This window comes from Pseudomonas sp. UBA6276, assembly GCF_002438365.1.
In the GTDB taxonomy this organism is placed as follows: Bacteria; Pseudomonadota; Gammaproteobacteria; order Pseudomonadales; family Pseudomonadaceae; genus Aquipseudomonas; species Aquipseudomonas coleopterorum.
The window spans coordinates 1-57,671 of the sequence record NZ_DJUS01000068.1; the positions used below are offsets into that span (position 1 = coordinate 1).

Below are 57,671 nucleotides of genomic sequence, written 5' to 3' on the forward strand. Positions count from 1 at the left end.
CACCGCCAACATCGGTTGCCAGAACCATCTGGACGGTGCTGCACGCACCCCGGTGCGGCACTGGATCGAACTGGTGGAACAAGCCATGGCCGATTGACACCCACCTTTGACACATTGCTATTTGAACCCCTCGACAACAGCACTGGAGAAGCACATGCAAAGCAAACCGATTCTTGGCCAGGAAGACGTCACCCGCATCCTCGCCGCTGCCCGCGCCGAAGCGCAGAAGAACAACTGGGCGGTGGGCATTGCCGTGGTCGACGACGGCGGTCACCTGCTGGCGTTCGAACGGCTGGACGGCGCCGCCGCCAGCACGGCCTACATCGCACCGGGCAAGGCACGCACTTCGGCGTTGGGGCGCAAGGAATCGGTGGTGTTCGAAGAGATGGTTAACAACGGGCGGACCGCGTTCCTGTCCGGTAATCTGATGACGTGTCTGGAAGGCGCCGTGCCGCTGATCCACGAAGGCCAGGTCATCGGCGCGGTCGGCGTGTCCGGGGTCAAGCCCGCTGAAGATGCCCAGATCGCCAAGGCCGGCGCTGCCGCCCTGGCCTGAATTCCTTCCCCGTATCCAAGGAGACCGCAATGAAGCACCGCATGAGAGCCCAGCGTCTGCAAGTCGACGCCACCCTGTACGATTTCATCGAGAACGAAGTGCTGCCTGGCAGCGGGTTGGAATCCGAAGCGTTCTGGACCGGTTTCGACGCCCTGGTTCACGAGTTCGCACCGCAGAACCGCTTGTTGCTGGCCGAACGCGACCGCTTGCAGACCGAACTGGACAAGTGGCACCGTGCGCACCCCGGACCGATTCAGGATCCGGCCGCCTACCGCAGCTTCCTGCGCGCCATCGGCTACCTGGTGGCCCAGCCAGACCGCGTGGAAATCAGCACCCGCGATGTCGATGACGAAATCGCCCTGGTGGCCGGTCCGCAGTTGGTGGTGCCGTCGACCAATGCTCGCTACGCTCTGAACGCCGCCAATGCCCGCTGGGGCTCCTTGTACGACGCGCTGTATGGCACCGACGCCATTCCGGAAAGCGACGGCGCGGCCAAGGGCCAGGGCTACAATCAGGTTCGCGGCGACCGCGTGATCGCCTTCGCCCGCGACCTGCTCGACCAGAGCACTCCGCTGGCCAAGGGTTCGCACCGCGACGCCAACGGCTATCGCATCGAAGCAGGTCAGTTGCAGGTGAGCCTGGCCGATGGCAGCGTGACCGGGCTGGCCGATCCGAGCCAATTCGTCGGCTTCCAGGGCGACGCCCAGCAGCCGGTTGCCGTGTTGCTCAAACACCACGGCCTGCACATCGAGATTCAGATCGACCCCACCTCGCCCATTGGGCGTACCGATGCGGCAGGTGTGAAGGACCTGCTGCTCGAGGCGGCCCTGTCGACTATCATCGACTGCGAAGACTCGGTAGCGGCGGTGGATGCCAGTGACAAGGTAGCGATCTACCGCAACTGGCTGGGCCTGATGCGTGGCGATCTCACCGAGGAATTGGAGAAAGGCGGCCAGCGCATCACCCGCCGCCTCAATCCGGATCGTCAGTACCACACGCCAACAGGCGGCGAGTTGACCCTGCATGGCCGTTCGCTGCTGTTGATCCGCAACGTCGGCCACCTGATGACCAATCCGGCGATCCTCGACGATGAAGGCCGGGAGATCCCCGAGGGCATTCTCGACGGCGTGATCACCAGCCTGATCGGGCTGTATGACCTGGAACGTCGAAGCAACTCCCGCACGGGCAGCCTGTACATCGTCAAGCCGAAGATGCACGGCCCGGCCGAGGTGGCCTTCGCGGACAAGTTGTTCGCCGCCATCGAGGACCTGCTCAACCTTTCGCGCAATACCCTGAAGATCGGCATCATGGACGAGGAACGCCGCACTTCGGTGAACCTGGCGGCCTGTATCGGCGCTGCATCGACCCGCGTGGCGTTCATCAACACCGGTTTCCTCGACCGCACCGGCGATGAGATCCACAGCGCCATGCAGGCCGGCCCGATGATGCGCAAGGGCGACATGAAAGGCAGCGCCTGGATTGCGGCGTACGAACGCAACAACATGCTCACCGGCCTGGCCTGCGGCCTGCGCGGCAAGGCGCAGATCGGCAAGGGCATGTGGGCCATGCCCGACCTGATGGCCGACATGCTGGTGCAGAAGATCGGTCATCCCAAAGCCGGTGCCAATACTGCCTGGGTCCCCTCGCCCACCGCAGCCACTTTGCATGCGCTGCATTACCACCAGGTCAATGTCAGCGAAGTGCAGCAGACCTTGGAGAAGATCGACGCCAAGGCCGAGCACGATGCGCTGCTGGACAACCTGTTGACCATCCCGGTGGTGGCCAATGCACAGTGGAGCGCCGAGGAGATCCGTCAGGAACTGAACAACAATGCCCAGGGCTTGCTGGGCTACGTGGTGCGCTGGGTGGAACAGGGCATCGGTTGCTCCAAGGTGCCGGACATCCACGACGTCGGGCTGATGGAAGACCGCGCGACCCTGCGCATCTCCAGCCAGCACATGGCCAACTGGCTGACCCACGGCGTGGTCAGCCGCGAGCAGATCGTCGAAACCCTGGAGCGCATGGCCCGCGTGGTGGATCAGCAGAATGCCGGGGATCCGTCGTACCGCCCGATGGCGGCCGACTTCCAGAACTCGGTGGCGTTCACGGCCGCCAGTGCGCTGGTCTTCCAGGGCTGTGAGCAACCCAGTGGGTACACCGAGCCGTTGCTGCACCGGTTCCGTCTGGCGTTCAAGAACGCTCAGGCGTGACACCGGCCGGACGGGGTCGGCGCCTGCCGCCCCCGTCCGGTGCTGCTGCACGGTTATCGAGCTTGCTGTAAGATCGCGTTCCGAATGAGAATCATCCGCGAACGCAGCCATCATGAATCCTTCCCCTCCTCGTCTGCTGGTGGTCGATGACCACCGCAAGATCCGTGAGCCGCTGGCCATCTACCTGCGCCGTTTCGGTTTCGACGTCCGCACCACCGAGGACGCGGCGGGCATGTGGGCGCTGCTCAAGCAGGACGTGTTCGACGTGCTGATTCTCGACGTCATGCTGCCCGATGGCGATGGATTCGAGCTGTGTCGCGCGCTGGCGCACAAGTCGGCGGCCGCGGTGATTCTGCTGACCGCACGCGACGCCTGCGCCGACCGTGTCCAGGGGCTGGATGCCGGTGCCGACGACTACGTGATCAAGCCGTTCGAACCGCGCGAACTGGTGGCGCGCATCCACAGCGTACTGCGCAGGCGCGGCACGCCCGGCGAAGCCACGTCAGTGCTGCCCGCCCCCTTGCGTCGTTTCGAGTTCGCCGACCTGAGCTTTCGCAGCGGCTGCAACACGCTGACCCGTTCCGACCAGAGCCAGGTGCGTTTGAGCACCGTGGAAGGCCGCTTGCTGGAAGTGTTTCTCGAGCACCCCAATGCCGTGCTGGGTCGCGAGCGCTTGATCGAGCTGACCTCGCGGCCGGGCAGCGATCTGTTCGATCGCGCCATCGATCGGCAGATCAGCCGTCTGCGCCGCAAGCTGGCCGACAGCGCCTTGCAGCCGGTGCTGTTGCAGACCGTGTGGGGTGGTGGCTACCGCCTGGCGGCAAACGTCGTTCAGTACCCGGCATGAAGGGGCTGCGCCGGGCCTGGCCACGGACCATGACCCGGCAATTGGGTGTGCTGTTGCTGCTGGCGCTGCTGGCGTCCAACCTCATCGCGATGCTGTTGCTGCAGCGCACCGGATCGCTGGTACACCCGCTGTCACGCACCTTGGTGGTCGAGCGTCTGGCGACGGCCTATCAAGCGGCGCGCGACCTGCCGGCGGCCGACGCCCGGCGCCTGCTCGACGCCATGGGCACTGCCGACGCGCGCTTCTGGGTGGCTTCCGCAGCCCAGGTCCAGCCTTTTGCCATGCACACCGAAGAACGACGCCTGGCCACGGCCGTGCGTCAGCGCCTGGGGCTTGCCGACCAAGCGGTGGTTGTCCTGCAGTTGGAGCGCAGCAGCGGCGGTCCGGCCCGCGAGCATCTGTTCAAGCGCGCCGGTTGGCAGGCCCTGCGCCTGCGCAGCTCGATGAGCCTGCCCGACGGCACCCAGTTCAACGCCGAGCAGACACCTGCCGGTGCCTATGAATGGGGCCGGCTGCTGGCCTACAGCGTGCCGGTCAGTACCATCCCGGTGCTGCTGATCGTGATTTTTTTCATGCGCCGCGTCGTCGCGCCGGTCAAACGTCTGGCCCTGGCCACCGAACGCGTCAGCCGGGGCGAATGGATCGCACCGCTGCCGTTGTCGGGCCCGCGCGAGGCACAGGAACTGACCCTGGCGTTCAATGTGATGCAGGAGCGTATCGCCCGCCATGTCGAGGGCCGCACGCGCATGCTGGCCGCGCTGAGCCACGACCTCAATACGCCCATCACCGAGCTGCGTTTGCAGGTGGAGTTGCTCGAAGACCCCGAGCTGCGCCAGGACATGCTCGACAGCCTCGACGAGTTGCGCGCCATGGTCAGTGAAACCCTGGATTTCGTACGCGGCGATGCGGTGCAGGAGGCCACCGTCGAGGTTTCCCTGGGTGACTTGCTGAGCGACCTCGCCCGACGCTACCAGACCCTGGGCACGCCCATCGACTGGCCAGGCTCAGCGCCGGTGGCCTGCCGCTGTCGACCGCTAGCCCTCAAGCGGGCGCTGACCAACCTGATCGACAATGCCTTGCGCCATGGCGGTGATGCGCAGGTGCGCCTGTACCGGGAAGCGTCAGGCGGGCTGTGCATCGAGATTCGCGATCACGGACCGGGGATCGACGCCGCCTGGCTGCAACAGGTGTTCGAGCCCTTCGTGCAGCTGGGCAAGGGCGGCGCCGACCCCAGCCACGGTGGCGGCCTGGGCATGGGGCTGGCGATCGCCCGCGCCTGCGTGCAGGCTCATGGCGGCGAGTTGGTGCTGGAAAACCGGACACCGGGGCTGGCGGCCCTGGTGCGGCTGCCGGGCTGATCCTTCCGGTAGAGCCTTGGCGTGTCAGAAGCGCAGCGTGGTGCCCATCCAGAACGTGCGACCGTAGTTGACCGTACCGTAGGTGTCGTCATCCAGACGCTTGTCGGCCAGGTTGTACACCGCCGCCTTGAGGGTGATGTCGCGAGTCAGCTCGTACGAGCCACCGATGTCGGCCGTGGTGTAGGCCGGGGCCGGTTCGCCACTCAGGGTGGTGCCGTATTCCTGGCCATAGTAGTTGACCGAGGCCCACGCCTGGGCGCGGTCGGACAGGGTCCAGTCGGCACTGACGTTCGCCTTGTGCTCGGGTGTCAGCGACAGCGGTGCGCCTGCGTTGCTGCCGCTCTTCTGCTCCGAATCGGTGTAGGTGTAGTTGCCCTTCACGGCAAAGGCACGGGTGATGTCCCAGCGGCCGTTGACCTCGGCACCGGTGATCGTCGCTTCATCGACGTTGATGCGGTCCTGGACGATGTAGCCGTTCCAGCGGCGGGCCGTGTTTTCCGTGGACAGTTTGTCCTTGAACACGTTGTGGAACACGGTGGCGCCGGCCGACAGGTTATTGCGGTTGGACCACAGCGCCGACAGTTCGTAGTTGGTGCTGGTTTCCGGTTTCAGGTCCGGGTTGCCCAGGTTCACGTAGGTGTTGCGGCGGATGGTGGCGTAACCGGGCACCACGGCGCGAATCTCCGGGGCCTTGAAGCCACGTGCCACGCCGCCCTTGAAGGTCCAGTCCGGTGTGGCACGCCAGACGCCATAGAGACGCGGGCTGACGTGGGTGCCGTATTGCTCGTGCTCGTCGACGCGGGCGCCGGTGGTCAAGGCGAAATCGTCGGTCACCGACCATTCGTTTTCGGCGAACAGGGCTTTCTGGGTCACCGAGAACTCGTAGTTGCGGCGGTCCATCAGGCCCTGGTTCCAGTCGCTCAACTGCGCCCGGTTCCATTGCAGGCCGGTGGTGGTGATGTTGTAGGCCGTGGGGATGACCAGCTTGGCATCGAACACGGTGTTCTCCACCACCGGTTTGCGCCCCAGAATCTCCGGCTGATTGGCTGCGGCCTTGCCCTCGCGGCTGGCTTTTTCATAGGCCAGGGACACGTCCGACGTCGCCCAGCCCCAGCGCCCCTGGTGCGAGAGCGAGTAGTGGTCGCGGTTGTTTTCCTGCTCGCGGGTGGCCCAGTTGACGCTGGTGCCGTCGCCGTTCTTCAAGCGCGTGGCGCCGCCTTCCAGAAGGATGTCGTGGTCCTCGTTGGGGGTGAAGGCCAGGCGCGCGGTGAGGTCCTTGTGGTCGGCCTTTGTGAAGCCGTTGGTGACCTCCACATCGTCGTCGGCCTGGCGGTCGAGGTAGCGGCCCCAGACCTGTACGCCCAGGTACTTCTCCACCAGCGGACCGTTGAGGTAGAACTGGGTCTGACGAGCGTTGCCCTGATCGCTGTGCTGGCGCGCCGCGTAATCGTAGGACACCGAGCCGCCCCACTGGGGAGAGACCTTGCGAGTGATGATGTTGATCACGCCGCCGATGGCGTCCGAGCCGTACAGCGATGACATCGGGCCGCGGACCACTTCGATGCGTTCGATGGCTTCGGCCGGTGGCACGAAACTCTGCTCGTAGCCGCGGTTGCCGTTGACCCGGGTTTCGCGGCTGCTCTGGCGTTTGCCGTCGACCAGAATCAGGGTGTAGTCCGGTGGCATGCCGCGGATGGAAATGTCGGTTTCGTTGGCGCTGCCGTTGACGATCACACCCTCGATGTTGCGTACGGCATCACCGAGGTCGTTGTAGGATTTCTTGCGCAGTTCGTCGCCGGTGATGATGGTGACGGAGGCCGGTGCATCCTCCACGCTTTGCTCGAATCCAGACGCTGTGACCACGACTTCATCGAGGACGGTCGGGGCGGTCAATTCGATCGGCTCGGCTCGAGCCACCCCGGCAGTGGCCAGGGCGATCATCACGGCCAGGGGCCGCAAAGAAAGTGGAGGATGCATGGAACTTCCTTACGATTCGGTTGTAAAAGCGAATCGTATGCATCCTCAGGTGGGGAGGTTGGACAAGATGTGACAGGGGGTGGGAGGTGTATTGCCTATACTGACGCCTTCGCGGGCAGAGCCCGCTCCCACAAAGGGTTGTCGAATAGCGAGAATCCTGTGGGAGCGGGCTTGCGCGTAGGGCGGGGAAGGCGGTGAAAAGGCCTTAAGGATCAACCAAACAACCAGTACCCCAACGCGGTCAGCACAACCACCGCCAGCACCGGGCGCAGGACGCGGTAGGCTTTGGGGTTGGCGCGCTTGAACTGCTTGACCTTGCCGCTGAAGCGATCGCTGAAGGTCTTGCTCCAGGCGTAGGCCTGGTTGATGCCGCCGACGCGCTCGTCGTCCAGGTTCTGCGGCGCGGTGGCGCGACCCAGGAACGCGCTGACGCGCTTGTTGAGGCTCGCCATGAAGCGATTGCTCAGCGGCCGCTCGATGTCACAGAACAGGATGACCCGAGTGTGTTCGGTTTCGTTCTTGACCCAATGCACGTAGGTCTCGTCGAACATCACATCGTCACCATCGCGCCAGGCGTATTCCTGGCCGTCGACGAAAATGCGGCAGGCATCGGAGTTGGGCGTCGACAGGCCCAGGTGATAGCGCAGCGAACCGGCGAATGGATCGCGGTGTGGGTTCAGATGGCTGCCGCCGGGCAGCAGCGCGAACATGGCGCCCTTGACGTTGGGAATGCTGTTGACCAATTCCACGGTGCGGGGACACAGCGCGTTGGCCGATGGCAGGGATTTGTCGTACCACTTGAGGTAGAAACGCTTCCAGCCTTTCTTGAAGAACGAACCGAAGCCGGCGTCGTTGTTCTTCTCGGCAGCGCGGATATAGCCCTCGTCGAACAGGTGCATGGCTTCGTCGCGGATGACCTGCCAGTTGTCCTTGAGCACATCCAGCTCGGGGAATTTGCTGCGGTCCAGATAGGGTTTGGACGGCACACTGGAAAACAGGTACATCAAGGCGTTATAGGGCGCGAACAGAGCGGAATGGTTGACGAACTGGCGCAGCACCGGCAGACGCGCCTTGCCCCGCAGGTGCACGTAGAGCGTGCTGCCGATGAACAGCAACAGCACGGCAGCCTTGGCGGCGAAGGAAAGGGTCATGGAGCGGATCCTCGAATGGGCAGTGCGCCATGATAAACCCTGGGGGCCCGGCTGGAAATGAAAGGCGCGGGGCAACGGTCGGCATTCAGCCGGTGCGGGCCCGTAGGAGCGGTCATCGGCCGCGAAAAGATCGGCGCGGTGGGTCAGGTGCATCGCGGCGTGATTTTCGCGGCCGCGGACCGCTCCTATGGTGAGACATACCGCTGCCGTCAGGCTTGCAGTTCGGTCTCGGTGAACAGGTCGCTGAAGAGCATGCTCGACAGGTAGCGCTCACCCGAATCGGGCAGGATGACCACGATGGTCTTGCCTTGCATTTCCGGCTTCTCCGCCAGCTTGGCGGCGGCTGCCATGGCGGCGCCACAGGAAATGCCGCAGAGAATGCCCTCCTCCTGCATCAAGCGCCGCGCCATGGCCTTGGCTTCGTCGTCGCTGACCAGCTCGACACGATCCACCAGTGACAGGTCGAGGTTCTTCGGAATGAACCCGGCGCCGATGCCCTGGATCTTGTGTGGCGCAGGAGTGATGTCCTGGCCGGCCATGGCCTGGGTGATGATTGGCGAGGTCAGCGGCTCGACCGCAACGCTGAGGATCGACTTGCCCTGCACCTGCTTGATGTAGCGCGAGATGCCGGTGATGGTCCCGCCGGTCCCCACGCCGGCTACCAGCACATCGACGGCGCCGTCGGTGTCGTTCCAGATTTCCGGGCCGGTGGTCTTCTCATGGATGGCCGGGTTGGCCGGATTGTCGAACTGCTGCGGCATGAAATACAGCTCGGGGTTGCTGGCAACGATCTCGCCCGCCTTTTCGATGGCACCCTTCATGCCCTTGGCCGGCTCGGTCAGGACCAGTTCGGCACCCAGCGCCTTGAGCACCTTGCGCCGCTCCAGGCTCATGGACGCAGGCATCGTCAGCATCAGCTTGTAGCCGCGCGCGGCGGCCACGAAAGCCAGGCCGATGCCGGTATTGCCCGAGGTGGGCTCGACGATGGTCATGCCCGGCTTGAGCTTGCCCGAGCTTTCCGCGTCCCAGATCATGTTCGCGCCGATGCGGCACTTGACCGAGTAGCCGGGGTTGCGGCCCTCGATCTTGGCCAGCAGGGTCACCCCGCGCGGGCCGATGCGGTTGATCTGCACCAGCGGCGTGTTGCCGATGGAGTGGGCGTTGTCGGCGTAAATGCGGCTCATGGCGAAAAGGTCCTTGTGCTGCAGCAGGAAAAATCCAAGGTTAAGCCCGCGATGGGGGCGAGTCCAGCGAACGGATGAGACTGTGGACAGTCAATGGCTAACCATCGTTCGGGAGATTCTGCCATGAAACGTCGCTACAGCTGGCCGCTCTGGACCTTCACCGGCCTGGTTGTACTGGTGCTCGCCCTGCACATCGCCCTGCCCTACCTGGTGCGCGACTACCTCAACGACAAGCTCGCCGACATGGGCGAATACAAGGGCCGCGTCAGCGACGTCGACCTGGCCTGGTGGCGCGGCGCCTATCAGATCAATGGCCTGCAGATCATCAAGACCAGCGGCAAGGTGCCGGTACCGTTGCTCGACGCGCCGGTGATCGACATCGCCGTGAGCTGGCACGCCCTGTGGTACGACCACGCGGTGGTGGCACGAGTAGAATTCCTGCGCCCGGAGCTTAACTTCGTCGACGGTGGCGCCAACAAACAGGCCACTCAGACCGGTGCCGGTACTGACTGGCGCGACCAGATGAACAAGCTGCTGCCGATCACCTTGAACGAGGTGCGGGTCAACGACGGCAAGATCAGCTTCCGCAATTTCTCGTCCAAGCCCCAGGTCAACATCAGCGCCAACCAAGTCAATGCCAGCCTCTACAACCTGACCAATGTGGAAGACCTGGAAGGCAAGCGCGATGCGCGTTTCGAAGGCCATGCCAAGCTGTTCGGCCAGGCCCTGGTGGAAAGCACTGCCACGTTCGATCCGTTCAGCAACTTCGAAGACTTCGAATTTCGCCTGCGCGCCACCGGGATCGAGCTGCGTCGGCTCAATGACTTCTCCGGTGCCTATGGCAAGTTCGATTTCAACGCCGGCACGGGCGATATCGTGATCGAAGCGGATGCCGACAATGCCCGCCTGAGTGGCTACATCAAGCCGTTGCTGCACAACGTCGATGTGTTCAACTGGCAGCAGGACGTGGAAAACAAGGACAAGGGTTTCTTCCGTTCGATCTGGGAGGCGGTGGTCGGTGGGACCGAGACGGTGCTCAAGAACCAGTCGCAGAACCAGTTCGCGACCCGGGTCGAACTCAGCGGTAACGTGCATCGCCAGGACATCAGCCCGCTGCAGGCGTTCTGGCAGATCCTGCGCAACGGCTTCGTGCAGGCTTTCAACGCACGCTATGAACAGGCGCCGCCCAAGCAGGAATGAGGTGGCAGGTCTACTCACACAAGGTCGGATGCAAATGCTGTGGCTGGACTGGCCTCTTCGCGGGCAGAGCCCGCTCCCACAGAGTTTGCACCGCCCCTTGTGGGAGCGGGTCTCTGCCCGCGAAGAGGCCCTATCTGACCCACTACAAACACCTCACCGCGCTATATAGTCGACCACCACATTTGACCACCGAGGACAGCCCCATGAAGTTCGAAGGCACCCCCGCCTACGTTGCCACCGACGACCTCAAGCTGGCGGTCAATGCCGCGATCACCCTGCAGCGGCCCCTGCTGGTCAAGGGCGAACCAGGCACCGGCAAAACCATGCTGGCTGAGCAACTGGCCGAGTCCTTCGGTGCGCGGCTGATCACCTGGCACATCAAGTCCACCACCAAGGCCCACCAGGGCCTGTACGAGTACGACGCGGTCAGCCGTCTGCGCGATTCGCAGCTGGGTGTGGACAAGGTCCACGACGTGCGCAACTACCTCAAGAAAGGCAAGCTGTGGGAGGCCTTCGAAGCCGATGAACGGGTCATCCTGCTGATCGATGAAATCGACAAGGCCGACATCGAGTTCCCCAACGACCTGCTGCAGGAACTCGACAAGATGGAGTTCTACGTCTACGAGACCGACGAAACCATCAAGGCCCGCCATCGCCCGATCATCATCATTACCTCCAACAACGAAAAAGAGCTGCCCGACGCGTTCCTGCGTCGCTGCTTCTTCCACTACATCGCCTTTCCCGACCGCGCGACCCTGCAACGCATCGTCGACGTACACTACCCCGACATCAAGAAAACCCTGGTGGCCGAGGCCCTGGACGTCTTCTTCGATGTGCGCAAGGTGCCGGGCCTGAAAAAGAAGCCCTCCACCTCCGAACTGGTCGACTGGCTCAAGCTGTTGATGGCCGACAACATCGGTGAAGCCGTGCTGCGCGAACGCGATCCGACCAAGGCGATTCCACCGCTGGCCGGTGCCCTGGTCAAGAACGAACAGGACGTGCAGCTTCTCGAACGCCTGGCCTTCATGAGCCGGCGCGGCAACCGCTGACTCCCTCTTTCCGACTGCGAGGGCGTCCGCCATGCTGCTCAACCTGTTCAATGAAATGCGCGCGGCCAAGGTGCCGGTGTCGGTGCGCGAGTTGCTTGACCTGATCAACGCCCTGGAGCAACGGGTGACGTTCGCCGACATGGACGAGTTCTACTTCCTGGCGCGGGCGATCCTGGTCAAGGATGAACGGCACTTCGACAAATTCGACCGGGCGTTTTCGGCCTACTTCAATGGCCTGCAGAACCTCGATCAACACCTTGAAGCGCTGATTCCGGAAGAATGGTTGCGCAAGGAGTTCGAGCGCTCGCTGAGCGCCGAGGAGCGCGCGCAGATCCAGTCCCTGGGCGGGCTGGACAAGCTGATCGAAGCCTTCAAGCAGCGCCTGGAAGAGCAGAAAGGCCGGCACGCCGGCGGCAGCAAGTGGATCGGCACCGGTGGCACCAGCCCGTTCGGTTCGGGTGGCTACAACCCCGAGGGCATCCGCGTGGGCGATGCCGGCGAACGCCAGGGCAAGGCCGTGAAAGTGTGGGACCAGCGCGAATACCGTAACCTGGATGACAGTGTCGAGCTGGGCACGCGCAACATCAAGGTGGCACTGCGCCGATTGCGCCAGTTCGCCCGGCAGGGTGCGGCCGACGAGCTGGACATCGATGGCACCATCGACCACACCGCACGCGATGGCGGCTTGCTCAACATCCAGCTGCGCCCCGAGCGGCGCAACAACGTCAAGCTGTTGCTGCTGTTTGACATCGGCGGTTCGATGGACGCCCATGTGAAGGTCTGCGAGGAGTTGTTCTCGGCCTGTCGCACCGAGTTCAAGCACCTGGAGTATTTCTACTTTCACAACTGCGTCTACGAAACGGTCTGGAAGGACAACCACCGACGCAACGCCGAGCGCATCAGCACCCACGACCTGCTGCACAAATACGGCCCCGACTACAAGGTGGTGTTTATTGGCGATGCCGCCATGGCGCCCTATGAAATCACTCACCCGGGCGGCAGTGTCGAGCACTGGAACGAGGAGCCGGGGTTGGTGTGGTTGCAGCGCTTTGTGCAGACCTACAGGAAACTCATCTGGATCAATCCCTATCCGCAGAACACCTGGGGTTACACGGCCTCCACCCACCTGATTCGGGAGCTGGTGGAAGAGCGCATGTACCCGCTGACCCTGAGCGGGTTGGAAGACGGGATGCGCTATCTGGCCAAGTGACGGCTGAGGCGCGCAGGGTGGCGTTCTAGCGTTCGCGACGTACCAGGGGTTCGGCCACGGGTTTGGCGCGGCGACGGCCGAACCACAGGGTCCAGCCGATGAACAGGATGATGCTTTCCACGACCCAGGCCAGCAGCAGCGCGCAGGCGATGCCCCAGGCAATCGCTTCCGGCGCCAGCAGCACCTGGTAGTTGTAGCCGTTGAGGGTTTCCTGGCGCAGTTGCGGATCGGCCTTGGCCAGTACATGCCAGGCTTTTTCATACCAGGGTCCCTGCAACGCCTGCCACTCACGCTCCAACAACTGGTTGCGGGTCAGCAACGCGCCAATGCTGGCGGCATCGCTACGGAACACTGGATCTTCGCTGGCGCGGTAATGCGCCACCAGCGCCTGCAGGTCACCATTGAAGAAACGCTGCGCGGTCTCACTGAAACCGCGCAGGCTTTGCTGCGCCTCGAGGCGATGTGCCTCGACCCGCTGGGCGTAGTCGTTGATCACGCCGGGCACTTGCACACCCACCAGCAGGCCGACGGCAAACAGCACAAGTCGCAGGTAGCTTCGCAGCATGAACATTCTCTCGGTCTAGGGTGGCATTGCCACGGTGCTTCTTGTCGGTCGTTCCAGGCAAACAGGCAGGCTAGGCGGGTTGCGCCTGTCCGGTGGCCACGCATTCACCCTGGCGCCACAGGCCCCAATTGCCGGGCTCGTAACGGTTCCAGGTTTCGTTCTCGGTGAGGGGTTCGGTGGCGATCACCGTCACCACATCGTCAGGCGTGGTTTCGGCCTGGAAATCCACGATCACGTCCACGTCTTTGAGCCGCGCCGGGCCGAAAGGTGCCCGCCGGGTAATGTGCACCAGCTTGGTCGAACAGAAGCAGAACAGCCAGTCGCCGTCGCTGAGCAGGCAGTTGAACACGCCTTGCCCACGGTACTGCTCGCACGCCTCCACGAGGATGGGCAGCAGCCGCTCGAACTCGACTGGCTCGGGAAAGGCGTCACGCACGCGGTTGAGCAGATCGCAGAAGGCCGCTTCGCTGTCGGTGTCGCCCACCGGGCGGTAGAAATCGGCACGCGGGTCGAAACCGGCCAGTTGGCCATTGTGGGCGAAGCACCAGTTGCGCCCCCACAGCTCACGTACGAACGGGTGGGTATTGGCCAGGCAGACCTTGCCGACGTTGGCCTGGCGGATGTGGCCGATGACCACTTCGCTCTTGATCGGATAGCGTTGCACCAACTGCGCCACTTCCGATTCGCTGCTGGCGGTCGGGTCCTGGAACAGGCGCAGGCCACGGCCTTCATAGAAGGCGATGCCCCAGCCGTCGCGGTGCGGCCCGGTACGACCGCCGCGCTGCATCAGGCCGGTGAAGCTGAAAACGATATCGGTCGGTACGTTGGCACTCATGCCCAGAAGTTCACACATGCACGGTACTCGAGACGATGGGCGTGGATTCAGATGCGCGGTTCGACACGCAGGTTTTCCCGCGGAGGCGACACATGGCGCTGTTCGCGATCGTCGACGCGCTGCGCGAGCGCTTCGCCATCGTCATCGCGTTGCGCGGCAGCGTCCGCCTGGGCCTGGGCTTGCGCCCGACGGCGCGCCTCGGCCTTGCGCAGGAACGGTAGGCGCACCAGGGCGAAGATCACGTACACGCCAAGGGCGATCACCGCCGCCATGGTCAGATCGGAGATCGCGCCCCAGGCGCTGCCGCCCATCTTGAACAGCAGTTCCAGCGTGCTGATGGCGACGGCCGGGGCCAGCAGGTCGCGGGCCGGGTCGACCACCGTGGGCGTCAGCAACAGCACCACGCCCAGCAGGCGAAGTGGCTCGCGCAGGTAGCGCCACATCCAGCGGGTGATGCGAAACCACACCAGAATGCAGCCCAAGGCGGCGAAGGCGTAGATACCCCAGGCGAGGAAATAGTCGTTCTCGGTCATGGTGTCCGTGGCATGGCAGGCAAATAGGCGCTTATGATAACGGCTTTTCGCCTGCCAGGCGCTCCTGTTGTCGTGCCCACCGGCACGTGCCGTCAACGCCTGCGCCAAGAGAGCCGCTCATGTCCCAGCCAACCGCCGCCCCTATCGCCCATGTCGCTCCCGGCGCCGATCCCTACGCCTGGCTGCAGGTACGCGACCGCGCCGATGTGCTCGACCACCTCAAGGCCGAGAATGCCTGGCAGGAAGCGCAACTCGCCGACCAGGCCGAGCTGCGCGAGCAGTTGTTCGAGGAGATAAAGGGGCGCATTCGCGAAACCGACCTGTCCCTGGCCTCCCCTTGGGGCCCTTGGTTGTACTACACCCGCACCACAGCGGGTGACGAGTACCCGCGCCATTATCGCTGCGCGCGTCCGGCCGATGGCTCGAGCCAGGTCGACGAGCACTCCGAGCAATTGTTGCTGGACCCCAACGTGCTGGCAGACGGCGGCTTCCTGTCCATGGGCGCGTTCAACGTCAGCCCCGACCACCAGCGTCTGGCCTACAGCCTGGACACCAGCGGCGACGAGGTCTACCGGCTGTTCGTCAAGGAGCTGTCCACCGGCGCCGTGGTCGAGTTGCCTTTCGATGACTGCGACGGCAGCATGACCTGGGCCAACGACAGCCAGACGCTGTTCTTCGGCGAACTGGACGAGACCCACCGCCCCTATCGGCTGCACCGCCACACCTTGGGCAGCGAGGGTGCCGAGCAGGTCTTCGAGGAGCTCGACGGGCGTTTCTTCCTGCATTGCTACCGCGCCAGTTCCGAGCGCCAGTTGATCCTGCTGCTCAACAGCAAGACCACCAGTGAGGCCTGGGTGCTGGATGCCGAGCGGCCCAACGGTGATTTCGCCTGCCTGGCGCCACGGGTCGAGCACCATGAGTACTACCCCGATCACGGCCAGCTCGACGGTGCCTGGACCTGGTTCATCCGCAGCAATCAGGAAGGCATCAATTTCGCCCTGTACCAGGCAGCCGACAACAGCATGGCGCCGACCCGCGAGCAGTGGCAAACGCTGATCGCGCACCGTGACGAGGTGATGCTCGAAGGCGTGACTCTCAATGCCACAGCCTTCACCTTGAGCCTACGTGCGCGCGGCCTGCCGATCATCGAAGTGCATGCCCAGGGACAAGCGCCGTATCCGGTGCAACTGCCTGATGCCGCGTACAGCCTGTACGTTTCCGACAGCCTGGAGTTCGCCAGCGAGCAGATTCGCCTGCGCTACGAGGCGCTCAATCGGCCTGGGCAGGTGCGCCAATTGAGCCTGCGCGACGGCGCACAGGTGGTGCTCAAGCAGACCCCGGTGCTGGGCGCGTTCGATGCGGACGACTATGTCAGCCAACGGCTCTGGGCCACCGCCGCGGACGGCACCCAGGTGCCGATCAGCCTGGTGGTCAAGAAGGCCTTCGCCGGCCAGCCCACGCCGCTGTACCTGTACGGTTATGGTGCCTACGGCGAGAGCCTGGACCCTTGGTTTTCCCACGCACGGTTGAGCCTGCTGGACCGTGGCATCGCGTTCGCCATCGCCCATGTGCGCGGCGGTGGCGAGCTGGGTGAGGCGTGGTATCGCGCTGGCAAGCAGGAACACAAGGGCAACACCTTCAGCGATTTCATCGCCTGTGCCGAACACGTGATCGAGCAGGGTTTGACCCGCGCCGAGCAATTGGTGATCAGCGGTGGCAGCGCGGGTGGGCTGTTGATCGGCGCAGTGCTGAACCAGCGGCCGGAGCTGTTCCAGGCGGCGGTGGCCGAGGTGCCGTTCGTCGATGTGCTCAACACCATGCTCGACCCCGACCTGCCGTTGACGGTGACCGAGTACGACGAGTGGGGCAACCCGCAGGAGCCCGAGGTGCATGCGCGGATCAAGGCGTATGCGCCCTATGAGAACGTCACCGCGCAGGCGTATCCGCACCTGCTGGTGATCGCCGGGTACAACGACAGCCGCGTGCAGTACTGGGAAGCCGCAAAGTGGGTGGCGCGTCTGCGGGCGTGCAAGACCGACAAGAACCTGCTGCTGCTCAAGACCGAACTGGGCGCCGGGCATGGCGGCATGAGCGGCCGTTATCAGGGCCTGCGCGACGTGGCGTTGGAATATGCCTTCGTTCTCAAGGCCCTGGGGACACCCAAGCAATCTTGATGCGGTGTGCCTGAGGAAACGCGTTGAACCCGGACGCGGCTTGCGCCGCTGCTACAGGGATCGTGGTATGCCGGATGCTGCGGTTCATGCGGCGTGCGCAAACCCCTGTAGCAGCGGCGCGAGCCGCGTCGGCGGTGAGTGCGGTCGGTCAGGAAAAACACGATCAACCGCCGGGGGATTTGGGTTTGACCGGGGTGGGCGGGGTGTCCTGGCGGACGGGTTCGGGCACGTTGTCGGCCTTGGGTGGTGTGGGCAGCGGTATGGGGGGCAGCAACGGCGGTGAGCCGTTCATGCCTTCGCCGCCGTGGGTAGGCGGCACGGTGACCTGTGGGTAGGGCGTTGGCGTGGGTGTACCCGGCGAACCCGGCGGCAGCGACGAGGCCGATACCACACCGGCACACAGGGCAACACATGCAAAGACCGATACACTGCGCAACTTCATTGAACACCCCAAGGCCAGACTGCCTGTTCCGATGACACAGGCTACTACCATGGCACCCCCTTGTCCTCCCTCCGAGATTGACCGATGAAACGTTTCGTACTGCTCGACACCACACCGATCCCCGACAACGGCGGTGCGCTCTGCCTGTTCGAGTACGGCGAAGACTTCGTTATCAAGATCCAGGGCGGTGACGGCGGCCAACTGATGAACACCCGCATGCACGGTTCCGAAGACGCCCTGGCCGAAATCCCCTGTCGCAAGGTGGCCGGGCGGCCGAACTCGCGGGTGCTGATCGGCGGGCTGGGCATGGGCTTCACGCTGGCATCGGCGCTCAAGCATCTGGGCAAGACCGCCGAGGTGGTGGTCGCCGAACTGGTCCCGGGCGTGGTCGAATGGAACCGCGGCCCACTGGGTGAGAAGGCCGGCAACCCGCTGGCCGATCCGCGCACCGTCATCCGTATGGAGGACGTGGCCAAGGTCCTGCAGGCCGAGCCGGCCGGCTTCGATGCCATCATGCTGGACGTCGATAACGGTCCCGAAGGCCTGACCCAGAAGGCCAACAGCTGGCTGTACTCGGCCGGCGGCCTCAATGCCTGCGCCAAGGCACTGCGGCCCAAGGGCGTGCTCGCCGTATGGTCCGCCAGCGCCGACCGGCAGTTCAGCGACAAACTGCGCAAGGCCGGCTTCAAGGCCGAAGAGGTGCAAGTATTCGCCCACGGCAACAAAGGCACCCGTCATACCATCTGGATCGCGCAGAAAATCTGACCCAACTGCGCCGTAGGAGCGGTCCGTGGCCGCGAAGGACGCATTGCGGTCTGCCAGACGCACCGCGGCGCCTGCTTCGCGGCCAATGACCGCTCCTACGGTGAGAGGCAAATTCCTGTTTGGCTGTGGAAATCAGCTAGGAAGTTTCACGGCAAACTTCTGAATCGGCTCACTTACCGGCTGCTTGACCGCTCCTAGAGTTGGCGGCGTTGCGATGTGCAACGACCTTTAGCCAACCTGGGAGTCCATCATGAACCTACTACCCCGCCTGCTGACCGGCGTCGCATTGCTGGCCGCCCTGCCCGCTGCGATGGCCGCATCGACGGTCGACCTTACCGTGACTGGCTCTATTGTGCCTGCCGCGTGCACGCCCACCCACACCAGCCCGACCATAAGCTTCGGCAAGATCTCTGCAGCCGATCTGCTTCAGGACTCGCCTTCGCGCCCAACGCCGGATCAGTACCACATGCTGAACGTGAACTGCACCGGCAAGACGCTGTTCGCCATTCGCGGTATCGACAACCGGGCCAGTACCATCGGTAACAATTGGTATTCGAACCCGTACGGTCTTGGACTGACGCCCGCGGGCGAAAAGCTTGGCGCGCACTACCTGACCTTGCAAACCTACAGTTCCAAAATCGACGGCGTGCAAGCCTACATCAGCGAAAGCAGCAACGGCGGCGCGAGTTGGTCGACGTCGAGCACTGCAGTGAAGTCGATCCGCAGCAATGGCGTCATCCACGGTTTCACCGACCAGGCTGGTGTTACCACCGGCCCCATCCCGATCGAAAATGCCGCATTGACACTCAAATCCCACATCATCCTCGCACCGAAAAGCACGCTGACACTGACCGACGAAGTCGCTCTGGACGGTGCCGCCACCATCGAGGTCGTGTACCTCTAAGACATCGCCCGCAGCGGCCCCTCGCCCCATCCGCGTGGGTGCCTTACACCGCTCGCTTACCTTTCCCACCGGCCTATAGGAAAGCGCGGCGACCGCCGCGGGCGCATCGCCTCTAGAGTACTGCGGCCACGCCGCAGCCCCGTTACAACCACAAGATCTTCCCGGCACTGCGGTGCCGAGGAAGGCGTGGTCGCACCTGACATTGACCGTATTGCCTGGAAGACCCCGATGACACGCCTGCATTCCCGCCCCACTTCCCTGGCTCTGGCTTGTGCTGGCCTGACATCCCTGCTGGCCTGGAGCCCCACGGCGCACGCCGACGGCATGATCCCGGAAACCTCGGTGGTGATCGTCCACGAAGGCGAGGCCGAGGCCGCGATCAAGGTCACCAACAGCGATCCCAGCCCGGCATTGCTGCACGTGACCCTGGAACACATCCCCGAAGATCAGACTTCGCTGCTGTTCGTCACCCCGCCCATCGCTCGGGTCGAAGCCGGCGAGTCGCAGCTGGTGCGTTTCATTCTGTCCAACACCGAGCCGCTGGGCACACAGCGCTTGAAGCGGGTGATATTCGAGGGGCTCGCGCAGAACAGCCAGCCGGGCAAACCCGGTGAAGCGCGCGTGTCGGTGAACGTACGGCAGAACCTGCCGGTGATCCTGCACCCCAAGGGCCTGGCCAGAAACGCCGAGCCGTGGAAAGGCCTGCGCTGGTCGTTGCAGGGCGAACAACTGGTGGTCAGCAACCCCACGGCTTACGTGGTACGCCTGGCCCAGGAACTGTACAGCCTGCCCAGCCAGACGCCGTGGCAACTGCCACGCAGTTATGTATTGCCAGGCGAGCGCCTGACCTTGGCGGGCAACCCGCTGGCGACCCAGGACGGGCAGGTTCGTTTCACCCCCGCCACCGTCTACGGCTTCGCCGTCGCGGCCTATGAAACCACCCTGCATCAGGACCTGCCCTGATGGCACCCATCTCCCGCTGCGCCTGGCCAGCGCTCAGCCTGGCCCTGTGCGGTGAATGGGCGATGGCGGCCGGTTTCGACAGCGAAACCTTGCGCCTGCGCGGCATCGACCCTGAACTGGCGGAGTATCTGGGACACACCGCACGCTATACCGAAGGCGTGCATGCCGTGCGGCTGATTGTGAATGGTCAGGCCAAAGGCATCGTCAATGCACGCTTCGATGCCGATGGCGTGTTGTGCATCGACCAGGCCGTGCGCGACCTGGGCGAGCTGGTGGACAGTGGCGAACAGTGCGGGGACTTCATCCAGCGGTTTCCCGAAAGCCTCGTCGAGCCGCTGCCCCAATCGGGCGAAGTGAAACTGCTGGTGCCGGCCCACGCGCTGCGCCTGCCGCCCGCAGACCTGTCGGCGTTCACCCGAGGCGGTATCGCCGGGCTGCTCAACTACGACGTGCAAGGCCTGTACAACACCTTCGACGGCCGCCGCAGCCAGTTCTACTCGGCCAACACCGAAGCCGGCATCAATGCTGGCGACTGGGTGGTGCGCAGTCGTCAGTTCTACAGTTCGGTGCAGGGCGTGGGCACCTGGCAGCACCTGGACGCCTATGCCCAGCGCACCTTCAGCGAGCGGCAGGCGATGCTGCAACTGGGTCAGATCAATCTGAGCAATCCGGTGCTGGCCGGCGCGCGAGTGACCGGCGCGCAATGGATGAGCGAACCGGCGCTGGGGGACAGCGGCAGCGGTGGTCGAGTGCAAGGTATCGCCGCCACTCAGGCGCGGGTCGATGTGCGTCAGGGCGGCGTGTTGATCTACTCCACGGTGGTCCCCCCCGGGCCTTTCGAGCTGACGCATATCCCGCAGTTGGATCGACGCCGGGATCTGGAAGTCACGGTGATCGAAGCCACAGGTGAACGGCGCACCTTTACCGTCCTGGCGGCCACCCTGGGCCTGGACCTGCCCGCGCGTGGCTTCTCCGTGGGCCTGGGGCAACTGCGCGACAGCGGCCAGGGCGCCGAGCAACCCTGGGTGCTGAGCGCCGGAGGCAGCCACCCGCTGGCCCCGGCTGCCAGTGTCAGCGTAGGCGCTTTGCTTGCCCAAGGCTACAACGCCGGCGGTGCCGGGTTGAGCCTGGAGCCTTGGCAAGGTGCTCGCCTTCAGGGGCTGACGCAGGTCGCCCGGGCCAGCGAGCCGGGCAGCTTCGGTGTGCAGAGCAGCCTCAGCCTCAATCAATCCATCAATCAGCATTGGTCGGCGCTGCTCAGCGCCGGACGCCAGACCCAAGGCTATCGAGAGCTGCTCGACAGCACCTGGAAACAGGAAGACGAACGGGACAGCCGGCTACGCGACGAGTACGCCCTGGGACTGGCCTGGACCCACCCTTGGCTGGGCAGCCTCAGCGGCACCTGGTCCACTACCACCGCCTTTGACGGTGAGCGAGCCGCGCGCGCGCAGCTCAATTGGGGACGACGGCTGGGTCCGGTTTCCTTGACGGCCACGGGGCAGTGGCAAACGGCGGGCAACGGCGTGCTCGGCAATGCCCTGTACCTGAGCGCCAGTCTGCCCTTGGGTGATGGTTTGAACTGGCGTTCCACGGCCCGCCACGACGCCCGTGGCATGCGCCTGGGCAGCGGCGTGCAAGGCCGTTTGGGCGAGCACACTCAGTACCGGGTGGCCGCCGAACGCGCCAGCCGTGATGGTGAACTGAGTTACAACGGCGGAGTATCCCAACTGACCCGCGCCGCCCAACTGGACTTTGGTTATGCCAGTTATGGCGCTGGCAGCCAAGGCTACAGCGCGGCCGCGCGCGGAGCGCTGGTGCTCCACGATCAAGGCTTCACCTTGTCGCCGTACACCTTGCAGGACACCTTCGGTCTGCTGAGCCTGGGCGACGTCGCCGGGGTGCAGATCGACACGCCCGGCGGCACCGTGTGGACCGATCGTCAAGGTCAGGCGGTGCTGCCGCAACTGGCACCATTTGGCCGCAGCAATGTGCAGGTGGCTACCGCTTCGTTGCCGCGCAATGTCGATGTGCAGCAGGGCGCGGCCCTGATCCAGGCCGCACGGGGAGCTGTGCCCCGGGTCAGCTTCCCCGTGACCGTGACACGCCGCGTGCTGATGCAGGTGGCGGATCCTTCGGGACAAGGCTTGAAGGGCGGCACCGCGGTCACCGACGAGCAGGGGCAATTGGTGACCCTGGTGCAGCAGGACGGTGCGGTGTTCGTGCCCAATGTCTACGCCACCCCGCGCCTGTGGAGTCGCACCGCCGATGACCAGGTGTGCGAGCTGCATTTCTCGCTGCCAACCAGCGCCGACCCTGACGTGTATTTCGAAACGAGCACGGCGCAGTGCCGGACGCAAGAAGGAAGCTTGCAATGAAGACCCGCACGACACTCCGGGCCTTGGCCCTCCTTGCCAGCCTGGCCGTACCCTTTTCGGCCTGGGGCCAAGGCTGTGCGTTATCCCTGAGCCTGGCGGACATCGACTTCGGCCAGTTCAACCGCACCACGTTGCAGGTGTCTGGCGGTGAGTTGCCGCTGCCACCGCGAAGGCTGGCGCTGAATCTGGTGTGCGAAACCGAACAGGAGCTGACCCTCACCTACCACGCCGACTCCGCCGCGGGGCAGGTGTTCGACGGGGGTGTGGCCGGCCGTTATCAGTTGCAGATCAGCCAGGCCAGAGTCGACGACCAACCGGTGCAATGGGCTGCCGGAGGCGGTTCTTCACCCGCTCAGGTGGGCCACCTGGAAAGACAACGCGGGTTGCAGCCGATGCGCGCCGGCACCGTGGTCCGCGGCAGGCGCCTGAGCGCGCAAGTGGAGGTTGAAGGCACCTTGGACCTGGCGGTGCTGGGCGCGACCCAGGCGCAGCAGGGCCAGGCTCAGGGCAGCTTGCAGGTGGCCGGTCAGCGGCGCGACCTGCGCCTGCGTGTGGGCTTCGCGCCAGCGGCCTGTCGGCCTACGCTGAGCGCTGGCGGGCAGGTCGACTTCGGCCAGATCGGCGCGGGTGAGCTGCACCGCGACAAGCCGACCTCGTTCAGCCGGCAGACCACGCTTGAGGTGAGCTGCGATGCCGCCACGCGCTTTGCCCTGCGTGCGGTGGACAACCGCGCGGGGTCGGCGAGCGAACGCCTGGGAGTGTTGCCCTCGACGCTGTTCGGCATTGGCCGAACCAGTGCCGGCCAGGCGCTCGGAGGTTTTACTGCACAGCTGGCGCCGGGCACCGGCCGCGACGGAGTACGCGCGTCGGTCTTGCTGGGGGATGCCGCGGCCCAAGTGTGGCGGTATGCGCCAGAAGGGTGGCTGCACCACGACGGCCAACCTACAGCCTTTCAGCACGCCCACAGCGGAGAGCGAACACCTGGGGCCTGGTCGGGATTGTCGATACCCGTGACCATCGACCTGCACCTGGCACCCGCGCGGGAGCTGGACCTGCGTCAGGACACCCCGATCGATGGCTCCGCCACCCTGGAGATTCTTTACCTATAGACGCCACTTAACAGACGCCACTCGGCGTCACAGGTACACCACTTCCACGGTGACGTGACCGTCCAGCGGCACCGCGTCGGTGACCGTGAGGCCTTGAGCCGGGGCAATGATTCCATGGGCGCGGATGCCCAGTTGCGCCCACTCCACCGGCACCGCGCCACTGCGTACGCCCGGCCGGTCCACCAACCCCAGCAGGCCGCCATCGACGGGCAAGGGCTGCGGCTGGGCCGTGGAGGTTTGCCAATGGTGACCGGTACGGTCGCCCAGGCTGAGGAAGACTTGCCCTCCATCGATGCTCGAACGCGCCGGAATGACGTCCAGGTGGTACGCTCCCACCTGTTCGCCGGCCAGGGTGTGCCCCAGACCCAGTGACGCAGCGCGGCCGGTGTCATAGGCCGAACCGGCACGGTTATCCAGCAGCCGCAGGCCATACAGAGTGGGTGTCCCGCAGGCAATGGTGAGTGTAGGAGCATGCTCGACCAGCGCGGTCGGTTGCTCGCGGTTGAGATCGGCACTGCTCACGGTGCCGAAATGCAGGCTGTCGGTACTCATGAGCGGCGTGCAGGCGCTGGGAATCAGCGTTCCGCTGACCCGTACGTCGACGGTCGAGGCGCCAGATGCGAGCGTGGTCGACAGCAAGGCGATGGAGGTGATCAGTGTGCGTGGCAAGATGTTCATGATGAGCTGCCCCATGGTGATGAGCGAACCGGTTCGCAAGACCGGACATCCTTTCAGGATGGGGCAGAATGTCCGGCACGGCTAGAGCACATCTCCTACACGACGCACAGCCATTATCGCGACCTGCGAACCAGATGCAGCGACCGGAGGTCGTGAGCATGGCAATTCAAAGGTAGGTGAGTTCCAGGGTCGCGGAGCCCTCCATCGGCACTTCGCTGGTCAGCGTCAGGCCGCTTGTCGGCGCGATGACCAGTGATGAGCTCAACCCCACCACGGCGCTCTTGATCGGAACCGGCCCGGTAGACACGCCCGACTCAGCGGCGAACCCAGCAAGCTGGCCCTTGGCGCGCAGGCTTCGCGGGTTGCCCTCGGCAGGCAACCAGCGGCTGGCGTCGGCGTTGCCAAGGGTGACGAACGCAGGCTTGCCGTCGATGCTGGAGCGGGCAGGAACGATGCGCAGGACATGGGCACCGATCTTCTCGCCGGCCGGGGTATAACCCAATCCATAGTAGGTGCCGCTGCTGCTTTGGAAGACCGAGTCGCCGCGGTTGTCGATGGCGCGGATGCCGTACAGCGTCGGCGCCTCGCAGGCTATCAGCAAGGTGGCTTCCCGAGGGCGCGCGGCCAATGAAGTCGGCTGGTCGGCACTGAGTTCATTGGCGGCGATCTTGCCATGGTCGATGCCCGGGTTGTTCAAGCTAGGTGTGCAACCGCCGGGGATGATCGAGCCCGACACCATCACCTCGACCGACGGAGCGGCCAGCGCGGATGTCAGCGCCGTGATCAACGCCACACCGACGGCCATGGGGTATACGAAGTGCATGTGCAATCCTCTGTGCTGGAGGACGCCAGTGCCCTCCAGGCTACCGCCGATTCTGACCAGCGCATCGCGCCAGACACAGGGTAGACGCGACGCCTGAGCTGTCAGTCGCAGCCAGATCCAACGTAGGAATCATCACGCGATCAATGGAGCATTGGCGAGCACGCCGCCATGGCTGCGCTTCGAGGGTGTTTTTGCTTTACCATATCGCCCCTTTACACGCCCCCTGTTCTCGGAGTTCCCATGACGGCCGTCGCCGACCTTTCACCCACGCTGCAGCTCGCCTGCGATCTGATCCGCCGCCCTTCGGTCACACCGCTGGATGCCGACTGCCAGAAGCTGATGATGCAGCGCCTGGGCCAGGCTGGGTTCAAGCTGGAGCCGATGCGTATCGAGGACGTGGACAATTTCTGGGCAACCCACGGCACTCAGGACGGCCCGGTCCTGTGCTTCGCTGGCCACACCGATGTAGTGCCGACCGGGCCGACGCAGGCCTGGCAGATCGCCCCGTTCGACGCGGTGATCGATGAGCAGGGCATGCTCCACGGCCGAGGCGCTGCGGACATGAAAGGCAGCCTGGCGGCCATGCTGGTCGCGGCGGAGCGGTTCGTCGCCGATCACCCGGATCACCGAGGTTCGGTCGCCTTCCTGATCACCAGCGACGAAGAAGGCCCGGCCCACCATGGCACCAAGGCGGTGGTCGAACGCCTCGCTGCCCGCAACGAACGTCTGGACTGGTGCATCGTTGGGGAGCCATCGAGCACCACCCTGGTTGGCGATGTGGTGAAGAACGGCCGTCGCGGTTCGCTGGGCGCCACCTTGACCGTTCGCGGCGTGCAGGGCCATGTGGCGTATCCGCACCTGGCCCGCAATCCGATTCACCTGGCCGCGCCAGCCCTGGCCGAACTGGCCGCCGAGCACTGGGACGACGGCAACGCCTTCTTCCCCCCCACCAGCTTTCAGGTGTCCAACCTCAACAGCGGCACCGGCGCCACCAACGTCATTCCGGGTGACTTGACGGCGGTGTTCAATTTCCGCTTCTCCACCGAGTCCACGGTCGAAGGCCTGCAGCAACGTGTGGCCGCGATTCTCGACAAGCACAGCCTGGACTGGCACATCGACTGGGCGCTGTCCGGCCTGCCGTTCCTGACCGAACCCGGCGCCTTGCTGGATGCGGTGGCGGCCAGCATCAAGAACGTCACCGGCCGCGAGACTAAGGCCTCGACCAGCGGCGGCACGTCCGACGGGCGCTTCATTGCCACCCTGGGGACCCAGGTGGTCGAGCTCGGCCCGGTCAATGCCACGATCCACCAGGTCAACGAACGCATCCTGGCCAGCGACCTCGATGTGCTGACCGAGATCTACTACCAGACCCTCGTCGAGTTGCTCGCCTGATGCTCACCTGCCCCCTCTGCACTGCCATGCTGGCCAACGCCGACAACGGCATGGTCTGCCCCAGCGGTCATCGCTTCGATCGCGCACGCCAGGGCTACCTGAACCTGCTGCCGGTGCAGCACAAGAACAGCCGTGATCCGGGCGACAACCAGGCCATGGTCGAGGCTCGCCGCGACTTCCTCAACGAGGGGCACTATGCGCCCGTGGCCCAGCGCCTGGCCGAGCTGGCCGCCGAGCGCTGGCCACGACGCTGGTTGGACATCGGCTGCGGCGAAGGCTACTACACCGAGCAGATCGCCCAGGCGCTGCCCCGCGCCGATGGCTATGCGCTGGACATCTCCCGCGAGGCGGTCAAGCGCGCCTGCAAGCGCGCGCCGTCCGTGCACTGGCTGGTCGCCAGCATGGCGCGCGTACCGCTGGCCGACGCCAGCTGCCAATTCCTGACCAGCGTGTTCAGCCCGCTGGACTGGACCGAGGCCAAGCGCCTGCTGGCCACCGGCGGCGGCCTGATGCGCGTGGGGCCCACCAGCGGCCACTTGATGGAACTGCGCGAGCAGCTCTACGACGAGGTACGCGACTACGTCGACGACAAGCACCTGTTGCAAGTGCCCGAAGGCATGCAGCACGCACACCACGAAACCCTGACCTTCAAGCTCAAGCTGATCGACGCGCAATCGCGTGCCAACCTGCTGGCGATGACGCCCCACGGCTGGCGCGCCAGCGCCGAGCGCCGTGCGGCGGTGATCGAACAGCCGCGACCGCTCGTGGTCACGGTATCCATGCGCTACGATTATTTTGTGCGTCAAGACTGAGCGAGCCTACCCATGCGCCAACCCGATATCGAGATTTACCTCAAGGACGCCGACGTCGACCACAAGGCCATCGCCGCCTGGCTCGGCGAAGCCCTGGGCCCTTGCAGCGACTGGCAGCAGAAGGGCCAGACCTGGAAATGCCGCGCGGGCAACGTGCCGGTGACCTGGCTGCCCAAGGCGGTCGGCAAGTGGAACAGCCTGTACCTGGAAAGCGACAAGACCCCTTGGGACGACGACATCGCCTGCGCCCGCGCGGCCTTCGCGGCACTCAATGTCGAGGTGCGCTGCGCGCCGGGCAGCTGGGTGGAAGAAGAAGGCGAAGAAAACGCCGACCGCTGGATTCGTATCAGCGAAGACGGTGAAGAAGAGATTACCTGGCGTACCGGCTGACACGATGTGGCTTTTTCGCGGCCACTGACCGCTCCTACGAAGCCATTCGAAATTGCTGCTGGTATGCCAAGCAAAATCTTGTAGGAGCGGCCAGTGGCCGCGAAAGGGCCAGTAGCCATACGCAGATATTCGCTGCCACCCTGCATCCCTTACCTCAGCAAAACCCGGTAAAGTAGCCTTTTCCCCCAAGCCCTGGCCTATGACCCGCTCACCTCTGCACCGCCTCGTGTTCGGCACCTTGCGCCGCTTGCTGTACCTGTGGGTTCGTTCCGAAACCATCAACCAGTCGTCGTTCACCCTGAATCTGGATCGCAGCCGGCCGGTACTGTACGCCTTGCAGTCGCCCTCGCTGACCGACCTTGCCGTGGTCGACCGCGAATGCACCAAGGCCGGCCTGCCCCGTCCGGTACTGCCCGTGGCCATTGGCGACCTCATGGAGCCTACGGCGGTGTTCTACCTCACCCCGGACCCGGACTGGCTCGGTCGTCAGGACAAACGGGGCGCCCCGCCCACTCTCGCCCGGCTGGTCACGGCGCTGGCACAGAACGCCGGCGAAGATGCGCAGATCATTCCAGTCAGCGTGTTCTGGGGGCAATCGCCAGCCAGCGAGTCCAGTCCCTGGAAGCTGCTGTTCGCCGACAGCTGGGCGGTCACCGGGCGCTTGCGCAAGCTGGTCAGCATCCTGATCCTGGGGCGCAAGACCCGCGTACAGTTTTCCGAGCCGATCCATCTGGCCGAACTGGTGCAGCAGAACAAGGGTCACGAGCGGACGGTGCGCATGGCCCAGCGCATCCTGCGGGTGCACTTCCGCAACCTGAAGACCTCCGTTATCGGTCCCGACATTTCCCATCGCCGCCACCTGGTCAAAGGCCTGGTACGCGATCCCCTGGTACGCCAGGCCATCGCCGAGGAAGCCGAGCGCGAGCACATCACGCTGGAAAAGGCCGAGGCCCGCGCGCTGCACTATGGCAATGAAATCGCCTCGGACTACACCTACACGGCTATCCGTTTTCTGGAGGTGGTACTCAGCTGGTTCTGGAACAAGATCTACGACGGCATCAAGGTCAACAACATCGATGGCGTGAAGGACGTTGCGCGCGGCAACGAGGTCATCTATGTACCCTGCCACCGCAGCCACATCGACTACCTGCTGCTGTCCTACCTGCTGTTCAAGAACGGCCTGACCCCGCCCCACATTGCCGCCGGCATCAACCTCAACATGCCGGTGATCGGCAGCCTGCTGCGCCGTGGCGGCGCGTTTTTCATGCGTCGTACCTTCAAGGGCAACCCCTTGTACAGCGCGGTGTTCAACGAATACCTGCACACCCTGTTCACCAAGGGTTTTCCGGTGGAGTACTTCGTCGAGGGCGGCCGCTCACGCACCGGACGCATGTTGCAGCCCAAGACCGGCATGCTCGCCATCACCCTGCGCAGCTACTTGCGCTCCTCGCGTACGCCGATCGTCTTCGTGCCGGTCTACATCGGCTACGAGCGGGTGCTGGAAGGCCGCACCTATCTGGGCGAGCTGCGTGGAGCGACCAAGAAGAAAGAGTCCATTCTGGACGTGTTCAAGGTCATCGGCGCCCTCAAGCAGCGTTTTGGCCAGGTGGCGGTCAATTTTGGCGAGCCGATCAAACTCCACGCCTTTCTCGACGAGCAGCAGCCTGGCTGGCGCGAGCAGGAATTGGCACCGCAGTTCAAGCCCGACTGGCTGAACAAGACCACGCACCGCCTGGGCATCCGCGTAGCGCGTCACATGAACGAGGCGGCGGCGATCAACCCGGTGAACCTGGTGGCACTGGCATTGCTGTCGACCAGCAAGCTGGCGCTGGACGAAGGCGCCATGGAACGGGTACTCGACCTTTACCTGACGCTACTGCGCAAAGTGCCCTACTCGCCTCACACCACCGTGCCCGAAGGCGACGCGCGCAGCCTGATCGCCCATGTCCAGGACATGAAGTTGCTGTCCGAACAGCGCGATGCCTTGGGCAGGATTCTGTACCTGGATGAACAGCATGCGGTGCTGATGACCTATTACCGCAACAACGTGCTGCATATCTTCGCCCTGCCCGCGCTGCTGGCCAGCTTCTTCCAGAGCACCTCGCGCATGACCCGCGAACAGATCCTGCGTTACGCCCATGCGCTGTACCCCTATCTGCAGGCCGAACTGTTCATCCGCTGGAACGACGAGCAGCTCGACGAGGTGATCGACCAATGGCTGCAGGCGTTGGTCGAGCAGGGCTTGCTGCGCCTGGAGAACGGCGTGTACCTGCGTCCCGCGCCCAGCTCGCGCCAGTTCGTGCTGCTGACCCTGTTGTCGCGCGCCATCGCCCAGACCTTGCAGCGCTTCTACATGGCGATTGCCCTGCTGCTCAACGCCGGCCAGAACACCCTCAGCGCCGAGGAGCTGGAGGACCTGTGCACGACCATGGCCCAGCGCCTGTCGATCCTGCATGGCCTGAACGCGCCGGAGTTTTTCGACAAGAGTCTGTTTCGCCACTTCATCCAGACCTTGCTCGATCAGGATGTGTTGCGCCGTGGTGCCCAAGGCAAGTTGAGCCACCACCCGCTGCTCGACGAATTGGCCGAGGGGGCCGCCAAACGGGTGCTGCCGGCGGAGATTCGCTTGTCGATCCGTCAAGTCGCGCTGCACCGCAGCGAGGAAGCCGCCGACGGGCTGTGATCGTCGGCGGGCCGCTGTACATCATTCCAGTCTCACTAAACGAGTCGACGTGAACGAGGCCTCTTGATCCCTAGCCCGGACGACGAAGGCGCGTACCTCGACCGGTTGCCGGTAGTTGACCAGACTGGCGGGAATCACCACCCGAACGGGTTGGGAGGGGTCGGATACAACCTGCTCGACACGCCATGCCACGATGCTCAGTGCCGTTTCGGGAGAGGTATCGGCAAACCAGATGACCCTGTCGCCAATCCCGAGACTCCACGGTTTCGACAGAGTGATCAATGCCTGACCTCTGACCCACCATACGGCAGATTCCACGTGAGTAAGTGGCATCACATCTACTGATTCTACCGTGGGCTGAACATCGAAACGGCTCACCGGGCCGTCCAGGACTCGACCCAGTGCAAGAACGGTATAACTGGCGACGACTTGGCCTCCCAGGTGGGCGATCACGTCTTGAGGCGGTATTTGAACGGTCAGACCGTTCGCCTGATGCTCGTAGGTCCAAGGAATGGAAGTGACCCGATGTCCTTTCCCTGCACTGCCGCCCCAATAAAACGTGACCACGTCGCCGGGGTTGAGCCCGGGTGCTGGCGCAAGAAAAACCGAAACTCCGACCGTCGCCGCCTCCACGGTGATGAGGGGAAAGTCACCGCTGTTGTACTCGGCCTCCAGAACTTGAAGTGGCGGTCTCTTGACTGCGAAATCGAGTACGGTGTATTCCGATCTCATGTCTGAACCGTCTTGCACGACGTAGTACAGCGAGACCACCTGATTGAGCAGCCGACTGGCCATCTCTCCCGGCACTTTCCAGGTCACCATGGCGTCGTCGGTGGTCAGTGCTCCCACGCCCTGGGTTGCCGCGGTGTAACCCTTCAGCAGTAAGGACAGATAGCTACCATTTGGCAAGTGTGCAGGCCGGGGAGCCGATACAGTAAGGCCGGCAGAGATGGCCTCCTCGCTAACCCCACCCTCGATGGCTTCCAGCACGGTGGGTGCCTCAAGCGACCCAGGCTCCACCAAGGCGGGAGGTCGACCGGGCAATGATCCACGCAGAGGCGAATTCATTCTTATGACCGTCACCTGGTCAACTTCAGCAGCCCAGACCGCATCCGCACCCGCGGTTATCCACGTTGTAGTGAACACTGAGTTTCCGGAGAATTCGGGAAAAAAGGCTGAACTCCATTTGGTAGGCCCATCGAGAGATCGGGTCTCCAGCAGGTAGTCTCTTCTAGGTGAGCCCAGTTCTTCCCAGAGAAACAGTGTTTGGTCGGCACCCGCCTGCTGCCCTACGGATTGAGGTACTGTAAACAGCACTCTGGTTTCTTCGCTCAACTCGCTGAACAGACGAGGGCCGGTAAAAGCTGCATCGGCAACAACGAGGGCACCACCATCGCGTTCTACGAAAAACGTACCGAGCGGCCCCTGTTTAGTGCCGTCTGCCGCTACAACTCTGTAAAAAACGGTAATCGTACTGTTGCCGCTCGGTTGCAGAAGCTTCGCAGGCACGGGTACGCTGATGGCCTGACCAACAGCGCTCTGCTCAACCGTCACTCGGAAGACATGGCTGCCTTCCGACTGCTGCCCGAGCAGATAAATCATAACGTCGTCGCCGTACTTCATGCCGTCATAAGGAGGAATGAGCAATACGCTGCCACGGGCCGCAACCTGTGCGTCTATGACGCTATTTATAGCACCCTCCATACGGGCCATATGATTGGAAAGTGCCAATTCGAAAAATGTGGTTATCCATATCCAAGGGACCCATGAACCGAGTTCGAACGCGTACAAGTCGGCCGCCATGACCTGCCCTGCAAAAGGCGCTAGTTGCTCAGGAGCAATGAACAATTTTTCGCCTTCATAAATACCGTCGACAAACTCAGTGGAAAATTGCCACTGTTCACTATCAAAGCTCAGGGCCAATATAATTATCCCCTCTTTTGGCAGGAAGGGATGACCGGTCAGCGAAGGAACAATGATCGAGATTCCGCGCTTGATATGATCAGCGGTGACCTCCCCATAGCGAAAATTGAACGCTTGACCGTGATGGGCGCCTTCTACATCCAGAAGCACTTCCTCGACAACCGATGGCTTGTGTGTTGCCGTTGCCTTGGGGCGTTCGGGAAGGCTGTGAACATTGAGCAATTTAGTGAGCGCATTCATATACCTGTCCTCGACCATTTAAGACAGCGAAGTAACCAAAGAGAAAGATTTTGATTTCATGATTTATTAAACCAACATAGCAGCCAACCCGAACAAATGCCAAAACATCCCTGATAAAAATAAAAGTATTCATTAAGCCATTATGTAAAAAATCGTATTCACTTCAGCGCAGTCCTACACGAGGACTTGACACATCATGGCGCACCTTATTCTTGACCCTGTACAATGATGACTTAAAGGTGGCTCTGGTTACCTTGTAAGTCAGCGTGACGCGACTGGTCGGGGATGTACGTTGTAGACATACCTATATATGAAAGAGGAAAGAAACCCATGAAACGCCTTTCACTGATCGTACTCAGTGCCCTCATCGGCGCCTGCAGCAGCCTGCAGCCTGCCAGCAAAGCCACCCTGGAAGGGGAAGCGTTCTATCTGCAGCGCATCGCCTTGCCACCTTCGGCGGTCTTGACCGTGAGCCTGCAGGACGTGTCTCTTGCGGACGCACCTGCCGTGGCCCTGGCCCGGCAAAGCGGCCCGATCACCGGCCAGGTGCCACTGCCGTTCAAGCTGGAATACGACCCGGCTCAAGTCAAACCGGGTCATCGTTATGCCGTGAGTGCCCGCGTCGAAGCCGATGGGCACCTGTTGTTCATCAGCACCCAGCACCACGGTGTGACGCTGGATGGCAAGGATGAACAGCCGCTGCGCATCCGCATGGACGCCGCTTCGCGGTAATCCGGAACGCGGCGGTGGTCAGAATCGATAGACGCTGCTCAGCACCGCCGCGCGACCGTCGCCGTACTCCACGGCCGAAGAGCGGGTGTCGCTGCCGATGACCGTACGCACCCGCTCGACATAATGCTTGTCGGTCAGGTTGCTCAGGTTCAGCTGCAGTTCGAGGTTGTCCGAGGCCTGGTAACCGAGCATGGCATCGTGCACCCAGTAGGCCTCGAGCTTGGCTTGATCCTGGGATGTCAGGTTGCGCTTGCCGACATGGCGCACACCGTAGGCCAGGGTGATGTCGCCGGGAAGCTGATAGGCAGTCCACAGGTTGAAGGAACGCGGGGCGGTATTGCTCAGCGCCTGCCCTACACGCTTGGGCGAAGCTACCGACTTGAGCGTCTCGCTGTTCTGCAAGGTGTAGTTGGCAAACACGTGCCACTGCTCGGTCAGCTTACCGGTGGCAGCCAGCTCCACACCTTGCACCCGCTGCTTGCCCGCCAGCAGGTTGGTGCCGTCGCTCAGGCGCTCGCGAACGTTGTCCTTGACCACGCGGAACAATGCGCCTTCGAGTTGCAGACGCTCATCGAACAATTGCCACTTGGTCCCCAGTTCCCAGGTTTTGCCCTTTTCAGGTTCCAGGCTATGGGTGCTTTCGGATAACCCGCCGCCGGAGGTGAGCAGGTTTTCGGCCGAGGGGTTGAACGAGGTGCCGTAGGCCACATAGAAGCGGCCGTTCTCGGTGGGCTTGTAGACCAGGCCGGCGCGTTGACTGAAGACGCCATCGGTAGAGCCGGCCTGTGCACGAACGCCGCTAGAGGAGCGGGTATTGGCCTCTGCGCGCATGTGGTCGTAACGCAGGCCCAGGCTGAGGTCCCACTGCTCGTTCAGGGCCAGGGTGTCGAACACGTACAGTGCCCGATCCTTCATGATGTTATGCGCCACACTGGTGGGCGACTTGACCTTCGGTCCCCTCCAATAGCCCGGTGGGTTGGCCAGTTCGTAGCCGTTCGCCGGGTAGAAAGACTCCACGGCATAACCCGAGGCCTTGCGGTCGTAGGTTTCGCGCGACAGCTCGGCACCGACCACCAGGGTATGGCCCAGGCCGAAGGTATCGAAGTGCCCGGTGAGGCTGGTCTGGTTCATGGCCAGACGGGTGTGCACATCGCGCCGGTAGGCTTGCGGCCCCGCCGGCAGGTAGCGGCCTGCTGGGAGCTTGGCGAGCTTGACGTGGGAAGCGGACACGGTGGTATCGCGGTCGACCTGGCTAAGTCGCGTCAGGTTCTGCACGGTCCAGTCCGGGTTGATGTCGTGCTCGTACTTGACCGTCAGGCTGTCGGTGTCGGCACGTTCCTGGTCCAGGTTGCGCCAGCCGTAGTAGTGGCTCGTCTTGACCCCGGACAGACGCTTGCCATCGCGGGCAGGCACGCCGTAGTCGGGCAGGTTGTCATCGCTCTGGTGGAAATAGCTGAGGGTCAGGCGCGTATCGCTGCCGTGCCCGAAGGTCAGCGAAGGCGCCAGGCCCCAGCGTTGCTGTTCGATACGGTCGCGGCCCGGCACCTGGTTCTCGTGGGCCATGAGGTTCAGGCGAAACAGGGTACCGTCGCCGAGGTCGTGCAGTTGCTGGTTGGTATCAAGGGTCAGGCGGCGATAGCGATCGGTGCCGACACCTGCGCCCAGTTCGGTGAAGCTGTCGGCGAGCGGCAGCTTGGTGATCAGGTTGATGGCGCCACCGGTAGTGCCGGCGCCGCCGAACACCGAGCTGGGCCCCTTGATGACCTCGACCTGTTCCAGGTTGAACAGGTCGCTGCGGCGGGTCTGGGCAGAATCGCGCAGGCCGTCGATCTGCAGATTGGCGTTGGCGCTGAAGCCTCGAATATTGATGCTGTCGCCCGAGCCCCCGCCGCCCTCGCCTGCGTTGAAGGAAATCCCGGAGATGTTGGACAGCGCCCGGCGCAGGCCCAGGGCGTTCTGTTCGCGCAGAATCTGACGCGGGACCACGGTCACCGTTTGCGGCACGTCGAGCAACGGCACGGCGTACTTGGCCGAGGCCGAACGCTGGACCTGGTAGGGCGGCGCAGCCTGCTTGCCCGTCACGCTCAGCTTGTCCAGCTCCATCACTTCATGCCCCTCATGGGCATTGGCACCGGCGGCGCAACCGATCAACGCCAAGCCCAGCGCCGAACGGCGGGGCAACGTGCAAACTCCTGTAGAACGGTACATGTATACAGCCTCATTACAAATGAGACTTGATTCTATTTGAGCGTGCCGGGCTAAAACCGGCACGGAAAAAATCAGGACCGTTCCTACGCAGCCATGGTACGGAAGCTCGCCGATGCCTACAGCACAAGGCTAATTCTCATGCTGGCTTGAGCGCTTTCTTCGGGTAGATATCGTAGCGACTGGACTTGCCTTCCAGGGCATGACTGGGTTTGCTGCCCTCGATGCACGGTGCCTTGCGCGGTCGCTTGACCACCACTCGGTGGGTGGCCAGCGCCATGGCGGCGGCCAGCAGAGCCGGTGCATCCATGTCATCGCCCACCAGCGGACGGAACAGGCGCATTTCCTTCTTTACCAGCGCGCTTTTTTCCCGATGGGGAAACATCGGATCCAGGTAGATCACCTGGGGGGCATCACCCTGCCACTGCTGCATGACCTCGATCGAGTTACCCTTGAGCAGCCGCATCCGTGCGACGATGGCCCCCACCTCCGGGTCATTCTGGGCGCGTTCCAAACCGTCCTCGAGCAACGCGGCGATGATCGGCTGGCGCTCCACCAGGCTCATGTCGCAGCCCAGGCTGGCCAGTACGAAGGCATCCTTGCCCAGGCCCGCCGTGGCATCCAGTACCCGCGGCCGCACACCGGGCTGCACGCCCACGGCCTTGGCAATCATCTGGCCACTGCCGCCGCCGTACAGTCGCCGATGGGCCACGGCGCCTTCGACGAAATCGACCCGCACGGGGCCTGGTGCATCCGCGCCCAGTTGCTGCAATTGCAGGCCGCTTTCGCCGACCTCCAGGGTGAAATCGGCGTCGGCCAACTGGCGAGGCAGCTCCAGGCGTTTTGCCCACCGTTCGGCTTGCGATTCGCAGGCCTCGTTCTGCGCCTGAACCTGGATGCGACCACCTGCTTGCTGCTCCACTGAAGATTCCTGTATCGAAAGGCTAAAAGATCGGCGTATGCCGCCGATAAGAACTTTGCCAGGCATTTTGCCAGAGCCCAAGCGTGCCGAGTGCCATGTCCGTCATCAATTCCACAGCGCCAGGTTACATTTCGCCCACCGGCGACTTCAGCCAGCACAACATCCAGACCCTGGGTGCTGCGAGCGCGCTGTGGCAGGACTTCTTCGCCCAGGCATTGACCGAGCATGGCGAAGGGCAACCGCAGGGACAGGCGTCTGCAGCCAGCGCAAGCGAATCGGCGAACGAACCCAGCGCCGGGAGCGAGATTCTGGCGCACATTCTCATGCAACGCTTGTGCGATGTCCGCGAGACCGAAGTCAAACCGCCCGAGCCGCTGTTCCTGCCCAAGGCCGAGCTGGACCTGACCCTGCTGGACAAGGCCGCTGAGCCATTGCCCGAAGAAGACGTGCTGGCGCAGCAGGCTCACCTGGCGTTCGACAGCCGTTGGGTTCGGCCGCTGGTGCTGAGCCTTGGGACCGAGGCATCCAACCCAGGCCCGGCACCAGCCCCACGTGCGCTGCACCTGCCGATCGCCGAACTGGATTGGCAATTGGCCCAGACGTCGGAGCCGCTTGCGCAGGCGACCCTCGACGAGCAATGCCATGCATTGGCGCTGGACCTGAGCTGGATGCGCCCGGTTGTGCTGAACAATACCCGTCAAGCGGTTTGACCGACGCCGGGTTCCTCCAGTTACACCGCATGCACCGCCGACGCGGCTCGCGCCGCTGCTACAGAAGTACTGTTGTGTTGAACAACACGCGTCGAGCCGTTTGACCGACGCCGGGTTCCTCCAGTTACACCGCATGCACCGCTGCTACAGAAGCAATACTAGACGTCGCACCATTCCCGCGGCCAAGCCATATCCCCTGTAGCAGCGGCGCGAGCCGCGTCCGGGTGCACCGCAACAGCCGGGAACGAACACGATCAACGACACACGCTCCAGCGTCCCATATCAAGGTGAAAATGGTTGCGGTGGGCGGCGTTGTAATCGGGACCCAAAACGGTATTGAAATGCTTGCAGGCACCGTCGCGCACCTCACGCAGGAAGCGCGCTTTGGCGCTGTCGCCGGGCCAGTCCTTGAGGACGTTTATGCGCCGGCCATCGGCCAGGCGAAAACCGGCGATGTCCAGCGCGTTGGCGCTGGCGTGCTGGCTCAGGCGTCCTTCGCTGCGACCGTAGACATTGCGGCAGGCGAAGCTGCCCAGATGATCCACTTGGGTCACCGCCTGGCCGAACACGGCTTGCGCAGCCGGCTGCAGGGCCTGACGCTCGAACATCGCGAACGCCACGGCGACCGGACAGGTCGCCAGGAAGCTGCTGCTCAACCTGACCTCGCTGCCCTGCACGCGCAGCAAATTCACCAACGGACACTTGGCATCGGCCGCACTGTCGGCCTGCTGGCTGTAGCGCACGGTAGACGTTGCCAGGGCCTGCACACAAAGCTGGGGATCACTCTGCAACCGGCTGAGCTTGTAGCGCGTCAGAAAATTCACTGGCTCGGCGATGTCCAGCGGCGCCCACGGATTCCACCGGTCGGGCACCTCTATCCAGCCTCGCCATACGGCAACCGGGGCTGCGGCCAGTAGCAACAGAATGATCAGCAATCTCGACACATCGGCCTCGGTTCGGCATGGCTGAAGGAAACCACTGCAGTACCGGGTCAGAGCAGGCCGAGCTGCGCCGTCTGGGGCTCCGGAGGCAGTTCCCTTAAGGCCGGCAGCCCCGGCAAACGTTCCATCAGACGCTCGTGGAAGCGCCGGGCCAGGGCTGGGGCGAACAGATTGTCGGCCGTGTGCAGAAAGATGTAGGGGGTGCGCCCCTCCTCGATCCAGCCGGCGATCTTCTCGACCCAGGGCGTCAGGAACGGCTCGTTGGCCTGCACCTGCGGATGACCGATGAAGCGTACCTGCGGGCTGTTGCTGAAAGCCGTCGGACGTGGCGGCACACGGGGCTTCTTGGATTGGGCATGAAGCACTGCGGGTGCGTCCGAGGTGCAGCTGAACAAGGCCCGGGGGTCCAGGCAGATACGCTCGACATTGCGCTCGCGCAGCAGGTTGTTGAGCAGACGCTCCTCGTCGCCACGGGCGAAAAATGCGCCGTGGCGAACCTCCACGGCAATCGGCCGTTGCAGAATGTCGATGAAGCCCATCAGCTCCGGCAGTCGCCAAGGCGCGAATGAAGCCGGCAATTGCAACCACAGCGGCGCCACTCGTTCACCCAATGGATCGAGCAAGCGGCAGAAGTCCTCGGCGGCGCCCAACTGCTCGCGCAGGTCACCGCCGTGGCTGATGTCGCGGGGCAGTTTTGCGGTGAAGCGGAAGTCCGACGGCATGCTCGCGGCCCAGCGTTCAACGGTACTGGGCGCAGGGCGTGCGTAGAAGGTGGTGTTGCCCTCCACGGCATTGAACAGTTGGGTGTACAGGGAGAGGAAATCGGGCGGACGCGCATCGTGCGGGTAGAAATCACCGCGCCAGGCGTTTTCACTCCACGAAGGACAACCGATGAAATAAGGCAGGCTGGACACAGTCAGATATGCACGTCCAAGCCCAGCACCTCGTTATCCCACTCGACGAAGCCCTGAGTGCTCAGGTACATGCCCAAGGCCTCAGCGGCGCGGCGGCTCATCGAACGAGGGAAGATCATGTCCTGCTGGCGTGCAGGAACACTGGCGCCCCGAGCGCGGGAGCGCTGGGGGGTGGGTTGCGCAGGGACTTCGAATTCGCCCTCGATATCGTCAACGGCATCCTGCACCCGCGCTTTATCCGCAAGCGGCTTGCGCTTGATCGGGTAAGGCTGGGAGGAAACACCATCGATACGCATCAGGTTCACTCGATCGTCGAAAGAAGCCGGCGCCGGTCAGGCTGCGACTCAGGTGATCACTAGACCACAAATTGCGACAAAGTTTTATCTCAATGGCAGATTCTGCCGATGAAATGCGCACTACAGGCGTGAACGCCGACGAAGCGTACTACAAAAGCGACTTTTTCGGAGTGGCGACGTTGTCGCGCAGGTAAACCGGCTGTGCGCCATCGGCGGGCAGTCCTTCGCCGCGCGCCCAGGCGAAGCGGGCCAGCGCCAGCAGGTCCTGGGCATGGGGCAGCAAGTCGGCGTCGCGCCCCACAGTGGCTACGGCGATCCGCTCGGCATAGGTCCAGCCGGTGCCCGCACCGAACCACTCCCCCGTGGCCTGGGCCGGTAGCTGGGCCCGCTCGGGCGCAAACACCCCTTCCTCGCCCTGCAGGCGCATTTCCCCAGCGTGCTCCTGATAGCAACCCCAGTACACCTCGTCCATGCGTGCATCGATGGCAGCCGCAACCTGACTCACACCGTGCTCGCGCCAGGCGCGTTGAGCCAGCAAGGCCAGGTTGGAAACCGGCAGGACCGGCCGATCCAGGCCGAACGCCAGGCCCTGCACCACCCCTACCGCAATGCGTACACCGGTGAACGCGCCCGGCCCGCGGCCAAACGCGATCGCATCGACCGCCGTCAGCGCCACACCTGCCTCGGCCAGGAGGGTCTTGATCATGGGCAGCAGCTTCTGCGCGTGCAGGCGCGGGATCACTTCATAGTGGCTCGACACCTTGCCGTCATGCAGCAAGGCGACGGAGCAGGCTTCAGTGGCAGTGTCCAGGGCCAGCAGGGTGGTCATCGAAAGGGTCCAGGCAATGTGTGTGGGAAGGAAGCGATTATAGACAACTACGGCCCGCAAGCGGGCCGTTCATGGCAAGGGGGTGGCCGACACAAGAGGTGTCGACGCCTTTCAGCTCAGTGCAGCAAGCACCTTGGCGGTGATGTCGTTCACCGAGCCCACGCCTTCGACGTGGCTGCACTTGGGCTTGCCCTGCGCGGCCGACAGCTCGCGGTAGAAGGCCACCAACGGCTTGGTCTGCGAGTGGTAGACCGAGAGGCGATGGCGCACGGTTTCTTCGGTGTCGTCCTTGCGCTGCACCAGCGCGTCACCGGTCACGTCATCCTTGCCCTCTTCGCGCGGCGGATTGTAGACGGTGTGGTAGACGCGGCCCGAAGCTTCGTGGACACGCCGACCCGCGATACGCTGGACGATCTCTTCGTCATCGACGGCGATCTCGAGCACGTGATCGAGCTCCACGCCGTTGGTGACCAGGGCTTCGGCCTGGGGAATGGTGCGCGGGAAACCATCGAACAGGAAGCCGTTGGCGCAGTCGGGCTGGGCAATGCGCTCCTTCACCAGGGCAATGATCAGGTCGTCGGACACCAGGCCGCCGCTGTCCATGACGCTCTTGGCCATGACGCCCAATTCGGTACCGGCCTTGACGGCAGCGCGAAGCATGTCGCCAGTGGAAATTTGCGGGATACCGAATTTTTCGGTGATGAATTTTGCCTGAGTACCTTTACCGGCCCCGGGAGCTCCCAGCAGAATCACGCGCATCGATGTGCTCCTCTCGATTTTTATAGATAGTCGTCATATCTGCTTCCACCGCGCTGACGGCAGAAGCCCTTCCCAAAAAAATGATGGCCGCAGAACGGCCAAAGGCTGATCAAGATACACAGCGTGCACGGGGCACACAAGCCACCGAAAGTCGCAGGCACCCGCCCCCGCAGAGGCTGCCTGGCAGGGGTTGCACCGGGTGCCACCGCCAATCGGTTGCACCCTGGGTCACAGCTGCCCAGGCACGGGCAGGTCGTACCCGTCGACCGCCTGGCTCAGCCGGTATTGCGCAACCCGGCGGCGATACCGGCCACGGTCACCAGCAACGCCTGTTCCAGAGGGCTGTCGAGCGCCGCTTCTCGCGTGCGCGAACGAGCCAGCAATTCGGCCTGCAGCAGGTGCAGCGGATCCAGATAGGTGTTGCGCAGACGGAAGAACTCCAGCGTCGTCGGGCTGTGGGCGAGCAGGTGCGTTTGGCCGGTCAATGTCAGTACGGCCGCACAACACTGCGACAATAGGTCGCGCAGCTCGACCCCCAGTGGTTGCAGGTCAGGCTCGACCAGACGCAGGTCATACAACGCGGCAATTTCCGCATCGGCCTTGGCCAGCACCATTTCGAGCATGTCGATGCGCGTGCGGAAGAACGGCCACTGCGCGCGCATCGAAGCCAGTCGCTCGCCTTCACCCTGTTTCAGCGCTGCGCCTAAAGCCGCTTCCCATCCCAACCAAGCGGGCAGCATCAGCCGTGTCTGGGTCCAGCCGAAGATCCACGGGATGGCCCGCAGGCTCTCGATCCCGCCCTGCCGACGCTTGGCCGGCCGGCTGCCCAATGGCAGCCGACCCAGTTCCTGTTCGGGCGTGGCCTGGCGGAAGTACTCGACGAAGTGCGGATGCTCGCGCACCACCTGCCGGTACGCCTTGACGCCCTGCCCCGCCAGCTGGTCCATCACTGTGCGCCAGGCCGGCTCGGGCAAAGGCGGCGGCAGCAAGGTGGCTTCCAGCACCGCGGCTACATAGAGGTTGAGGTTCTGCTCGGCGATGTCCGGCAGGCCAAATTTGAAACGGATCATTTCGCCCTGCTCGGTGGTGCGGAAGCGCCCGGCCACCGAACCCGGTGGCTGCGACAGGATGGCCGCATGGGCCGGGCCGCCGCCCCGGCCCACGGTGCCCCCGCGACCGTGGAACAGCAACAGCTCGACACCATGGGCCTGGCAGATATTCACCAGGGTTTCCTGCGCCCGATACTGCGCCCAGGCGGCCGCCGTGGTCCCGGCGTCCTTGGCCGAATCGGAGTAGCCGATCATCACTTCCTGCGGGCCTTGCAGACGGCTGCGGTAGTCCGGCAGCTGCAGCAGGCGTTCGAGCACCGGCCCGGCATTGTCGAGGTCGGCCAGGGTTTCGAACAGCGGCACCACGCGCATCGCCCGGCGCAGCCCGGACTCCTTGAGCAGAAGCTGCACCGCCAGCACGTCAGAAGCTGCGCCAGCCATGGAAATCACGTAGGAACCCAGCGATGCGGCCGGGGCTGCCGCGACTTCCCGGCACGTGGCCAGCACTTCGGCAGTGTCCTCGCTGGGTTCGAAGCAGGTGGGCAGCAGCGGCCTGCGATTGGCCAGTTCGCGCACGAGGAATTCGATTCGCGCGTCCTCGTCCCAGTCGTCATAGCGACCCAGTCCGAGATATTGGGTGATCTCGCTCAAAGCCCCGCGGTGGCGGGTCGAATCCTGACGCACATCGAGACGCACCAGAAACAGACCGAAGGTCACCGCACGGCGCAGGCAATCGAGCAAGGGTCCGTCGGCGATCACGCCCATGCCGCATTCATGCAGCGAGTCGAAACACAACTGCAACGGTTCGATCAGCTCACGGTTGTCCTGCAGCACCTGGTCGTCGGTCGGCTGAGTGTTCGGCAGCGATGCCTGGGCCCAGTGGCGCGTGGCACGCAGGCGCTCGCGCAGTTGCTTGAGCACTGCGCGGTAAGGCTCGCTGCTGTCGGGCGCCTGCGCCATGAGCGGCGCACTGGCGTGTTGCATGGACAGATCGGCAGCCAACTGGTCGACATCGCGCAGAAACAGATCGGCCGCCATCCAGCGCGCCAACAACAGCACTTCGCGAGTGACCTTGGCCGTGACATTGGGATTGCCATCGCGGTCGCCGCCCATCCACGAGGCGAAGCGGATCGGTGCAGCTCTCAGAGGCAGACGCTGCCCGGTGGCGGCCTGCAACGCGGCGTCGACCCTGCGCAGATGATTGGGCACCGCCTGCCAGAGCGAGTTTTCGATGACCGCGAAGCCCCACTTGGCCTCATCCACCGGGGTCGGTCGGGTGCGGCGGATTTCCTCTGTATGCCAGGCCTCGGCGATCAACCGTTGCAGTCGCTCGCGCACCGCCTTGCGCTCGACAGTGGTCAGGTCGCGGTGGTCGTGCAAGGCCAGCTGTGCGGCGATCGCGTCGTATTTCTGGATCAGGGTACGACGCGCGACTTCGGTTGGATGTGCGGTCAACACCAGTTCGATATCCAGCGCCGCCAATTGCCGCGCCAGTGCTTCGGGACGATGACCGGCGGCCGTGAGCCTTCCCAGCAGCTCACTTAGTGCCAGGTTTTCGAAGGGCTCGGGCTGGCCTTCGTCGCGGCGACGGATGAGTTGGTATTGTTCGCAGATGTTGGCGAGGTTGAGGAACTGGTTGAACGCGCGGGCCACGGGCAGCAGTTCTTCCTCGCCGAGGTCGTCCAGGCTGGACCTCAGTTCAGCACTGACCGCATCACCGGTCGGATCGCGTCGACGGTCCGCCTTGGCGCCACGACGAATGCGCTCGATCTTTTCCAGAAAGGCATCGCCGTACTGCTCGCGAATGGTATTGCCCAGCAATTCACCGAGCAGGTGCACGTCTTCGCGCAGGCGCAGATCGATATCGGACATCGGCATTCTCCGTGGCTTGGAAACGGTTTGCCCGTCCAGCCAGCCCGGCGCGGCGTGTGATTGGATCGCCTGGGTTACTGAACAAGCACGGGAAAAATGGCTCTACAACTCATCTATGCAAACGATCTGGGCCATAGCCTCTGTGCTACAGCACCTTTGCTATAGATAGAGAGTGCCCCAGCCAAGCCAACGCTGACAAGCGTGGTCAAGCGTGGTCAAGCGGGGCTCGAACAACCTGCGCGAGAGGTGTTTATGAAGATTCACGAGCTGGCCGAGCATTGGGAACAGAACGCCAAGGGTCGCCTGACCGACACCGGTATCAACATTCACCTGGACATGGAGTCGGCGGCGCGCTTGGCCGCCCTCACCCAGATGTACCCCAAGCACCATGCTCAGGAACTGCTCGGTGAGTTGATCGGGGCCGCTCTCGAAGAACTCGAAGGCAGCTTTCCCTACGTCAAGGGACCCAAGGTCATCGCCACTGACGAAGAAGGCGACCCTATGTATGAAGACGTCGGCCCGACGCCGCGTTTCCTGGCGCTGTCACGTGAACACCTGCAGCGTCTGAAAAGCGCTGCGGATGACAGCGGAAATTGACCCTGGACCAGCGAGTTTCGGAAAACTCCTACGCGCAGGGCCGACCCAGTCAAATGGCCTGAAAAAAAACCTGTGACTTAGGATAAAATTCTTTCAAATCAATAGGATAGTACTCAGAGGCGATTGTAGACTCGGGCAAAAAAGAGCCAGGACATGGCCACCGATCTGTCCGCCGTTCGCCGCGGCAGCAGGCCCGAGTCGGCGTGCCGCGCACAGTGGACGAAGCATTCAATCGCTGTTCAATGGAGCACTATCGCGTGAACACATCCCGCGTACGGTCGTCTTTCGGCCTTCTGAAAACGGCCCTTCTGGGCCTTGCCACCGGTATCGTCCTGACCGGCTGTGCTGGCATCGCGCCGGTCGAGCAATATGCCGTCAGCCAGTCGGCGGTCAATGCTGCGGTCAGCGCCGGCGGTACCGAGTTCGCAGCCGTCGAAATGAAGTCCGCCCAGGACAAACTCAAGAGCGCCGAACTGGCCTTGCACGGCAAACACTACGAGCAGGCACGTCGCTTGGCCGAGCAGGCCGAATGGGACGCCCGGGTTGCCGAGCGCAAGGCTCAGGCCGCCAAGGCCCGCCGCGCTGTTGAAGACGCCCGCCAAGGTGTCCAGGACCTGCGCGAGGAAGGCTTGCGCGCTGCTTCCTGAGCCAAACCTCGCGTTCTTCTTTCAAGATTCAGGAAATTACCGTGAACAATAAATTCAAATTCCCCGCGCTGTCGGCGCTGGTCGTGCTGCTGGCTGCCTGTTCCAAAGCCCCTAACCCGCAACTGGTGCAGGCCCAGGCGAGTTTTGCCGACCTGCAAGGCAATCCCAAGTCGGTCCAGCTGGCTGCCCTGGAAACCAAGGACGCCGCACAGTGGCTGGAACGTGCCGAAAAAGCGGCGCGGGCGAAAGAGGCCGATGATCAGGTGGATCACCTGGCTTATCTGGCCCGTCAGCGTATCGAGTTGGCCCGGCAGACCATCGAACTGCGTACGGCCGAACAGGCGATCCAAGGTGTCGCCGCGTTGCGAGCCCAGGCCCGCCTGGAAGCGCGCGATGCGCAGATCAAGAAGCTCCAGGAAAGCCTCAACGCCAAACAACCTGCGGCTGAAGCGATGGCCGTACAGCAAACCGAACGCGGCAGCCTGGTGACCTTCGGTGACGTGCTGTTCGAAACCGGCCAGGCCGAACTGCGCCCTGGCGCCTACGACAACATCGCCCGTCTGGCGCAATTTCTGCGCGACAACCCGGACCGCAAGGTGATCGTCGAAGGACACACCGACAGTACCGGCTCCGCGTCCTTCAACCAGACCCTCTCGCACCGCCGCGCCAATGCGGTCCTGGTGCAATTGGTGCGCGCCGGCGTGAGCCCCGAGCGCATCGTCGCGCAAGGCCTGGGCATGTCCTATCCGGTGGCCAGTAACGGCGACGCTTCGGGTCGTGCCCAGAACCGTCGGGTCGAAGTGACCATTTCCAATGACAACCAGCCGGTCAGGTCGCGCGCTTCGATGCGTTGATTTTCGAACCCTGGAAAAAGAAACCAGAAAAAACCCGGCCAGCGCGCCGGGTTTTTTGCGCTTATTTGCGCTTAATCGTTTCAACCTACCGCTGGGAGGTTGCGGCCTTAAGTAACCATGGAGGCTGTCGATACTTTTACATGCCCTTCCCTTCTCGAGGCCTGTGCCATGTTCTTCTTCAAACGCCTGAAAAACGAAATGGCCGCCCTGCGTGAGGAGGTGGCGATCGTACGACAGATCCGCCAAGGCCTGGACGAGGAAACCATCCACCTCAGGCTCGACCCCCAGGGGTGCATCCTGGGGGTAAACGCCAACTTCGAGGCCGTGCTTCAGTATCGCAACGACGAGCTGGTGGGCAAACCTCTGGAAAGCCTGGTTGCCGAGCATGTGCAGAAGGACAAGCACCACGCACGCGTGCGTACCGCCATACGCCAGGGAGAACACTTCTGCGGGGCCTGGCGGCTGTTGCGCAAGGACGGCGGCGAGACCTGGCTGCGGGTCATCATGCATCCGGTACACGCCACCGATGGCCGGCTGGTCAAGTTCTCGTGCTATGCCAGCGACCTGACCAATACCATCGAGACCTCTCGGGCACACGAGAACTTCATCCAGGCGCTGTTGCGCTCCACCGCGGTCATCGAGTTCGACCTCGACGGCCATGTGCTGACCGCCAACGATCTGTTTCTGCAGGCGATGGGCTACGGCCTGGAGCAGATCAAGGGCAAGCATCACCGCATGTTCTGCAGTGGCGAAATCGCCAATTCGCGGGATTATCAAGCGTTCTGGGAGCGCCTGCGCCGCGGCGAGTTCGTTGCCGAGCGCTTCGAGCGTGTAGACAGCCGCGGTCGTACGGTGTGGCTCGAGGCTTCCTACAACCCGGTTCGCGATGGCAATGCCAATGTCTACAAGGTCGTGAAGGTCGCAACCGTCATCACCGAGATGGTGGAACGCGAGATCGCCATCGCCGAAGCCGCCACGGTGGCGTACGACACGTCGGTGCGCACCGATGAAACGGCCCTGCGCGGAGCCGAAGTCGTGCGAGACACGGTCAAGGTGATGACGGACCTCGCCCATCACATGCAAAGTGCGGCCGAAGGCATCGAGGCGCTGGACGAGCAGAGCCAGGTGATTTCCAACATCATCAAGACCATCAGCGGTATCGCCGCGCAAACCAATCTGCTGGCGCTGAACGCCGCCATCGAGGCCGCACGCGCGGGTGAACAGGGCCGCGGTTTTGCTGTGGTGGCCGATGAGGTTCGCCAACTGGCTTCACGTACGACCCAAGCTACTGCCGAGATCGAGGGCGTCGTCAGGCAGAATCAGAAGCTTGCCACCGACGCGGTGGAAACCATCGGCGCCGGCAGGCACAAAGCCGAATCCGGCCTGCAACTGGCCAATCAGGCAGGTACCGTCATCACCGAGATTCAGGACGGCGCGAAGCGCGTGGTAGGTGCGGTGGCCAGCTTTACAACGCAGCTGGCCACCGAGTCCTAGGGTCTGTGTGTCACCAGTCGCTACCTGATGCGCCTTGTCGGCTCGCCGACCGGCGCATCTGCGTGACAAACCAGCGGCGTCAGAAAAAACTCGCCCATTCGGACAAATTTCTGAACTATTCAAAATTGCCTTGTGTCCCAACGTTTAACCATTACAGCCAGCGGCGTGTGCTAGTCGCCGGGCTTTACCCAGGCGCGTGAAACGTTCGACTGTCATGGATTTTGATGTTTTTCAGGAGCTATCCAATGGAGTTGAAAGCCATGAATACCCGTACTGCCAAAACCTCGTCCAACCCTCTGCGCGGGCTGAAACTGGCGGCCCTCGCACTGGGCACTACCTTCGTCCTGGCTGGCTGCGCCGGCAAGCCTCCAACCGAGCAGTACGCCGTGACTCAATCGGCCGTGAACAGCGCGGTGAGCGCTGGCGGTACCGAATACGCCGCTGTGGAAATGAAAGCTGCGCAGGACAAGTTCAAGCAGGCTGAAATCGCCATGCACGACAAGAACTACGAGAAAGCCAAGGTCCTCGCCGAACAGGCCGAGTGGGACGCACGCCTGGCCGAGCGCAAGGCGCAGGCTGGCAAAGCGGCCAAGGCCGTACAAGACGCCAAGCAGGGTGTACAGGACCTGCGTGAAGAAGGCATGCGCAGCGCTCAGTAAGCTGCCCATCGCGACTTGAACTCGAATAAAGGATGAAGACTATGCGTAAACAATTGATGGTTCCTGCCCTGTTGGCTCTCAGCGTTGGCCTGGCAGCTTGCTCCACCCCGCCTAACCCGAACCTGGAACAGGCGCGGACCAATTTCTCTTCCTTGCAGACCAACCCCAAGTCGGTACAGCTGGCTGCGCTGGAAACCAAAGACGCTTCGGAATGGCTGGACAAGGCTGACAAGGCCTACCGTGACGACGCCGACCGCGCCAAAGTCGACCAGCTGGCCTACCTGACCAACCAGCGCGTTGAAGTGGCCAAGCAGACCATCGCTCTGCGCAGCGCCGAGGAAACCCTCAAAGGTGCTGCTGCCCAGCGCGCTCAGGCTCGCCTGGATGCCCGCGACGCTCAGATCAAGAAGCTTCAGGACAGCCTGAACGCCAAGCAGACTGACCGCGGTACCCTGGTGACCTTCGGTGACGTACTGTTCGACCTGAACAAGGCTGAGCTGAAGTCGTCCGCGTTCCCCAACATCGCCAAGCTGGCCCAGTTCCTTCAGGAAAACGCTGACCGCAAGGTCATCGTCGAGGGCTACACCGACAGCACCGGTTCGGCTGCCTACAACCAGAGCCTGTCCGAGCGCCGCGCCAACTCCGTGATGGCCGCCCTGGTCCGCGCCGGCGTCGAGCCTTCGCGCATCGTCGCTCAAGGCTATGGCAAGGAATACCCAGTTGCCGACAACACCAGCAACTCGGGCCGTGCCCAGAACCGTCGTGTGGAAGTGACCATTTCCAACGACAACCAGCCAGTGGCCCCGCGCTCGTCCATGCGTTGATCCACCCGCTGTAAATAGACGCCCCGGTGAATGATCACCGGGGCGTTTTCATTTATGCGCTGCGGGCACCGATTCGGCAGGCGTGGGATAGTTGGGTATCTCGCCGAGACGGCGAAGGCCGTTGAAATGCTGCGGGTCGTCCAGGTAGCGCAGCATGACCTGACGCCATGTGGGGTCGGCGAAGGTTTGCACATGGCCGCCGCGGGTCAGCTGCAACACCCTTGGCAATGGCGCCTTTCGGTACAATTGCAGCGCGTTGTCCAGAGGTACGATCGGATCGTCGATGCTCTGGAAGAGCAGCATGGGCGTACCTTTCAGTTGTTCGATGGACGCGATGGCACTGTCGCCGTCAGGCACCCACCAGGACAATGGCACCTGAAATGGCCAAGTCACCCAGGAGGTGCTCAAGGCATAACGACCCACAGCCTGGTAGCTAGCCGGGACACCGTCGAGCACCAAGGCCTTGAGGCGCTCGCGCTGCTGCGGATGCTTGGCCAGGTAATGCACGGCCATCGCTCCACCCAGGCTTTGCCCAAGCAGCACCAACGGTTTGTCGCGCACCTGCGTACGCGCCTGCAGCCAGGCAAAGGCGCTGTCGATATCCTGATAGATCTGTGGCAGCCGCGGCGAGCCTTCGGACAATCCATAGCCGCGGTAGTCGAGCATCAGCACCTGATAACCCTGCTCGGGTAACCACCAACTGCCGCCCAGGTGCCAAGCCAGGTTGCCGCCGTTGCCATGCAAGTGCAGCACCGTGCCCTTGACCTCGACACCGGGCTTGGCCGGTAACCACCAGCCGTGCAGGCGCGTACCATCGGCGGCCGTCAGCGTAACGTCTTCGTAGGCCAGGCCCGCCTTGGCGGGCGTGAACGGCAGCCCGGGCTCCGGGTAGAACAGCAGCGAACTGCAGCCGGCCAGGCTGACCGTCACTGCCAGGGCCAGGGCAGTACGCCAGCGTCGCTGCGGCGGCCGCTCAGAGGATGTTCGAGTAGTCGGCTTCAATTCGGTCCAGGCTCAGGTGGTTGAGGAAGTTCGAGAAGCACATCCAGGCGGACAGCGCGTTCATGTCGCGAAACTGTTCGGGCAGGTACTTGGGCGGTGTCACCAGCCCTTCGTCGACCAGCTGGCGCAACGTGCGCATGTCTTCCAAGGTGGTCTTGCCACAGAACAGCAGCGGCACCTGTTCCAGCTTGCCTTTGCGCACGGCCAGCTGGATGTAGTTGTAGACCATGATGAAGCCCTTGAGGTACGACAGATCCTTGGTGAACGGCAGACCGGTCGGGGTCGAGCCGCGGAACACGCGGCTGGCGTTACCATAGGCTTCAGGCATCTCGAAGCCTTCTTCGCGGAAGAAATCGAACACCTGGAGGAAGTCGGCACCCTCCTCGACCATGTGGATCGCACGGGTGCGATTGGTCAATTTGCGCAGGCGGCTGGGATAGGACGCGAAGGTAATCACTTCCATCAAGATGGCCAGGCCCTCCTGGGTGACCGTCGACGAGGGCGGCCCCTTGGAGAGGAAGGTGCAGATCGGCTGGTTCTGGCCGTTCAGCGTCGTGGCGACGTGGACCAGACCTTCATGGACTTCAAGGGCGCGCACGTCGCGCTCGTTGAACATCGCATCGCTGCGAATCTTGATGTAATCCGCACCGGCCGCGGCGTCGGCAACGATGCCATCGGATTCGAACACGCGAATAGTGCCTTCGGTTTCACCGAACACCCGGTTCAGGCGCCCCTGCAACAGGTTCACCGCATCCTTGGCCGTCAGGGTCTTGGCTTCGTCCTTGAGGTCTCCGCGCCCGGCGATGTTGTTCAGGTAGTCCGAAAGCATCAGTCCCAGATCGGCCAGGGTCGGGTCGCCGGCATGGAAGGCATCGGAAGCGGCGCCGTACAGTTCCTGGGAGATCAGGCCGAAGTCCTCGGTACCGCGGGCTTCGAGCATGCGCACGACCATGCGGTACTCCTTGCACATGCGGCGCATGATCTGCCCGACCGGATTGAACTGGCCGAGCTGGCGGGTGATATCGCGCTCGATGTTCTGGAATTCCAGTTTGACCGCGCTGGAGTCGAAGCCCAGGGCTCGGTTCTGGTAATAGTCGCGATCCACCGCTGGCATCTGCTTGCCGCCTGCCTGCAGAAAGCCGTGACGAATGGAGTCGTCCCACTTCACCGCATCGAGCACGCGAATGGGCGTCTGTGCCTGCACGATCCGGTCGGACAAGCCTCGAATCGTCTGCTGATACTCATCCACCGTACTGCTCCTCGTTCTGGCTAGGCCCACCAACCGCGGGCCTTTCACTGCGTGGGCTCAGCCCAGTACCCATTGCATGAAGCGGGTCAGGATACCGAGCATTTCGCGGTCGGCGTCCGCCTGGGTACTGGCCAGCAGCCCCTGATATTCCATCCGCCCGATAATCGCCGTCAACACCTGCGCGTCCTGCACGGGATCGCGCGAGCCCAGCACTTCGAGCATCTGTCGGCCGCCTTGCAGAAGAATGTCCTGATGGGCCAGTACCAGAGAGGCCAGGCGGGGGTTGAGCAATGCCTCCTGGCGAAAGGCCTGCTCGGCGATCAGGTGATCGCGACGGGTCTGCAGTTGGTGCATCACGTAATCGGCGGTCAGGCGGGCGATTTCGTCGGCCAATTGGGCGCGAGCTTCGGGGCTGCCGTCGCCGCGAGCGATCAGGGCGCGCAACATCTCTTCCGTGTTGCTCCACAGCTTGGCCATGAACACGGCGCTGCGCTCGACGTACTGAGCGAAGGCATCGTTGAGCAGGTCATCGATGTCCTTGAAGTAATAAGTGGTCGCCGACAGCGGCACCCCGGCTTCGGTGGCCACGGCGCGGTGGCGCACGCCCCGTACGCCATCGCGCACGACGATGCGCATGGCCGCGTCGAGAATCGCCTGGCGACGCAGCTCGCTGCCCTGGCGGCTGGCCTTGCGTCCTTGGTACTGGACGTTGCGGGCCAGCGTCGAGGCGACGCTGGCGGCTCCTTGTCTGGGTGTTGCTGGAATCACTGCTCGTATCCTTTGAGTAAGTGGGAGGTGCAGGCCCTGACGCGGCTCGCGCCGCTGCTACAGGGTACGTGAGAACCTGTGGATTGTGACGCGGCTTGCGCCGCTGCTACAGGGTACGTGAGAGCCTGTGGATTGTGACGCGGCTTGCGCCGCTGCTACAGAGATCGCGCAGGCCGGCGGATCCTTGAGCGCTTGCGTCGCTGCTACACGATATCGTAATACTTTGGGACAACGGCAGGTTGTCGCGATCCCCTGTAGCAGCGGCGCAAGCCGCGTCGGGGCCGGCATTGACACACCGTATTGGCGCCCATAAAAAAGCCGCCCCATGGGGCGGCTGATCGACAACTGTCAGGCTTGCGGCCGCATGTGCGGAAACAGGATCACGTCGCGGATCGAGGGCGAGTCGGTCAACAGCATGACCAGGCGATCGATACCGATCCCTTCGCCGGCCGTTGGCGGCATGCCGTATTCCAGCGCGCGAACGAAGTCGGCATCGTAGTGCATGGCCTCGTCGTCGCCGGCGTCCTTGTCCGCCACCTGGGCCATGAAGCGTGCGGCCTGATCTTCCGCATCGTTGAGCTCGGAGTAAGCGTTGGCGATCTCGCGGCCGCCGATGAACAGCTCGAAGCGGTCGGTGACGTTGGGATTGTCGTCGTTGCGGCGGGCCAGGGGCGACACTTCGAACGGGTACTGGGTAATGAAGTGCGGCTGCTCCAGCTTGTGCTCGACCAGCTCCTCGAAAATCATGACCTGCAACTTGCCCAGACCTTCGAAGCCCAGCACCTTGGCGCCGGCCTTCTTGGCGATGGCGCGCGCCTTGTCGATGTCGTTCAGATCATCGGCGGTCAACTCGGGGTTGTACTTGAGGATCGAATCGAAGACCGACAAGCGCACGAACGGCTCGCCGAAATGGAACACCTTGTCGCCGTAGGGCACATCGGTGCTACCCAGCACCAGCTGCGCCAACTCGCGGAACAGCTCTTCGGTGAGGTCCATGTTGTCTTCGTAGTCGGCGTACGCCTGGTAGAACTCGAGCATGGTGAACTCGGGGTTGTGCCGGGTCGAGACGCCTTCGTTACGGAAGTTGCGGTTGATCTCGAACACCTTTTCGAAGCCACCGACCACCAGACGCTTGAGGTACAGCTCAGGAGCGATGCGCAGGAACATTTCCATGTCCAGGGCGTTGTGGTGGGTTTCGAACGGCTTGGCCGCGGCGCCGCCGGGAATGGTCTGCAGCATCGGCGTCTCGACTTCGAGGAAGTCGCGCTTGGCCAGGAAGCTGCGGATATGGGCGATGACCTGAGAGCGCACGCGGAAGGTATCGCGCACATCTTCGTTGACGATCAGGTCGACGTAGCGCTGGCGGTAGCGCTGCTCGGTATCGGTCAGGCCGTGGTGCTTGTCGGGCAGCGGACGCAGCGACTTGGTCAACAAGCGCACGCTGGTCATCTCGACGTACAGGTCGCCCTTGCCGGAACGGGCCAGGGTGCCTTCGGCGGCGATGATGTCGCCCATGTCCCAGGTCTTCACCTGAGCCAGGGTTTCTTCGGGCAGGGTCTTGCGGTTGACGTAGACCTGGATGCGTCCGGTCATGTCCTGGATCACCATGAACGAGCCACGGTTGAGCATGATGCGACCAGCGACCTTGACCGGAATCGCTGCCTCGGCGAGCTCTTCCTTGGTCTTGTCGACGTACTGTTTCTGCAAGTCGCCTGCATAGTTGTCGCGACGGAAGTCGTTGGGGAAGGCCTGGCCCTGGGCGCGCACGGCAGCAAGCTTTTCCTTGCGCAGGGCGATCAGGTTGTTTTCTTCCTGTTGCAGGTCTTGCGGGTCGAGTTGTTGGTCGCTCATGTCTTCAGATTTTCCATCACGGGTTCGTTGCTCCCGACTACGGCGCCGGGATCGCGGGCAGGCCAGCCATGGCAGGCCGATGCGGATGATGCATCGGCCTGTCCGGCGGTGTTACAGCCCTTGTTTCAAGCTGGCTTCGAGGTATTCGTCGATGTCGCCGTCAAGCACCTTGTCACAGTCGCTGCGTTCGATGTTGGTGCGCAGATCCTTGATCCGCGAGGCATCGAGCACATAGGAGCGAATCTGGTGACCCCAGCCGATGTCCGACTTGCTGTCTTCCATCGCCTGCGAGGCGGCGTTGCGCTTCTGCACTTCCTGTTCGTACAGGCGTGCACGCAACATCTTCATCGCCGTGTCCTTGTTGGCATGCTGCGAACGTTCGTTCTGGCAGCTGACCACGGTGTTGGTCGGCACGTGGGTGATACGCACCGCCGAATCGGTGGTGTTGACGTGCTGACCACCGGCACCGGAGGAACGGTAGGTGTCGATACGCAGATCGGCCGGGTTGATGTCGATCTCGATGTTGTCATCGATTTCCGGCGAGACGAACACCGCCGAGAAAGAGGTATGGCGACGGTTGCCGGAGTCGAACGGGCTTTTGCGCACCAAGCGGTGCACGCCGATCTCGGTACGCAGCCAACCGAAGGCGTACTCGCCCTTGATGTGCAGGGTCGCACCCTTGATACCGGCGACTTCACCGGCCGACAGTTCCATGATGGTGGTGTCGAAGCCGCGCTTGTCGGCCCAGCGCAGGTACATGCGCAGCAGGATGTTGGCCCAGTCCTGGGCTTCGGTGCCGCCGGAGCCGGCCTGGATGTCCAGGTAGGCGTTGTTGGCGTCCATTTCACCGCTGAACATGCGACGGAATTCCAGCTTCTCGAGCTGGGCGCGCAGGCGCTCGACCTCGGCGGACACGTCGTCGACGGCGCCCTGGTCTTCTTCTTCGGCAGCCATTTGCAGCAGGTCTTTGGCGTCGCTCAGGCCGGCGTTCATTTCGTCGAGGGTGTCGACGATCTGCGCCAGCAGCGAACGTTCGCGACCCAGTTCCTGGGCGTAGGCAGGGTTGTTCCAGACAGCAGGATCTTCAAGCTCGCGATTGACTTCGGTCAGACGCTCATGCTTTTGATCGTAGTCAAAGATACCCCCNNTCGGACAGGTCCTTGATGCTGTTAAGGATCGGGTTGATTTCCATGGCGGGCAGCTCTCGTGCGTAACGTGTGAAAAGCCGGAGAGTATAACGCAGCCGGCCATGGACAGCAGCCCGTCGAGCTGGGGATGGGTGTTTTTTTTGGGTTGACCCGTCGGCCTATTCGCGGGCAGAGAGCTCGCGAAGAGGCCAACCGAAACCGACGCCCTACTCCTGCTCGCCCACTACCACCTGATTGCGTCCATTGTGCTTGGCGGTATACAGCCCCTTGTCCGCAGCCAGGATCAGCTCGCGGCAATGACTGGACTGCTGCGGCGTCATGGTCGCCAGGCCGATGCTCACCGTCAGGCAGGCGTCGGCCTGGGGCGCGATGTGCGGGATGTTCAGGGCGGCGATGGTCTGGCGCAGCTTCTCGGCGACCAGCCGGGCACCGCCAGGCGAGGTGCCCGGCAGCACCAGCGCGAACTCTTCGCCGCCGTAGCGCGCCGGCAAGTCGCTGGAGCGATTGCTCGAGTGGCGGATGGCATCGGCCACGCGGCGCAGGGCTTCGTCGCCCGCCAGATGGCCGAAGTTGTCGTTGTAGGACTTGAAGTAGTCGACGTCGATCATCAGCAGCGACAGCTGGGTCTTGTCGCGCATCGCACGACGCCATTCCAGCTCCAGGTACTCGTCGAAGTGACGGCGGTTGGACAGCGCGGTCAGGCCGTCGGAGTTCATCAGCCGCTGCAGGACCAGATTGGTATCCAGCAGCTGCTGCTGGCTCACGCGCAGCGCGCGGTAGGCCTCGTCACGCTGCAGGAGCGTCAGGTACGACTTGGAGTGGTAGCGAATGCGCGCCACCAGCTCGATGGTGTCAGGCAGCTTGACCAGGTAATCATTGGCGCCTGCGGCAAAGGCGGCGCTCTTGATCAGAGGGTCCTCTTTAGTCGACAGGACGATGATCGGGATGTCCTGGGTCGCCGGGTGATTGCGATAGTCGCGCACCAGCGACAGGCCATCCAGGCCCGGCATGATCAGGTCCTGGAGGATGACGGTCGGCTTGATTCGCATGGCCTGGTTGATGGCCTGCTGCGGATCAGCACAAAAGTGGAAGTCGATATTGGCTTCGTCGCTGAGACTGCGACGGATGGCTTCACCAATCATGGCCTGGTCGTCCACCAGAAGTACCATCGACTTGTTGTTGTCGTTGGACCTGAAGGCTTCGATCTGTAGATCAATCATGGTTTGTCACCTGGATACTGCCTGCGCCGTGGCTCGAGTTCATCGTGAAAATACGTCCATCAGTCGGGGTGCGATCCGCTCGAGCGGACGAATTTCAACAGCTGCATCAATGGCCGCCGCCGCTTTCGGCATTCCATAGACGGCGCTGCTGAGCTGGTCCTGGGCGATGGTCAGGTAACCGCGCTGACGCATCGACTTCAAGCCCTGCGCGCCGTCGCGGCCCATGCCGGTGAGCAACACGCCCACGGCGTCGCCGTTCCAGAATTGCGCCACACTACGGAAAAAAACATCTATGGAAGGTCGGTAGATCTCGTCCACCGGTTCTGCCGTGTAGGTTAAGGTACCATTTTTCAGCAGACGAATATGATGATTGGTGCCAGCCAGTAGCACAGTGCCAGCCTGAGGGGTCTCACCGTCCCGCGCCAGGCGCACTGGCAGGCCCGAGGCACTGCTCAACCACTCGGCCATTCCGGCGGCGAATACCTGGTCCACATGCTGGACCAGAACGATGGCCGCCGGGTAATCGCGCGGCAATCCCTTGAGCAGGATTTCCAGCGCGGCGGGGCCGCCGGCCGACGAGCCGATGGCCACCAGTTTCTGTCGCATCCCGCTCGCGCGCGGCAGCGGCAACTCGCTGCGCACCGCCGGGCTGCGCTGTCCCACCAGCCAACCGATGTTGAAGATCTTGCGCAACAACGGCGCCGCAGCCTCGCGAGCGTCGCCGACACCCAGCGTGGGGGTATCGACCACATCCAGGGCACCGTGGCCCATGGCCTCGAAGACACGATGAACGTTCTGCTGGCGGTCGACCGTGACGATGACGATGGCGCACGGGGTGTTGGCCATGATCTGCCGAGTGGCTTCCACGCCGTCCATCACGGGCATGATCAGATCCATCAGGATCAGGTCCGGGGTTACGGTCTGGCAGCGCTCGACCGCTTCGCGGCCGTTGCTGGCCACCCACACCACCTCGTGGGACGGCTCCAGCGCGATCGCCCGACGCAACGCTTCCACGGCCATGGGCATGTCATTGACGATGGCGATCCTCATCCCCGCGCTCCTCCAATCAACTCAACCACCGCATCGAGCAAGGCATCATCGTGGAAACTGGCCTTGGCCAAGTAATAATCGGCCCCGGCGTCGAGGCCGCGGCGGCGGTCCTCTTCGCGGTCCTTGTAGGAAACCACCATGACCGGCAACGACTGCAAGCGGCTGTCGCGGCGCAGCAGGGTCACCAGTTCGATGCCGTCCATACGCGGCATGTCGATGTCGGTGATCAGCAGGTCGAAGTCTTCGCTGCGCAAGGCATTCCAGCCATCCATGCCGTCGACGGCCACGGCCACATCGTAACCGCGATGGCTGAGCAGCTTGCGTTGCAGCTCGCGGACAGTCAGCGAGTCATCCACCACCAGCACCCGCTTGCGCGCCGCTTCGGCCTGCTGGCTGCGTTTGTCGATGCGCTCCAGGCGACCGGTATTGAGCAGCTTCTCCACCGAGCGGAACATGTCTTCGACGTCGATGATCAGCACTACCGAGCCGTCGTCGAGCAAGGCACCGGCGGAAATATCCTGGACCTTGCCCAAGCGCGCGTCCAACGGCAGCACGACCAGCGTGCGCTCGCCGATGAAGCGTTCCACGGCCACGCCGTAGATCGCTTCGCGGTCGCGGATCACCACGACCTTGACGGTCGCCTCGTTGCCTTGACCGGACGGCCGCTGCAACAGCTGACTGGCGGCCACCAGGCCGACATGACGGTCCTGGAACCAGAAGTGCTGGCGGCC

The 57,671-nt window shown here is 63.3% G+C and carries 51 protein-coding genes and 2 pseudogenes (1 of these 53 running past the window's edge); 27 read left to right on the top strand and 26 right to left on the bottom strand.

The features are described from left to right. The 5 genes from B2V21_RS07860 to B2V21_RS07880 all read left to right on the top strand — a co-directional run. A partial coding sequence (locus B2V21_RS07860; protein ID WP_286916565.1) for a hypothetical protein occupies window positions 1–97 on the top strand: 97 nt, incomplete at its 5' end. 57 nt (window positions 98–154) lie between these two features. Beyond that, window positions 155–556: a heme-binding protein gene (locus tag B2V21_RS07865; RefSeq protein ID WP_286916520.1), complete on the top strand. Its 402-nt coding sequence runs from the start codon at window positions 155–157 to the stop codon at window positions 554–556. Between the two features lie 29 nt (window positions 557–585). Further along, a complete protein-coding gene (locus tag B2V21_RS07870) occupies window positions 586–2,766 on the top strand; it encodes a malate synthase G (RefSeq protein ID WP_286916521.1) in 2,181 nt (726 codons plus the stop codon). Window positions 2,767–2,878: 112 nt separating this feature from the next. Next, window positions 2,879–3,613 carry a response regulator transcription factor gene (locus B2V21_RS07875; protein WP_286916522.1) on the top strand — a complete coding sequence of 245 codons (735 nt, stop codon included), beginning with the start codon at window positions 2,879–2,881 and terminating at the stop codon, window positions 3,611–3,613. 29 nt (window positions 3,614–3,642) lie between these two features. Then, complete coding sequence (locus tag B2V21_RS07880; RefSeq protein WP_286916523.1) at window positions 3,643–4,971, top strand: ATP-binding protein; 1,329 nt, start codon at window positions 3,643–3,645, stop codon at window positions 4,969–4,971. A 24-nt stretch (window positions 4,972–4,995) separates the two neighbouring features. Here the strand turns inward: B2V21_RS07880 and B2V21_RS07885 are convergent, their stop codons facing one another. The 3 genes from B2V21_RS07885 to cysK form a co-directional block, all read right to left on the bottom strand. After that, the gene (locus B2V21_RS07885) at window positions 4,996–6,948 is read right to left on the bottom strand and encodes a TonB-dependent receptor domain-containing protein (protein WP_286916524.1); all 1,953 of its coding nucleotides are present in this window, start codon (window positions 6,946–6,948) and stop codon (window positions 4,996–4,998) included. Window positions 6,949–7,160: 212 nt separating this feature from the next. After that, on the bottom strand, window positions 7,161–8,099 hold the full coding sequence (locus B2V21_RS07890; protein ID WP_049862475.1) for an aspartyl/asparaginyl beta-hydroxylase domain-containing protein: 939 nt from the start codon (window positions 8,097–8,099) through the stop codon (window positions 7,161–7,163). Between the two features lie 209 nt (window positions 8,100–8,308). Next, entirely contained in the window at window positions 8,309–9,283 is a 975-nt protein-coding gene (gene cysK, locus B2V21_RS07895; RefSeq protein ID WP_049862474.1) for a cysteine synthase A, read from the bottom strand. Between the two features lie 123 nt (window positions 9,284–9,406). Here cysK and B2V21_RS07900 point away from each other — a divergent pair, with 123 nt between their 5' ends. The 3 genes from B2V21_RS07900 (at window position 9,407) to B2V21_RS07910 (ending at window position 12,742) form a co-directional block, all read left to right on the top strand. Next, window positions 9,407–10,483, top strand: a complete 1,077-nt coding sequence (locus B2V21_RS07900; protein ID WP_286916525.1) for a DUF748 domain-containing protein — start codon at window positions 9,407–9,409, stop codon at window positions 10,481–10,483. Between the two features lie 203 nt (window positions 10,484–10,686). Further along, entirely contained in the window at window positions 10,687–11,532 is an 846-nt protein-coding gene (locus B2V21_RS07905) for an AAA family ATPase (protein ID WP_043193133.1), read from the top strand. A 31-nt stretch (window positions 11,533–11,563) separates the two neighbouring features. Continuing rightward, entirely contained in the window at window positions 11,564–12,742 is a 1,179-nt protein-coding gene (locus tag B2V21_RS07910; protein ID WP_286916526.1) for a vWA domain-containing protein, read from the top strand. A gap of 25 nt (window positions 12,743–12,767) precedes the next feature. Here the strand turns inward: B2V21_RS07910 and B2V21_RS07915 are convergent, their stop codons facing one another. From B2V21_RS07915 to B2V21_RS07925, 3 genes are all read right to left on the bottom strand, one after another. Beyond that, entirely contained in the window at window positions 12,768–13,307 is a 540-nt protein-coding gene (locus B2V21_RS07915) for a DUF2937 family protein (RefSeq protein ID WP_049862508.1), read from the bottom strand. 70 nt (window positions 13,308–13,377) lie between these two features. Then, window positions 13,378–14,160, bottom strand: coding sequence for a class II glutamine amidotransferase (locus B2V21_RS07920; protein WP_286916527.1), 783 nt, complete (start codon window positions 14,158–14,160; stop codon window positions 13,378–13,380). A 29-nt stretch (window positions 14,161–14,189) separates the two neighbouring features. Then, window positions 14,190–14,675, bottom strand: a complete 486-nt coding sequence (locus tag B2V21_RS07925) for an MFS transporter (protein ID WP_282349643.1) — start codon at window positions 14,673–14,675, stop codon at window positions 14,190–14,192. 119 nt (window positions 14,676–14,794) lie between these two features. On the opposite strand from B2V21_RS07925, the gene B2V21_RS07930 reads away from it, so the two are divergent. After that, the gene (locus B2V21_RS07930; protein ID WP_286916528.1) at window positions 14,795–16,849 is read left to right on the top strand and encodes a S9 family peptidase; all 2,055 of its coding nucleotides are present in this window, start codon (window positions 14,795–14,797) and stop codon (window positions 16,847–16,849) included. Between the two features lie 163 nt (window positions 16,850–17,012). Here B2V21_RS07930 and B2V21_RS07935 read toward each other — a convergent pair whose 3' ends face one another. Further along, the gene (locus tag B2V21_RS07935; protein WP_286916529.1) at window positions 17,013–17,291 is read right to left on the bottom strand and encodes a hypothetical protein; all 279 of its coding nucleotides are present in this window, start codon (window positions 17,289–17,291) and stop codon (window positions 17,013–17,015) included. An 84-nt stretch (window positions 17,292–17,375) separates the two neighbouring features. Here B2V21_RS07935 and B2V21_RS07940 point away from each other — a divergent pair, with 84 nt between their 5' ends. From B2V21_RS07940 to B2V21_RS07960, 5 genes are all read left to right on the top strand, one after another. Further along, complete coding sequence (locus tag B2V21_RS07940; RefSeq protein WP_049861322.1) at window positions 17,376–18,056, top strand: spermidine synthase; 681 nt, start codon at window positions 17,376–17,378, stop codon at window positions 18,054–18,056. A gap of 250 nt (window positions 18,057–18,306) precedes the next feature. Further along, window positions 18,307–18,960, top strand: a complete 654-nt coding sequence (locus tag B2V21_RS07945; RefSeq protein ID WP_286916530.1) for a DUF1120 domain-containing protein — start codon at window positions 18,307–18,309, stop codon at window positions 18,958–18,960. Window positions 18,961–19,188: 228 nt separating this feature from the next. Continuing rightward, window positions 19,189–19,923: a fimbria/pilus chaperone family protein gene (locus B2V21_RS07950; RefSeq protein ID WP_286916531.1), complete on the top strand. Its 735-nt coding sequence runs from the start codon at window positions 19,189–19,191 to the stop codon at window positions 19,921–19,923. Further along, on the top strand, window positions 19,923–22,298 hold the full coding sequence (locus B2V21_RS07955) for a fimbria/pilus outer membrane usher protein (RefSeq protein ID WP_286916532.1): 2,376 nt from the start codon (window positions 19,923–19,925) through the stop codon (window positions 22,296–22,298). Before B2V21_RS07950 ends, B2V21_RS07955 begins: the two co-directional genes overlap by 1 nt. Beyond that, on the top strand, window positions 22,295–23,407 hold the full coding sequence (locus tag B2V21_RS07960) for a DUF1120 domain-containing protein (protein ID WP_286916533.1): 1,113 nt from the start codon (window positions 22,295–22,297) through the stop codon (window positions 23,405–23,407). The genes B2V21_RS07955 and B2V21_RS07960 overlap by 4 nt, the downstream gene beginning before the upstream one ends. A gap of 27 nt (window positions 23,408–23,434) precedes the next feature. On the opposite strand, the gene B2V21_RS07965 is transcribed toward B2V21_RS07960, so the two are convergent. Further along, entirely contained in the window at window positions 23,435–24,085 is a 651-nt protein-coding gene (locus B2V21_RS07965; RefSeq protein ID WP_286916534.1) for a DUF1120 domain-containing protein, read from the bottom strand. A gap of 166 nt (window positions 24,086–24,251) precedes the next feature. Then, window positions 24,252–24,908, bottom strand: coding sequence for a DUF1120 domain-containing protein (locus B2V21_RS07970; protein ID WP_286916535.1), 657 nt, complete (start codon window positions 24,906–24,908; stop codon window positions 24,252–24,254). Between the two features lie 240 nt (window positions 24,909–25,148). Here B2V21_RS07970 and dapE point away from each other — a divergent pair, with 240 nt between their 5' ends. From dapE to plsB, 4 genes are all read left to right on the top strand, one after another. Continuing rightward, a complete protein-coding gene (gene dapE / locus B2V21_RS07975; protein ID WP_286916536.1) occupies window positions 25,149–26,300 on the top strand; it encodes a succinyl-diaminopimelate desuccinylase in 1,152 nt (383 codons plus the stop codon). Continuing rightward, window positions 26,300–27,112, top strand: coding sequence for a putative RNA methyltransferase (locus tag B2V21_RS07980; RefSeq protein ID WP_090360019.1), 813 nt, complete (start codon window positions 26,300–26,302; stop codon window positions 27,110–27,112). The genes dapE and B2V21_RS07980 overlap by 1 nt, the downstream gene beginning before the upstream one ends. A gap of 12 nt (window positions 27,113–27,124) precedes the next feature. Beyond that, window positions 27,125–27,502, top strand: a complete 378-nt coding sequence (locus B2V21_RS07985; RefSeq protein ID WP_122742454.1) for a hypothetical protein — start codon at window positions 27,125–27,127, stop codon at window positions 27,500–27,502. A gap of 199 nt (window positions 27,503–27,701) precedes the next feature. Further along, the gene (plsB, locus tag B2V21_RS07990) at window positions 27,702–30,185 is read left to right on the top strand and encodes a glycerol-3-phosphate 1-O-acyltransferase PlsB (RefSeq protein ID WP_286916537.1); all 2,484 of its coding nucleotides are present in this window, start codon (window positions 27,702–27,704) and stop codon (window positions 30,183–30,185) included. Between the two features lie 21 nt (window positions 30,186–30,206). On the opposite strand, the gene B2V21_RS07995 is transcribed toward plsB, so the two are convergent. After that, window positions 30,207–32,348 (bottom strand): hypothetical protein, encoded by a 2,142-nt coding sequence (locus tag B2V21_RS07995; RefSeq protein ID WP_286916538.1) that lies wholly within the window; start codon window positions 32,346–32,348, stop codon window positions 30,207–30,209. A gap of 330 nt (window positions 32,349–32,678) precedes the next feature. Between B2V21_RS07995 and B2V21_RS08000 the strand changes: the two genes are divergently transcribed. Next, entirely contained in the window at window positions 32,679–33,080 is a 402-nt protein-coding gene (locus B2V21_RS08000; protein WP_286916539.1) for a YbaY family lipoprotein, read from the top strand. Between the two features lie 18 nt (window positions 33,081–33,098). Here the strand turns inward: B2V21_RS08000 and B2V21_RS08005 are convergent, their stop codons facing one another. Together B2V21_RS08005 and B2V21_RS08010 are read right to left on the bottom strand one after the other, a co-directional pair. Continuing rightward, window positions 33,099–35,288, bottom strand: a complete 2,190-nt coding sequence (locus B2V21_RS08005) for a TonB-dependent receptor (protein ID WP_286916540.1) — start codon at window positions 35,286–35,288, stop codon at window positions 33,099–33,101. A gap of 136 nt (window positions 35,289–35,424) precedes the next feature. Next, a complete protein-coding gene (locus B2V21_RS08010; protein ID WP_282349622.1) occupies window positions 35,425–36,207 on the bottom strand; it encodes a class I SAM-dependent methyltransferase in 783 nt (260 codons plus the stop codon). A 95-nt stretch (window positions 36,208–36,302) separates the two neighbouring features. Between B2V21_RS08010 and B2V21_RS08015 the strand changes: the two genes are divergently transcribed. Continuing rightward, entirely contained in the window at window positions 36,303–36,917 is a 615-nt protein-coding gene (locus B2V21_RS08015; protein WP_282349621.1) for an energy transducer TonB, read from the top strand. A gap of 254 nt (window positions 36,918–37,171) precedes the next feature. On the opposite strand, the gene B2V21_RS08020 is transcribed toward B2V21_RS08015, so the two are convergent. The 6 genes from B2V21_RS08020 to ppc all read right to left on the bottom strand — a co-directional run bounded on the left by B2V21_RS08020 (window position 37,172) and on the right by ppc (window position 43,577). Continuing rightward, window positions 37,172–37,861 (bottom strand): extensin family protein, encoded by a 690-nt coding sequence (locus B2V21_RS08020; protein WP_286916541.1) that lies wholly within the window; start codon window positions 37,859–37,861, stop codon window positions 37,172–37,174. A gap of 47 nt (window positions 37,862–37,908) precedes the next feature. Continuing rightward, window positions 37,909–38,778: a DUF72 domain-containing protein gene (locus tag B2V21_RS08025; protein WP_286916566.1), complete on the bottom strand. Its 870-nt coding sequence runs from the start codon at window positions 38,776–38,778 to the stop codon at window positions 37,909–37,911. Further along, entirely contained in the window at window positions 38,775–39,068 is a 294-nt protein-coding gene (locus B2V21_RS08030) for a hypothetical protein (RefSeq protein ID WP_286916542.1), read from the bottom strand. The genes B2V21_RS08025 and B2V21_RS08030 overlap by 4 nt, the downstream gene beginning before the upstream one ends. A 148-nt stretch (window positions 39,069–39,216) precedes the next feature. Then, on the bottom strand, window positions 39,217–39,897 hold the full coding sequence (tsaB, locus tag B2V21_RS08035) for a tRNA (adenosine(37)-N6)-threonylcarbamoyltransferase complex dimerization subunit type 1 TsaB (RefSeq protein WP_286916543.1): 681 nt from the start codon (window positions 39,895–39,897) through the stop codon (window positions 39,217–39,219). Between the two features lie 111 nt (window positions 39,898–40,008). After that, window positions 40,009–40,656, bottom strand: coding sequence for an adenylate kinase (adk, locus tag B2V21_RS08040; RefSeq protein ID WP_049861302.1), 648 nt, complete (start codon window positions 40,654–40,656; stop codon window positions 40,009–40,011). A 275-nt stretch (window positions 40,657–40,931) separates the two neighbouring features. Beyond that, on the bottom strand, window positions 40,932–43,577 hold the full coding sequence (ppc, locus tag B2V21_RS08045; RefSeq protein ID WP_286916544.1) for a phosphoenolpyruvate carboxylase: 2,646 nt from the start codon (window positions 43,575–43,577) through the stop codon (window positions 40,932–40,934). A gap of 252 nt (window positions 43,578–43,829) precedes the next feature. On the opposite strand from ppc, the gene B2V21_RS08050 reads away from it, so the two are divergent. From B2V21_RS08050 to B2V21_RS08075, 7 genes and pseudogenes are all read left to right on the top strand, one after another. Further along, the gene (locus B2V21_RS08050; RefSeq protein WP_049861300.1) at window positions 43,830–44,174 is read left to right on the top strand and encodes a hypothetical protein; all 345 of its coding nucleotides are present in this window, start codon (window positions 43,830–43,832) and stop codon (window positions 44,172–44,174) included. Between the two features lie 242 nt (window positions 44,175–44,416). Continuing rightward, a complete protein-coding gene (locus B2V21_RS08055; protein WP_286916545.1) occupies window positions 44,417–44,821 on the top strand; it encodes a DUF4398 domain-containing protein in 405 nt (134 codons plus the stop codon). A 41-nt stretch (window positions 44,822–44,862) separates the two neighbouring features. Next, window positions 44,863–45,675: an OmpA family protein gene (locus B2V21_RS08060; protein ID WP_286916546.1), complete on the top strand. Its 813-nt coding sequence runs from the start codon at window positions 44,863–44,865 to the stop codon at window positions 45,673–45,675. A gap of 198 nt (window positions 45,676–45,873) precedes the next feature. Further along, a pseudogene (locus tag B2V21_RS21595) lies at window positions 45,874–46,617 on the top strand (PAS domain-containing protein); the annotation flags it as partial. Window positions 46,618–46,725: 108 nt separating this feature from the next. Continuing rightward, window positions 46,726–47,169 (top strand): annotated as a pseudogene (locus tag B2V21_RS21600) (methyl-accepting chemotaxis protein); the annotation flags it as partial. Between the two features lie 245 nt (window positions 47,170–47,414). After that, a complete protein-coding gene (locus B2V21_RS08070) occupies window positions 47,415–47,828 on the top strand; it encodes a DUF4398 domain-containing protein (protein WP_056844228.1) in 414 nt (137 codons plus the stop codon). A gap of 41 nt (window positions 47,829–47,869) precedes the next feature. Further along, on the top strand, window positions 47,870–48,652 hold the full coding sequence (locus B2V21_RS08075; protein ID WP_049861295.1) for an OmpA family protein: 783 nt from the start codon (window positions 47,870–47,872) through the stop codon (window positions 48,650–48,652). A gap of 48 nt (window positions 48,653–48,700) precedes the next feature. Here B2V21_RS08075 and B2V21_RS08080 read toward each other — a convergent pair whose 3' ends face one another. The 8 genes from B2V21_RS08080 to B2V21_RS08115 form a co-directional block, all read right to left on the bottom strand. Further along, complete coding sequence (locus B2V21_RS08080) at window positions 48,701–49,654, bottom strand: alpha/beta hydrolase (protein WP_376787110.1); 954 nt, start codon at window positions 49,652–49,654, stop codon at window positions 48,701–48,703. Then, complete coding sequence (locus tag B2V21_RS08085) at window positions 49,626–50,903, bottom strand: flavohemoglobin expression-modulating QEGLA motif protein (protein ID WP_056844227.1); 1,278 nt, start codon at window positions 50,901–50,903, stop codon at window positions 49,626–49,628. Before B2V21_RS08085 ends, B2V21_RS08080 begins: the two co-directional genes overlap by 29 nt. 57 nt (window positions 50,904–50,960) lie before the next feature. Beyond that, entirely contained in the window at window positions 50,961–51,671 is a 711-nt protein-coding gene (locus B2V21_RS08090; RefSeq protein WP_375143179.1) for a TetR/AcrR family transcriptional regulator, read from the bottom strand. A 348-nt stretch (window positions 51,672–52,019) separates the two neighbouring features. Beyond that, the gene (gene lysS / locus B2V21_RS08095; RefSeq protein WP_043193079.1) at window positions 52,020–53,522 is read right to left on the bottom strand and encodes a lysine--tRNA ligase; all 1,503 of its coding nucleotides are present in this window, start codon (window positions 53,520–53,522) and stop codon (window positions 52,020–52,022) included. 111 nt (window positions 53,523–53,633) lie between these two features. Further along, window positions 53,634–54,714, bottom strand: a protein-coding gene (gene prfB / locus B2V21_RS08100; protein WP_286916547.1) for a peptide chain release factor 2 whose coding sequence is annotated in 2 segments (ribosomal slippage) — window positions 53,634–54,656 and window positions 54,658–54,714 — 1,080 coding nt in all. Because the reading frame shifts where the segments join, the coding sequence is not laid out codon by codon here. A gap of 162 nt (window positions 54,715–54,876) precedes the next feature. Beyond that, the gene (locus tag B2V21_RS08105) at window positions 54,877–55,890 is read right to left on the bottom strand and encodes a diguanylate cyclase (RefSeq protein WP_049861292.1); all 1,014 of its coding nucleotides are present in this window, start codon (window positions 55,888–55,890) and stop codon (window positions 54,877–54,879) included. Between the two features lie 39 nt (window positions 55,891–55,929). Further along, on the bottom strand, window positions 55,930–56,940 hold the full coding sequence (locus B2V21_RS08110) for a chemotaxis response regulator protein-glutamate methylesterase (protein ID WP_056844225.1): 1,011 nt from the start codon (window positions 56,938–56,940) through the stop codon (window positions 55,930–55,932). Next, window positions 56,937–57,671, bottom strand: the 3' portion of a protein-coding gene (locus B2V21_RS08115; protein WP_286916548.1) for a hybrid sensor histidine kinase/response regulator. The gene runs 1,584 nt beyond the window's last position; the window shows 735 of its 2,319 coding nt (coding positions 1,585–2,319); the start codon falls outside the window, past its right edge; its stop codon occupies window positions 56,937–56,939. Before B2V21_RS08115 ends, B2V21_RS08110 begins: the two co-directional genes overlap by 4 nt.

Coding starts and splice junctions, on each gene's coding strand:
- lysS (WP_043193079.1), bottom strand. CDS start 53,522: ATGAGCGACCAACAACTCGACCCGCAAGACCTGCAACAGGAAGAAAAC.
- B2V21_RS07905 (WP_043193133.1), top strand. CDS start 10,687: ATGAAGTTCGAAGGCACCCCCGCCTACGTTGCCACCGACGACCTCAAG.
- B2V21_RS08050 (WP_049861300.1), top strand. CDS start 43,830: ATGAAGATTCACGAGCTGGCCGAGCATTGGGAACAGAACGCCAAGGGT.
- B2V21_RS08110 (WP_056844225.1), bottom strand. CDS start 56,940: ATGAGGATCGCCATCGTCAATGACATGCCCATGGCCGTGGAAGCGTTG.
- cysK (WP_049862474.1), bottom strand. CDS start 9,283: ATGAGCCGCATTTACGCCGACAACGCCCACTCCATCGGCAACACGCCG.
- B2V21_RS07980 (WP_090360019.1), top strand. CDS start 26,300: ATGCTCACCTGCCCCCTCTGCACTGCCATGCTGGCCAACGCCGACAAC.
- B2V21_RS07955 (WP_286916532.1), top strand. CDS start 19,923: ATGGCACCCATCTCCCGCTGCGCCTGGCCAGCGCTCAGCCTGGCCCTG.
- B2V21_RS08030 (WP_286916542.1), bottom strand. CDS start 39,068: ATGCGTATCGATGGTGTTTCCTCCCAGCCTTACCCGATCAAGCGCAAG.
- B2V21_RS07935 (WP_286916529.1), bottom strand. CDS start 17,291: ATGAAGTTGCGCAGTGTATCGGTCTTTGCATGTGTTGCCCTGTGTGCC.
- B2V21_RS07940 (WP_049861322.1), top strand. CDS start 17,376: ATGAAACGTTTCGTACTGCTCGACACCACACCGATCCCCGACAACGGC.
- B2V21_RS07870 (WP_286916521.1), top strand. CDS start 586: ATGAAGCACCGCATGAGAGCCCAGCGTCTGCAAGTCGACGCCACCCTG.
- B2V21_RS07915 (WP_049862508.1), bottom strand. CDS start 13,307: ATGCTGCGAAGCTACCTGCGACTTGTGCTGTTTGCCGTCGGCCTGCTG.
- B2V21_RS07995 (WP_286916538.1), bottom strand. CDS start 32,348: ATGAATGCGCTCACTAAATTGCTCAATGTTCACAGCCTTCCCGAACGC.
- B2V21_RS07965 (WP_286916534.1), bottom strand. CDS start 24,085: ATGAACATCTTGCCACGCACACTGATCACCTCCATCGCCTTGCTGTCG.
- B2V21_RS08055 (WP_286916545.1), top strand. CDS start 44,417: ATGGAGCACTATCGCGTGAACACATCCCGCGTACGGTCGTCTTTCGGC.
- B2V21_RS08070 (WP_056844228.1), top strand. CDS start 47,415: ATGGAGTTGAAAGCCATGAATACCCGTACTGCCAAAACCTCGTCCAAC.
- B2V21_RS08105 (WP_049861292.1), bottom strand. CDS start 55,890: ATGATTGATCTACAGATCGAAGCCTTCAGGTCCAACGACAACAACAAG.
- B2V21_RS07885 (WP_286916524.1), bottom strand. CDS start 6,948: ATGCATCCTCCACTTTCTTTGCGGCCCCTGGCCGTGATGATCGCCCTG.
- dapE (WP_286916536.1), top strand. CDS start 25,149: ATGACGGCCGTCGCCGACCTTTCACCCACGCTGCAGCTCGCCTGCGAT.
- B2V21_RS08015 (WP_282349621.1), top strand. CDS start 36,303: ATGTCCGTCATCAATTCCACAGCGCCAGGTTACATTTCGCCCACCGGC.
- B2V21_RS07950 (WP_286916531.1), top strand. CDS start 19,189: ATGACACGCCTGCATTCCCGCCCCACTTCCCTGGCTCTGGCTTGTGCT.
- B2V21_RS07985 (WP_122742454.1), top strand. CDS start 27,125: ATGCGCCAACCCGATATCGAGATTTACCTCAAGGACGCCGACGTCGAC.
- B2V21_RS07960 (WP_286916533.1), top strand. CDS start 22,295: ATGAAGACCCGCACGACACTCCGGGCCTTGGCCCTCCTTGCCAGCCTG.
- adk (WP_049861302.1), bottom strand. CDS start 40,656: ATGCGCGTGATTCTGCTGGGAGCTCCCGGGGCCGGTAAAGGTACTCAG.
- B2V21_RS07970 (WP_286916535.1), bottom strand. CDS start 24,908: ATGCACTTCGTATACCCCATGGCCGTCGGTGTGGCGTTGATCACGGCG.
- B2V21_RS07945 (WP_286916530.1), top strand. CDS start 18,307: ATGAACCTACTACCCCGCCTGCTGACCGGCGTCGCATTGCTGGCCGCC.
- B2V21_RS07910 (WP_286916526.1), top strand. CDS start 11,564: ATGCTGCTCAACCTGTTCAATGAAATGCGCGCGGCCAAGGTGCCGGTG.
- B2V21_RS07875 (WP_286916522.1), top strand. CDS start 2,879: ATGAATCCTTCCCCTCCTCGTCTGCTGGTGGTCGATGACCACCGCAAG.
- B2V21_RS07900 (WP_286916525.1), top strand. CDS start 9,407: ATGAAACGTCGCTACAGCTGGCCGCTCTGGACCTTCACCGGCCTGGTT.
- B2V21_RS07920 (WP_286916527.1), bottom strand. CDS start 14,160: ATGTGTGAACTTCTGGGCATGAGTGCCAACGTACCGACCGATATCGTT.
- B2V21_RS08005 (WP_286916540.1), bottom strand. CDS start 35,288: ATGTACCGTTCTACAGGAGTTTGCACGTTGCCCCGCCGTTCGGCGCTG.
- B2V21_RS08075 (WP_049861295.1), top strand. CDS start 47,870: ATGCGTAAACAATTGATGGTTCCTGCCCTGTTGGCTCTCAGCGTTGGC.
- B2V21_RS07930 (WP_286916528.1), top strand. CDS start 14,795: ATGTCCCAGCCAACCGCCGCCCCTATCGCCCATGTCGCTCCCGGCGCC.
- tsaB (WP_286916543.1), bottom strand. CDS start 39,897: ATGACCACCCTGCTGGCCCTGGACACTGCCACTGAAGCCTGCTCCGTC.
- ppc (WP_286916544.1), bottom strand. CDS start 43,577: ATGTCCGATATCGATCTGCGCCTGCGCGAAGACGTGCACCTGCTCGGT.
- B2V21_RS07865 (WP_286916520.1), top strand. CDS start 155: ATGCAAAGCAAACCGATTCTTGGCCAGGAAGACGTCACCCGCATCCTC.
- B2V21_RS08000 (WP_286916539.1), top strand. CDS start 32,679: ATGAAACGCCTTTCACTGATCGTACTCAGTGCCCTCATCGGCGCCTGC.
- B2V21_RS07880 (WP_286916523.1), top strand. CDS start 3,643: ATGACCCGGCAATTGGGTGTGCTGTTGCTGCTGGCGCTGCTGGCGTCC.
- B2V21_RS07925 (WP_282349643.1), bottom strand. CDS start 14,675: ATGACCGAGAACGACTATTTCCTCGCCTGGGGTATCTACGCCTTCGCC.
- plsB (WP_286916537.1), top strand. CDS start 27,702: ATGACCCGCTCACCTCTGCACCGCCTCGTGTTCGGCACCTTGCGCCGC.
- B2V21_RS07890 (WP_049862475.1), bottom strand. CDS start 8,099: ATGACCCTTTCCTTCGCCGCCAAGGCTGCCGTGCTGTTGCTGTTCATC.